Genomic DNA, 49,990 nt, shown 5'->3' with positions numbered 1-49,990 from the left:
ATCCTGCCCTTCATGGAAGTCACCACGCCGCACAGGTTCATGCGCTATGTGGACGGCCAGACCAGGCGCCTGACCGCCCGCACCGACCTGGGCAGACGCTATCAGAATACATACGATGTGGTCCGGGAATATGCCGACTATCTGGATCTGTGCCGGAAGCTGGAGTTTCCATTGAGCGATTCCGTCCTGTTTCCCCGGGACCTGCAAAAGGCCCATGACCGGGCCGCCGCCCAATGGAAGCAGGAATTGGACGCCAAGATGCGCCGGGACTTCCATGCGGCGATGGAATCTGTCCGCCTCCATGCTGACTTTGAGCTGGACGGCATGGTGGTGCTCTGTCCCCAAAGCCCGGAGGACATCATTCAGGAGGGACAGGCCCTCCATCACTGTGTCGGCACCTATGTGGACCGCGTGGCAAAGCAGGAGTGCGTCATCCTGTTTCTGCGTCGGGCGGCTGAAGCGGACAAGCCATTTTACACGCTGGAGATCAGAAACAGAAAAGTGGTCCAGGCTCGATCTGCCAACAATCGCCCAGCCACACCGAAAGTCCAGCGGTTTCTCGACCAGTGGGAACGGGAAGTCCTGCAAGCCGCATAAGATACGCCTGTCCTATCGGGCTCATACGGGGAGAAAGGATAAACCATGTCAGAACGCAGTAACGCCGGATATATCATTATCAGCGCCATCCGTGTCGGGGACACAGAATATGTCCTTGGCGAGAACTCCAAGGCCCCCGCACGGTTTGTCACATGGATGTGCAGAAACGGGAGCGATTACTTTTGGGGCCGCTACACAGACGACCCCCTGTCCGCTCTGCGGAACCTGCTGGACCGGGCCGGGAGCGCACTGGAGGCGCTGGAGCGCCGGCAGAGAGAGGAGGCGGGCCAGCATGAGGATTGAACGCTTCCCTCTGCAAGACCGGCTCGACCTGCTGGACACCGGCCGCTGTGCCCACCCCGAATACGCCGCGGCTATCATCCACCGCTTTGCTGATATGACCCTGCCTGAGTATTTCCAGGGCTTTGAAGCGGAGCTGGAGCGGCTGCGGTCCGCCCTGGGCCTTTCCCGGGAGCGGGTACAGTCCATGACCTACAAACAGCTTGCCAAGGCCCTGGACGACCGGCTCTCGGCAACTCCCTCCTGTGGCGACGCCTACCTCTATGACGCGGCCGCCCTTCTGCTCCCGTCCCTCCTGGGTGCCCCTCCTGAACAAACAGGGCAGGAGGAGGACGGGGCCCCGCCCCTGGGGCAGCCCCTTCTCCCGCCCCGTTCGCTGGAGGAGCGTCTGAAGGCCAGTCTGCCGCCGCGGGACAGTGTCCTTGGGGACATGGAGGCCGGCAGTCTGATCCAGTTCATGGACGAGCTGGTGGCGCCCTGCGCGGCAGAGTTCACGGCCATTTATGAGCAGTATTTTCGGCAGTATGGAAACAAGACTGTCTCCGAATTGGCCGCTGACTGCGCCGCGATGCCGGAAGCGGAGCGGCAGACCGTCTTGTATGAACTGCTGATTCACCCGTTTGCCTCTCTGGAGGAGCATCCCAACAAACGGTATTGCCTAACAGGACGGTACACATAAAACAACATAAGATTGTTTTCAAAAAAACAGTGTAGCTTCCGGTTATGTCGTTTCTTCTTTTTATAGGTTATTCAGCAAAGACTTGGGAAGTATTCCAAGGGCATAGGAAATGTCTATCCGTTAACTACCGAGGATACTTTAACTAAAATGTCCATTTTTCAAGTTCGCATAATTCAAGGATATTAACACATGGAACGCCAAGATCTTTACATACATAAGGGATTTTTTTGCTTGAATCTTTATTTTCTTCAGTAATAACTGTTAGAGAATATTTTATAGCAGTAGCAATTAGAAACGCATCACCTGATGATTTTAATTGCTTAAAATCAATCAATTGGGGGTTTGATGTTACAACTGTTGTTACATTCTTTTGAATCAATTCGTCTATCTGAAGAATCGTACAATTACAGTCCTTTAGCCACTTTTGTATCGGTTCATCACTAATTTCCTCGAATATTTCTGAACATGTTACAATTACACTTGCTTTTACCAAGTTATCAATGTTTCTCCACAGTTTTTCATAAATTCTTCTACGATATTGTCTATCTTCTTTTTGTGACAAAATAGCACAGGTATCTATTATGTATTTATATGGAGGTTTATCGTCAAATAAGTTTAACTGTTCCATTGCGATACCTCCCTCAAAATATTGGAGATATGCTTTTGGTCTATTCTCAAATATCTTGCAATGTCTTGCCTATCAACGAGCCCTTCGCCATATCCATGGTATAAAGTTTGACATAAACTACCACTTGTCTTGTCAATAGTTTCCAAAAGAATATTACGGAACCCCTTATTTCCACTAGCTTTTCTTTTCTCTCTTTCTATCTCTTTTTCCATATCAAATGTTCGTTTGAATTCTAAAATAAATGTATCATATTCGGGTTTGCTAATTTCTCCAACATCTAAAAGCCTTCTCGAGATTACTTCTTTACTAACAGAAAAAACATCTGCTAAAGAAGCAATATTATCCTCTGTAAAATCTTTTATCTTGCGATTTTTAACCAAGGTCATAATTGCCTGCTCTGGAACTAAGACTTCTCCTGCAACAGCGTTACAAAATACTTCTTCTTGTTGTGCAGAAAAAGAAGTTACCATATCATTACACATTGTAGATTGACGCTTAATAATGTGAACAAGTTCATGAATAATTGAAAACGTTTTTGCAGGGTATCTGTCATCATTATTTATTCCAATAATAGGATATATGTCGTTGTAGATAGCTACACCACGTGCAATTTCAGTATCCACACCTGAAAATCCTTGAATAAACACTCCTTGCTTTTCTATTTTATTTCTTATATATAAATAAAATTTTCTTTTGCTCGGTAATGAGCATTGATCCTTCAATTCTAACTTGAATATCTGCCTTATTGAGTCGGCCCACTGTTTAACATCAGTACCAACAATTGAAAGCGAAAAGGCCGGCAAAGACTCCTGTAATTCATTTTTTGTGCTTATTAGCAATTCACGTGAGTAAAGTAAATCCATAATAGCCAAGTTTAACGAGCTATCATCGAAACTTCCATTTCCCCGTATAGTCCGCATGTTATACATTTTAGGAATATGCTGTAGTTTGATGTCTTTTGCATTCATATATAAACCCGCAAATGGTATGTGAAAGCATTTTGCAATTGTTTTCGCTTGAAGGCAAGTTGGAAAATTACAAGAATTGATATCTTCCCACAGCAAATATTTCTTTTCATCATATTTAGTGATTCGCTCAATATATGGAAGTGTGATTCCAATATGTTCTCGTAAATATTTTAATGTTTCTTTATTTATCAAAGCACGAACAACCATAATCACTCCTCCTTAAATTAGCATTACATTTATATTGTACCATGTCTAACATAACAAAAGAAAGTAATTTATTAGGAAAACGGAGGTATTGTTATCGACGCGATACCCCCGTTTTTGCTGAAATCTATGTGGCAGACCGTCCTGTATGAACTGCTGATCCACCCGTTTGCCTCTCTGGAGGAGCATCCCAACAAACGGTATTGCCCCTAAGCCGCCGTCAAGTTCCTGAGCGGTACCCTGACGGCGGCGGGCGATGGGTCCCCCATCCAGGTGTGTTGGTGAACGGGTGTAGAACAGACGAGAGGGTACACGGAGGCAGGCCGGAAATGGCTGGGCTGGGCATGTGCTCCCCCTCTGGACCGGCCGCCCGAAAAACAATTTGTCAAAACGGAGGTAAACATCATGTTGAATCGAATCATTCTCAGTGGGCGGCTCACCCGGGACCCCGAACTGCGCCGGACACAGAGCGGCATCCCCGTCGCGTCGTTCTCTCTGGCGGTCAACCGGGACTTCAAAGACAAGGCCACCGGTGAAACGCCTGTGGACTTCATCGACATCGTCGCGTGGCGTCACACCGGAGAGTTCGCCGCCAACTACTTCGCCAAGGGCTCCATGGCCATGGTGGACGGGCGGCTCCAGATCCGGGACTGGACGGACCGGGAGGGCAACAGACGCCGTACCGCCGAGGTCGTGGCCAGCAACATCTACTTCGGGGACTCCGTCAAGAAAAAGAGCGCCCCCGCCCCCGCCGCGAACACCGATGCGACCCCGCCGGCGTCAGAGTTTGAAAGTGACGTGGACAGCGAACTCCCGTTCTGATGGGAAGGTGACGGCCCTATGACGGGGCGCCGGAGAAACGACCATTTGCGCCCTGCCTCTGGACCGGAGGCTGAGCGCTTTTCCCTTCAGACGCCGAAACCATGTATGGACAAGGAGGTGGAAGCATGAACGATAAGGCGGCAGAGAAACTCAGGCGCCATATTCTGGACGCCCTTGACCGTCAGCCCTTTTTACAGCGTGAGGGCGACTGCTTCTTTTATGAAATCTATGCCGACTACCGGGACGGGATGGACAGCGCCACCGCGACCAAGCTCCTGTCCGGCGACGACCCCATGCAGAGTTTTTGGGAGTCGCTGGAGGAATGGTATTTCGACTACGAGTGTCAGCTGAGAGACGAACTGGAGCAGGATGTCCAGTCCGCGCTCACCTCAGAAGATGGGCCATATCCAGATGGCTTCACAGCGGAGGAAACCGGGCTGTTCTATGACCTGATGATGGACCATGTGTATTTCAGGCTCCCGGAGAAACACTTCCTGGACCAGACCTTCCCGGTCAATATCATGCTGGACACTGGGGACGGCAACTACGATTATGTCCTCAACAGCGTCTACCCCTGCTGGTATGGCCGCTATGAGGAGAAAATCGACGACCGCGCCGGCATCGTCTGGCTGGCAAAGTCCCAAGGTTATACCCGGGCAAAGCTCCAGCAGGCACTGCGGGACGGGGACACATCCGGGCCCAAAGGCTTCCTGGCGAGTATGCGGGCGGAGGTGGCCAACATCGCCTCCCACATGAACACCGTGACCTTCCTGGTGGAAATGTCCCTATCTGACCTGATGGAGCTCAACCGCCTGATCCGGCTCCAGGACCGCAACGGCCACTTCTATGACAGCCGCAAAAATCCCTACTGCGGCTACATCATCCTGGAGAAAGACACCGTGACCGGCCTGTATGACCCTTGGCAGGGCGGCGGAAGCGTGTTTGAAATTCAGCTGGAGCGGGATGTGAAACTGCCGGTCAAATACATCCGCTCTGCCCTCCCGGACGGCGGCGACGGCTACGCGGTGGAAAGCGTCTACGGGATGTGCGGCTCCGCATGGACCCAGGGCGGCGTAAAGATGATCCATGCGCCGCTGAAATATGCCGTTTCGGCGTAGGAGGATGGCAAATGAAAATCCTCTCCTGCGGCGCAGGGATGCAGAGCACGGCCCTGGCCCTGATGAGCTGTGAGAACGCAAAGGCCGGGCGGCCCGTCCATCCTCTGGTCCCCATCTATGACGCCATCATTTATTGCGACCTCGGGTTTGAACCCCCATGGGTCGCAAAACAGGTGGACTTCATCCGCCGGGCCTGTGCGTCCAGCGGTCTGCCGTTCAAGGTATTGAAATCACCCTTATATTCCGATTTCATTCGGAATTTTGGCGAGCGGCGGACCATCAGCATCCCGTGGTGGACCCTTCGGGATGACGGCCATAAGAGCAAAATGCCCCGCAACTGCACCATCGACTATAAGGTAGAACTGATCTCCAAGTATGTACGATGGGACCTGCTGGGCTATCAAAAAGGACAGCGGCTCAGGGACGAGGACAAAAAGGCCCATGAAATGCACATCGGATTCAGCCTGGAAGAAGCCAGACGCTGTAAAGCGAGCACCAATCCGATGTTCGTCAACCGCTTCCCTCTGGTACAGATGGAATTTACCCGGGCGGACAGCTACGGCTATATCAAGGAGGTATGGGGCCTGGAGACCCGCGCCAGCGCCTGTACCTTCTGCCCCTTCCATAAAAACCACTTCTATCAGTACCTTAAACAGCACGAGCCGGAGCAATACGCTCAGCTGGTTCAAATGGACGAGCTGTTGCGGGTCAAGGTGCCGAAACCGCCCATGGACTCTGACCTCTACATCTCACGGAGCAGAAAGCGGTTGAAGGATCTGACCCCGGAAGACTGTGCTGACGCAGAGTATTTTGATTACCGCGGAGAGCGGATTTGGAACGGCTTTTAAGGCCGCAGAACTACCAAAGAAGTAAGGAGGTAAACCAGATGAACCAACTGACATTGACAGACCACACTTATCTGTACCTGGGCTCTCTGTCCGAGGCCAGGCGCAGCGATGAGGCGGGGCTGTGGCGGGCGAGCCACCAGTGCAACATCGCCTGCAAGCAGGCCATTGAAGCGGCCATCCGGGCCGGCTTCGACGGTATGCACCTGAAAGCGGACTGCGCCCGCGGCGTCATCGCCCAATATGGCTTCAAGCGCGTGGGCTGGGTGCTGGCCAACACCATTCAGAAGAAGCGGTGGGATGGCCGGTTCCGTCCCCGGCACAAGGAGTGGGCCGACACCATCTTCATCCCCGCCTGCGGCCGGACAGGCGAGTACATCGTGGAGAGCCACCCGGCGGTGCTGGACGGCTTCGTGGAAGCATTCCTGGACGAGGTAAAGGGACTCTCCCTCTTTGACGCCTCCCAGTGCGACACACTTTCGGGCCGCAGTCTGGAGGGAGAAGTCCTGGTCCTGAGCCCGGCGGCACTCAAAGAGTCTTGCTGGTCTCCCCGCAATCAGCTCTGGCTGGCGGAAAGCGGCTTTGGGTGCAGTCCCCATGCTTCCGGCCGGGCAATCTATGCCACCTGCCTCGGGGATGGGGAGCGGACCAGATGGAACAGGAGCGATTTTATCGGCATCCTCCGGGACGAGTATTTCCCGGAGTGGGCAAAGCAGACCGTAGACACGCTTCGGAAAGCAGAACAGGAGGCGCACGATGGCATATCTTCCTAATGTTCTCAGGGAGACCAGCGAGGGGCTGAACCAGATCCCGATTCAAGACATCCTGTTCCAGAAGCGGGAGATTTTCTGCATTGGGCCCATCACGGAGGACACCGCCTCGGCGCTGGTTCTGCAGCTCCGCTTCCTTCAGCAGGACGCACCCGGGCAGGAGATCACCATGTATATCAACAGTCCCGGGGGCGAGGTCCCCAGCGGCCTTGCCATCTACGATGTCATGAAGGCGGTCGGCTGTCCGGTGCGGACCATCTGCACCGGAACCGCCGCCAGCATGGCCGCAGTCCTGTTCCTGTCCGGCGACCGGCGGGACATGCTGCCCCACGCCAAGGTCATGATACACGACCCGTTGATTCCGGGCGGCGTGGGCGGAAGCGCGCTGAACGTGGACGCCATCGCCAGGAACCTCATGCAGACGCGCCGGACGGTTGCGGACATCATCTCGGCCCACACCGGCAAAAGCCTGGAGGAGGTACTGGACAAGACCGCCTCAGACAGCTACTTCGACGCCGGGGAGGCCGTGGAGTGGGGCCTTGCCGACAGAGTCATACACCAGCTGTAAATCAGGAGGTACTATGTCAGAGAGAATTTTATACAAAGGCCCCTGTATCAGCAACGATACATGGGTCACGGGGCTGAACAACAACGACTGCATCATCGGCCCCAGCGGCACCGGCAAGACCCGCAGCTATGTGCTCCCCAACATCCTTCAGTGCAGTGAGAGCGTCATCGTCACCAGCGTCAAGGACAGCCTGTGCAAAAAGACCGGCAGGGCCCTGCGGAAGAACGGCTATCAGGTCATCGAGATCAACTTCCAGGACTGTGCCGCTTCTTCCTGCGGGTACAATCCGCTCATGTATGTGCGCCGCGACCAAAAGCGTGGGTGCTGCCATGAGCAGGACATTCTTCAAATCGCCGCCGCCCTCTCTCCCGTCAAGACAAAGAACGACCCGTTTTGGGAGCAGGCCGCCCAGATGGCCCTCTCAGCCATGATTTCCTATGTGCTGGAGTATCTTCCCCGCCAGGAGCATCATCTGGGCAGCGTGATCCGGCTCCTGCGGGAGATGGGGAACGGCAGCTTTGACCGGCTGTTCGAGGAGGTCTGCACCTTCGCTCCCGACAGCTTCGCGGCGGCGCAGTATCAGATGCTCCGCAACATTCAGAAGTCCCCCAGGACCTATGCCAGCATCCAGGCGTTCCTGGCGGAAAAGCTGTCCCCCTTTGCCTTCCACGGGGCAGAGAAGCTGTTTACCAACTCCAGCCAACTCTATTTCCAGAGCCTTGGCGACCGCAAGACAGCCGTGTTCCTGACCATCAGCGACACAGACCGGTCCATGGACGCTCTGGCGACGCTGTTCTACACCCAGGCGCTTCAAAATCTCTGCCGCCATGCCGACCAGTGCCCGGGCGGCCGTCTGCGTGTCCCAGTCCGCCTTATCCTGGACGACTTCGCCGCCGGGGCCGCAGGGTGCATCGCTGACTTCGACCAGATCAGTTCCGTCATCCGCTCCCGGGAGATCAGCGTCAGCATCATCCTCCAGAGCCTTGCACAGCTGGAGGCCGCATACGGGCATGACAAGGCCGTTACCATTCTGAGCAACTGCGACCACCTGCTCTACCTGGGCGGACAGGAGCTTGCAACGGCCCGGTACATCTCCGTCAAGGCCAACAAGTCTGTCCACACCATCCTGAACATGCCCTTAAACCATGCGTGGCTGTTTACACGGGGCGGCGCACCAAAGGAGGTGGAGAAATACCGCCTGGAGGACCATCCCCTGTATCACTTGGCACAGCCGTCGAAGCAGAAAGCGGCGTACCATGAACAGGATGAGCACGAGGCATGAGGCACAAAACGCATTCTGATGGACAGCGCGTATCAAGGCCGTATTTGCTTGCAATTCCCCTTGACGCCTTCAAAACCAAACTGTTTCAGGAGGTGATAATATGTGGCTACATGGCATGATTGATGGCTACAGCTTCTCCATCAAGCTGTATGAATACGGGAGCAAATGGGGCATCCAGCAAGGCTGTATCTCTAAACTCGAAATCAGAAAAAATGGATGCATAGTGGCCAACTACGACCGGGGCTGGGACATTGAGCCCAAGGACGATGAGGCGCGGGCCGTATTGGCCGAAATTCTACGACGGTATAATGGATAACAAGTGCGGGAGGAGGTTTCAAGCAAGGCCAACAAGTCTGTCCACATCATCCTGAACATGCCCCTGCACCATGCGCAGCTGTTTACTAGGAGTAGTGAGCCTCAATGGATACAGAACTATGACCTGGAGAGTCACCCTTTCTATCAATGTGGGCGGGCGGCGCAAACCTGCGGGCATCACCCGGATGCCGGGTGGGATGTATAATGAAGCGTGACAGTTGTGACAGTCAAAACTGGAACTTTTCTCACTGTATCGCTAAATTAAATTCAAATTGGATATTGAAAAAAGTTTGGAATTGACCGTCACAACCGTCACCAAGGAGAAATTTAATATGATTGATAAGAAAACGCCCACGCCCAGAGTGCGGGACGGCAAGCCGGTATGGACAGAGGAGATCTTTGACTATACGGTTGCGGCGGTGAGCAATCGTTATGCAGTCACCTCTACGGAATTTTTCCGCACCCAATTAACCGCCTCCACGCTGGAGCCACGCACCTTGCAAAAGCCTACAGCGCATAGCGCCGGTGCGGGGGTAAAAATCCTCTCCGCTTCCATGCACGCCGATACAAAGAGGGCATATCAGCTTTTGATCGGAGGAAGGAAAAGTTAGGTATAGCATTGTCTTCTAATATCTTATGGGTACTTTAGAAACATTAATGTTGATCTCATATTGATGAGAGGCAAGCATTTGAGACAATGTTTTTTTTTGCAAATCTAACTGAGATTCCGTCCCTCGAAATGGTCCTAGTGTAACCGATTTCAAAGCCTTTTTATCAATTAATAATTCAATGTATGGAATAAAATATCCCGCATTAGTTCTATATTTTATCGAGAAATCATCTCTATACTTGTCTGCCATATCAACAATTATACGGACCTCCTGCTCATAGCTAAAGCACTCTTGTTTGAAAATCATTTTTAAAGAGGCCAATTTTTTAGAAACAACTTCTCTAACCGGCTGTTCAAACCCTTCTTTATATTTACTTATTATTTCCAGGAGAAATTTTTTAATAATGTCCTCTTGTTCTTTTTGACTATATACCACCGAACTAACATTTAATCTTACTTTTCCATGTGCAGAAAGTGTTGGGTAGTTTGACAAAATTGCCTTGGAATCCATTCCCAAATTAATTCCTTCAAACAAATCTCCTTTGGAATAATAATTCCACATAGGTAAAAGGTCACTTTTTTGCGAAAAAGATGCAATATATGTTGTATATTCGCTGCGTTCCGATATAAGTTTGTTGTTTTCGCGCATTGCAAAAAAATCATTTTTTGATGGTTTTATACCGGACAAAAGTTCATATAAATTGGGGGAAATATATCCACAAGCCCTAAGATCTTTACATACTTTATAGTAACATGGTTCGACTATTGTCCCTTCTGATATATCATTCAAGCAATCATATTGGCTGGCCCATAAAACAATTTTATCTCTCGAATTGAGAAGAATTGATTCTATATTATGAAGTGCCGTATAATGATATATTTCACCATCAAAATTTGTATAGCGGGGACTGGCATCAACGCTTAAACTCATTAAAAATTCATGCAATAAAGAACCCATGCGATTTTCTCCTTCTCTACCGCAATACTCCTGTACCAGAGTCTTTTTCAGGGTTTCCAGTTTCTCAAGGCTACGACCGATGTTGGCTTTTATTTTTCCTGTTTGCTCAACAAAAGCATCATATTTAAGTTGTTATGATAATGTAGGACAAATATGCTCCATACTTATAAAGGGCTTTTACGATATTCCATTTTACCGCACAATGTAGATTGCCGCAACAGCAAGTTTGTAGATTGCCGCAACAGCAAGTTTGTAGATGGGATGACGTATTTATAAAAATACGATTGAGTGCGGCAATTACTTGTAGAAACTCGTTGACTATGTAGCTGTTGCACTATGGCACAGCGAAAATATTCCAGAAGAACACAAGCCAAACTCCCTATGGGCATGAAACGGATGCCAGGCGGAGGTAAAATGGGTAACAGTCGATATCATACTTTTTCCTTGTAGAACATCAAGCAATGAGATGGATGATGTAATACAGACAAAATGATTTTTTGATGTTTCTGGTGTAAAATGACTGCATATACCAGGCGGTTTTCTATTGCGGACTGGGAGGAGGTGTGCTATACTCAGGTCAGACTTACTTCCAAACACTCTGACCTAATCCCCTGAAAAACGGCGGCTTGTCCGCCAAGTTTGACCCCAAGCATGAGCGAGAGTGCGTTGGAAAAACTCCGACGCACCCTCGCTTTTTTCATCCCCTGATGCCGCAGAGCTGTTTTCAGAATTGATGCTGATTTTGGCTCGGTTTCGGCGCTGTTCAGCCGTAATGGAGCAAGATTGTTTCAATTTCTGCTTCACGGCCAATACATGGCCCCGGGGGATGGTGGGGGTCATAGGGGGAGGAAGGGGGTGTGGATGGAAGTGACAAAATATTGGGACGAACGACGAAAATAAAATGGAAGGGAACAATGATGCAGGGGGCGCTCCTGGAGCGCCCCCTTTCCTCACAATATATTACAGTACATTTTTCAATGTCAGCTGCTCCGCTTCGCTGAGCAAGCTGATCTGGGTCATCAGTCGGGCATTGGCGGCGGCATATTCTCCATATTCCTGACTGGACAGCAAGGCCAGCACCTCCTGAAACCCGGCGTAGATCTGGTCGGTATCGGCGTGGCGCAGCAGCACATGGAGATAGACGTCCCGTTCCCGCCAGGTCTGGAGGGACTGCTCCGTTATGGAAAACGCTTGCTCCCACTGGTCATCCCGGGCCAGCGTTTGGGCCTGCTCCAATGCATCGGCGAGGGCTCCGGTAAAGCCCTGGAGCGAATAGGTGTGGGCCAGGGTCCCGCCCAGAATGGCCCCCATCAGGGCCAGCGCGATCCACAACCGCTTCACCGGGCAGCCTCCTTTTCAATCAGACAGACCTGGTTTGTCTCATCCACTGTCATAAGAAACACATCCTCCACCCGATCCACCTTGTGGGCTTTCAGCTGTTTTTCCAGCCACCCGTCGTTGAGGCCCCGGCGGTCCAGGCTGCGGCGAATGAGCCGCCCGTCGTTGATGAGCACCACCGGCAGCCCCGGCTCAGGCAGATGCAGATTCAGATCCTGAGCGGTGGGGGGCTGCTGGGCGGCAAAGGGGAGAACAGACAGTTGGCCGTTGGTCTCCAAGATAGCGTACTTGACGGTAGACAGGTCGGTGACCCCCTTCATCCGCAGTTCCTCCATCAGCTCGTCCAGAGTGAAGCGGTTTTTCCTCATCTCCCCTTGGCGGAGCTTGCCGTTTTCCACGATGATGCTGGGGCGGCCGCAGAGGATGGCCCGGAACTTGACGCTCTTCATGGTGAGCACCGACAGGGCCATGGTAAGGCACAGCAGGGTGAGAATGGGGATCAGTCCGGTGAGCAAAGGGATGCCGAAATCCTGCATGGGTACCGCCGCCAGGTCGGCGATGAGCAGGGCCAGCACCAGCTCAGAGGGCTCCAGCTCCCCCACCTGCCGCTTACCCATCAGCCGGATACCGGCAATGATGAAGACATAGAGTATAATGGTACGAAAAAACGCGATGACCATGGGCGACCTCCTGAAAAGAAACAGGCTTTATGGTTCAGTATGACCGGGCGAGGCGGCATTATGCGGCAAAGCCGGAAAGAAAGGAGTCATGGGTGAAAAAACGGGCCCGAAAGTGGATGATCGCCGGCGGAATCGCCGCGGGCCTGCTGTTGGTGGCTGGGCTGGACGCCCGGCTGACAATACAGCATTATACGGTGGAGAGTGAAAAGGTGGAGCAGGCGGTACGCCTGGCAGTGCTCACCGACCTGCACTCCTGCAAATACGGTCAAAACCAGCAGGACCTGCTGGACGCAGTGGCGGACCAGGACCCGGATCTGGTGCTTTTATGCGGGGATATTGTGGATGACGAGCTTTGGAAAGAGGAGTGGCGGGCCCTGCTCACGGTGAAAAAGCTGGCGGAACAGTGCCCGGTATACTACGCCTCAGGCAACCATGAATACCGCACCGGACGGCTGGAGGAGATCAAAGAGCTGCTGCGGGCCTGCGGGGCCGTGGTGCTGGATGGCTACAGCGTCTGCGCGGCGGCGGGGGAACAGATGGTCCAGATCGGCGGAGTGGACGATCCAAAGGTGGGAGAACAGCGCTGGGAGGAACAGCTGGCCACCGCCAGCGGGGATCTGGACGGGAAGCATTTTTCCATCTTGCTGACCCACCGGCCTGAGCGGGTGGACGACTACGCCGGCAGCGGCTTTGATCTGGTGCTGGCAGGCCACGCCCACGGAGGCCAGTGGCGTTTGCCCGGCCTCATCAACGGCCTGTTGGCTCCCAACCAGGGATTCTTTCCCCAATATGCCGGGGGACAGTATGCCCTGGGGCAAACCACCCTCATCGTCAGCCGGGGCCTGGCCCGGGAGAGCACCCGCATCCCCCGTATCTTTAACCGGCCGGAGCTGGTGATTGTGGACGTGGAACCACCAAAATAATTATGAGGTAATCTATCATTTTTTGAGACATCCGGGGCGCATTGACTGTGAAAAACGGCAGATGCGCCCCGGCTTTTTGTCCAAAATTACAATTTTGTAAAATGTGTGGGAAAGGGAGTTGCCGGGCAGGGCGAATTAGGGTACAATCGAACAAATACCATGGAAAGAAAGGCGTGATGCAGGAGATGAAGGCGACCTTGATTCTGGAGAACGGCGCTGTGTTCCAGGGCGTCAGCATTGGTTCTCCGGCGGACCGGGTATGTGAGATGGTATTCAACACCTCCATGACCGGCTATCAGGAGATCCTGACCGACCCCTCCTACGCGGGACAGGGGATCGTGATGAGCTATCCCCTCATTGGCAACTATGGCGTGAACCATGAGGACAACGAGTCCGCCCGGCCCTGGGCCGAGGCGTTTATTGTGCGGCACCTGGCCAAGCGGGGGAGCAATTTCCGCTGTGAGGGGGAGCTGGACGCCTATCTGAAGCAGTATGATATCACCGGGATCGAGGGCGTGGACACCCGGGCGCTGACCAGAATACTCCGCAGTCAGGGGACCATGAACGGCATGATCACCTGTGCGGAGCATTTTCATGTTGAGGAGTGCCTGGAGCGCATCAAGACCTACCGGGTGGAGGGCACCGTGGAGAAGGTGACCCGGAAGGAGCCTCAGCTCTATCCCGCTCTGGGGGAGCAGCGGCTGCGGGTGGCCCTGATGGACTACGGCGTAAAGGAGAATATGATCCGCTGCCTCCAGAAGCGGGGCTGCCAGGTCATGGTCTACCCCGCCCACACCCCGGCGGAGACCATCCTGTCCGGCGGCTATGACGGCGTCATGCTGTCCAACGGCCCCGGTGACCCGGCGGATAATGTGGAGATCATTCAGGAAGTGAAAAAGCTGTACGACTCCGACCTGCCCCTCTTCGCCGTCTGCCTGGGCCACCAGCTGCTGGCCCTGGCCACCGGTGCTCAGACCCGGAAGATGCGCTTCGGCCACCGGGGAGGCAACCACCCGGTGAAGGACCTGGCCGCTGGCCGGGCCTTCATCACCAGCCAGAATCACGGCTATGTGGTCACCGCCGAGAGCGTGGACCCGGCGGTGGCGGAGGTCTCCCACATCAACGTCAACGAGGGCAGCGTGGAGGGGCTCAAGTACAAGCGGCCCAACTGCTTCACCGTTCAGTTCCACCCGGAGGCCTCTCCCGGCCCCATGGACACGGAATATCTCTTTGACCGCTTTGTGGACAGCATGAAGGGAGGCAACCGGTAATGCCCAAGAATCCGAATATCAAAAAGGTGCTGGTGCTGGGCTCCGGCCCCATCGTCATCGGCCAGGCCGCCGAGTTTGACTACGCCGGTACCCAGGCCTGCCGGGCCCTGAAGGAAGAGGGCGTGGAGGTGGTGCTGGTCAACTCCAACCCCGCCACCATTATGACCGACAAAGATATTGCCGACCATGTGTACATCGAGCCGCTGAACATCGCCAGCGTGGAGCAGGTCATTCAGAAGGAGCGGCCTGACTCCATCCTGCCCACTCTGGGGGGACAGACCGGTCTGAACCTGGCCATGAACCTCCACGAGCAGGGTATTTTGCAGCAGTACGGCGTGAAACTGCTGGGCACCAGCCCTGAGTCCATCCGCAAGGCGGAGGACCGCCAGGGTTTCAAGGACGCCATGGAGGCCATTGGTCAGCCCTGCGTCACCTCCGACGTGGTGGAGGGCGTGGAGGACGCCGTGGCCTTTGCCGGGTCTATCGGCTATCCCGTCATCGTCCGCCCCGCCTACACCCTGGGCGGCACCGGCGGCGGCATTGCCTACGACGAACTCTCCCTGCGGGAGATCGCCGACCGGGGCATCCACCTCTCCCGGGTGGGCCAGGTCCTGATCGAGCGGTGTATCTCCGGCTGGAAAGAGATCGAGTTTGAGGTCATGCGGGACGGAGCGGGCAACGTGATCCAGATCTGCTCCATGGAGAATGTGGACCCGGTGGGCGTTCACACCGGCGACTCCATCGTGGTGGCCCCCACCCAGACCCTGGCCAACAAGGAGTTCCAGATGCTCCGCAAGGCCTCCCTGGATATCATCTCCGCTCTGGAGATCGAGGGCGGGTGCAACGTGCAGCTGGCCCTCAACCCCGATTCCTTTGAGTACGCCGTCATTGAGGTCAACCCCCGGGTGAGCCGGTCCTCCGCTCTGGCCTCCAAGGCCACCGGCTACCCCATCGCCAAGGTGGCCGCCAAGATCGCCTTGGGCTACACCCTGGACGAGATCCCCAACGCCGTCACCGGCAAGACCACCGCCTGCTTTGAGCCCACCCTGGACTACTGCGTGCTCAAGATCCCCCGTCTGCCCTTTGACAAATTTACCACCGCCAGCCGCACCCTGGGCACCCAGATGAAGGCCACCGGCGAGGTCATGGCCATCGGCAACTCCTTTGAGGGGGCGCTGATGAAGGCCATCCGCTCTCTGGAGCTGCCGGTCAAGTCCCTGCGTCTGCCCGGCCTGGATGAGCTGTACACCGAGGAGATCGAGGAGCGGCTGGTGAACATTGACGACCAGCGGCTCTTTGTGGTGGCCGAGGCTCTGCGCCGCGGCTTCTCCCCCGAAAAGATCAACAAGATCACCAAGTACGACCTGTGGTTCCTGGACCGTCTCCAGAATATCGTGGACATGGAGGACAAGCTGGACCATGGCCATCTGGATGGGGACACCCTGCGGCAGGCCAAGGAGATGGGCTTCTCCGACGCCTGGATCGCCGCTCTGTCCGGTAAGGAGCGGGCGGAGATCAAGGCCCTGCGGGAGGACTACGGCATCAAGCCCGCCTTCAAGATGGTAGATACCTGTGCCGCCGAGTTTGAGGCCCAGACCCCCTATTACTATTCCACCTATGATACGGAGAACGAGGCCGCCGAGGAGCTCCACCTGCCCCAGGTAGGCGAGCTGGCCCCCCATATCCCGGAGGCGCCCTATCTGGCGGCCGCCACCGCCGAGCCCCACCGCAAAGCACCGGCAGAGCCTCGGAAAAAGGTGCTGGTGCTGGGCTCCGGTCCCATCCGCATCGGTCAGGGCATCGAGTTTGACTACTGCTCGGTCCACTCCGTCTGGGCCTTCAAGCGCCTGGGGTATGAGACCATTATCATCAACAACAACCCCGAGACCGTGTCCACCGACTTTGACGTGGCCGACAAGCTGTACTTCGAGCCTTTGACTGCCGAGGACGTGGAGGCCGTGGTGGAGCTGGAAAAGCCCTGGGGCGCCGTGGTCCAGTTCGGCGGTCAGACCGCCATCAAGCTGGCCCAGGCCCTGACCAATATGGGCGTGCCCATCCTGGGCACCTCCGCCGACGGCGTGGACGCCGCCGAGGACCGGGAGCGCTTTGACGAGATCCTGAACCAGTGCGGCATCCCCCGGGCCGCCGGTAAGACGGTGTTCACCACCGAGCAGGCGCTGGCCGCCGCCCATGAGGTGGGCTATCCCGTACTGGTGCGCCCCTCCTATGTGCTGGGGGGCCAGGGTATGGAGATCGCCTACAACGACCGCAACATCACCGAGTTCATGCGCATCATCAACCAGGTGGAGCAGGAGCACCCCATTCTGGTGGACAAGTACCTGATGGGCCGGGAGGTGGAAGTAGACGGCGTGTTCGACGGGGAGGATCTGCTCATCCCCGGTATTATGGAGCACATCGAGCGGGCCGGCGTCCACTCCGGCGACTCTATTTCCGTCTATCCTCCCATCCATATCGAGGATAAGCATAAGGAGACCATCTACCGCTACACCTATGACCTGTCCAAGGCTCTGGGGGTGGTGGGCCTGGTGAACATCCAGTTCGTCATCTACGACGATACCGTGTATGTCATCGAGGTCAACCCCCGTTCCTCCCGCACCATCCCCTATATCTCCAAGGTCACCGGGGTGCCCATCATCGACCTGGCCACCAAGGTCATGCTGGGCCAGAAGCTGAAGGACCTGGGCTACGGTACCGGCATCTACAAGGAGGCCGACTATTACGCCGTGAAAATGCCGGTATTCTCCTTTGAGAAACTCACCGACGTGGACACCGGCCTTGGCCCCGAGATGAAGTCCACCGGCGAATGTCTGGGTCTGGCCGAATCCTTCCCCCAGGCTCTGCTGAAGGCCTTCAAGGGCGCCAACATGAAGGCCCCCAAAAAGGGCGGGCGTATCATCGTTACCGTCAAGGACGAGGACAAGGGAGAGCTGCTGGGCATCGCTCAGGGCTTTGCCGACATGGGCATTGAGATTCTGGCCACCAGCGGCACCTGCGACGCCCTCAACGCCGCCGGCATCCCCGCCCGGAAGGTGGCCCGTGTCTCCGAGGCCCACCCCAACATTCTGGACATGATCGCCTCGGGCACCGTGGACCTGGTCATCAACACCCCCACCCGGGGCCGCCGCCACGACACCGACGGCTTCAAGATCCGCCGCTCCACCGTGGAGCACTCTGTGGCCTGCATCACCGCCATCGACACCGCCCGGGCCATGCTCACCGTCCGCACCCAGGGCCGCTCCTCCGACCTGCGGCCCATCGATATCACCAAGATTTGATGCCAACGGGAACTTTCCCATCAGTGCCCGCCACCCCCACGAACCTCTCCCCCACCCCCTGCGTATACTAGGACTGTGAGGGGCAAACGCCCGTCACGAATTCGATTGGGGGTATTTCATGATGTGTTGCTGCAATAACCGGAACCGCTGCCGCTGCTGCGGATGCTGCGGCTCCTCTGAGAACAACGGGAACAACGCCGGTTCCCTGCTCTCCAACCTCTCCCTCTCCTTTGAGTCTGGGAACGGTACCGGTCTGCCGGTTTATCTCACCATCCCCGCTTTCCTGTGGGGCAACAACCAGGAGGAGGACGACGACTCCTCCTGCGGCTGTGGCTGCAACTGCGGCTGCTGGCGCTGAGTCCCGCACCGCCCCATCCGGGGCGGTTACTTACCCCCAATCTCCCCTGCGGCAGGGCCGCAGGGGATTTTTTGTCCAAATCCGGCGAATCCTCTCCCTGTGGAAAATTATCCCCGGCAGTTTCTGAAAAAAGCCTTGACAAATCTGTAACGCCTGCTAAAATATGCTTAAATTATTTTATTTAAAAATTTTTAAGTAAAATGATTTAACTAAAATTTTTGAATTATTTTGTGAGGAGCATTACCATGGATTTCGAGAAGATCAAGGACATCATCGTGGAGACCCTGAGCTGCGACGCCGATAAAGTGACTCCCGAGGCCCGCCTGGCTGAGGACCTGGAGGCTGACTCCCTGGCCGCTGTGGAGCTGTCCATGGCTCTGGAGGAGGCCTTTGGCGTGACCATCGCCGACGAGGACCTGCCCAACATGAAGACCGTGGCCGACCTGGTGAAGTACATCGAGGATCACGCTGAGTAAGACGACGAAAATAGGCATCGGTGCAAACCGGTGCCTTTTTTCCGAAAGGAGCCGCTATGACCAATCAAGAGATTTTTGAGCTGATGACCCGCTTTGACCAGAGCGGCATCACCTCCTTCAAACTGAACACCAAAGAGTTCACCCTGGAGCTGGGCAAGGGCGGCGCCGCGATCCCTGTCCCCGCCGCGCCTGCGGCCGCTCCCGCCCCTGCCGCTGCGCCTGCCCCGGCGGCTCAGCCTGAGGGCCCCTGCATCACCGCCCCCCTGGTGGGCACCTTCTACGCCGCCTCCGCCCCCGACGCCGAGCCCTTTGTAAAGGTGGGCGACCATGTGAAAAAAGGACAGACCGTCTGTCTGATGGAGGCCATGAAGATGATGAACGAGGTCCACGCCCCCTGCGACTGCACCATTGAGGCCATTCTCCAGGAGGACGGGGCCCTGGTGTCCTTTGGGGACCCCCTCATTCGCTACCGGGAAGGGTGAGCTCATGTTCAAGCGTATTTTGATCGCCAACCGGGGAGAGATCGCCGTCCGGGTGTTCCGGGCCTGCCGAGAACTGGACATTGAGCCAGTTGTGGTCTACTCCCAGGCCGATGACCAGGCCCTCCACGTCCAACTGGCGGAGCGGGCCTACTGCATCGGCCCCGCCCGCTCGGCGGACAGCTACTTAAATGTCAACGCGCTGCTCACCGTGGCCCAGGCCGCCGGATGCGACGCCGTTCACCCCGGCTACGGCTTTCTGTCGGAAAACGCCGACTTTGCCGACGCCTGCGCTCAGGCGGGCATCGCCTTTATCGGCCCCTCCGGTGATGTGATCCGGGCCATGGGCAACAAGGCCGCCGCCCGCAAGCTGATGATGTCCGCCGGGGTGCCTGTTGTGCCCGGCTCCGACGGAGCGGTGGACACCGCCGAGGAGGCCAAGGCCCTGGCCGATTCCATCGGCTACCCCGTTCTTATCAAGGCGGCCGCCGGCGGCGGCGGCCGTGGTATGCGCCGGGTGTTTGAGCCCGATCAGCTCATTCCCCTCTTTGAGGAGGCCCGCAGCGAGTCGGTGGCCTGCTTCGGCAGCAGGGAGATGTACCTTGAGAAGCTGATTCTGAATCCCCGGCACATTGAGTTTCAGATCCTGGCCGACCGGCACGGCAATGTGATCCAGCTGGGGGACCGGGACTGTTCCATCCAGCGGCGCAACCAGAAGCTGCTGGAGGAGTCCCCCTCCAAGGCCCTCACCCCCCAACTGCGGGAAAAGATGGGCGCCGCCGCCGTGGCCGCCGCCAAGGCCGCCCACTATGAGAACGCTGGCACCATCGAGTTTGTGCTGGACCAGGAGGGCAACTTCTACTTCATTGAGATGAACACCCGAATCCAGGTGGAGCACCCGGTCACCGAACTGGTCACCGGAATGGACTTGGTGCGGGAGCAGATCCGCATTGCCGCCGGTCTGCCGCTGTCTCACACCCAGGAGGAGATCCAGCTCCGAGGCCACGCCATCGAGTGCCGCATCAACGCCGAGGACCCGGCCAACGACTTCCGGCCCTGTCCGGGCAAGATCAACTTTGTCCACCTCCCCGGCGGCTGCGGCGTGCGGGTGGACACCGGCCTGTACACCGGCTACACCCTGCCCCCTTACTACGACTCCCTGATGGCCAAGCTCATCGTCCACGCCCCCACCCGCCTGGAGGCCATCCGCCGGATGCGCCGGGCGCTGGAGGAGCTTATCATTGAGGGCCCCGCCAACAACACGGATCTGCTCCACCAGATCATGCACCACCCGGATTTCATCCGGGGCAACTATACCACCGGCTTCCTGGAGGCCAACATGGACACCCTGCTGGCCTGGAGCCGCAGCGGAGAGGAGGAAGCTAAGGCATGAGCAACGTCTTTTCCCAACGCCGTCAGAAGCTCCTCTCCCTGAAGGCCCTCCGTGGGGCCTCTCCCGCCCCCGCCCACACCGAGGAGACCTGCCCCGCCTGCGGCGGCACGGTACGCCGCCGGGATGTGGTTCTGGCCCGGTATGTCTGCCCCCTGTGCGGCCATCACTACCCCATCGGGGCCTACTACCGGCTGAGCCTGGTACTGGACAAGGGCACCTTCCGGGAGCTGGATGCCGCTCTCTCCTCCAACGATCCCCTGTCCTTCCCCGGCTATGCCGCCAAGCTGGAGGGCGCCCGCCGCCGCACCGGCATGAACGAAGGCGTGGTCACCGCCACCGGCCGGATCGGCGGTCAGAAGGTGGCGGTAGGGGCGCTGGACGGCCGGTTCTTTATGGGCAGCATGAGCGCTGCCCTGGGAGAAAAGGTCACCCGGCTGGTGGAGTACGCCGAAAAATATAAGCTCCCGCTCATTCTCTTCTCCGCCAGCGGCGGGGCCCGGATGCAGGAGGGTATTCTGTCTCTGATGCAGATGGCCAAGACCTCCGCCGCCCTGGAGCGGTTCTCCCAGAAGGGTGGGCTCTATATCTCGGTGCTCACCCACCCCACCACCGGCGGCGTCACCGCCAGCTTTGCCAGCCTGGGAGATATCATGCTGGCCGAGCCGGGGGCGCTCATCGGCTTTGCCGGGCCCCGGGTCATCGAGCAAACCATCGGGGAAAAGCTGCCCGAGGGCTTCCAGAGCGCCGAATATCTGCTGGAGCATGGATTTCTGGACGCCATCGTCCCCCGTGCCCAGATGCGGGACACCTTGATCCAGCTGCTGAAACTCCATGGAAAAGGAGGGAGCGACCGTGGCAAATAATCTCACCCCCGCCCAGCGGGTGGCGCTGGCCCGCCATCAGGACCGGCCGGGCACCGCGGATTTTATCGCCGCCCTCTTCACCGACTTCTTTGAACAGCGGGGCGACCGCCTGTGTGCCGACGACGGCAGCATTTTAGGGGGTATCGCCCTGTTCCACGGCCAGCCGGTCACCGTCATCGGCCACCGGAAGGGCCGTACCCTGGAGGAACACCTGGCCTATCACTTCGGTATGCCCTCCCCGGAGGGCTACCGCAAAGCCCAGCGGCTGATGGAGCAGGCCGAAAAGTTTGGCCGCCCCATCATCACCTTCATCGACACCCCCGGCGCATATCCCGGCCTGGAAGCCGAGGCCAGAGGACAGGGAGAGGCCATTGCCCGCACCCTGGCCCTCTCCTCTGCCCTCACCGTCCCGGTGATCTCGGTGGTCACCGGCGAGGGGGGCAGCGGCGGCGCACTGGCTCTGGGCGTGGGCAATAAAGTTCTTATGCTGGAAAACGCCGTCTATTCCGTCCTCTCTCCCGAGGGTTTTGCCGCCATCCTGTGGAAGGACGCCTCCCGCAGCGACGAGGCCTGCGATGTGATGAAGCTCACCGCCGCCGACCTGATGGAGCTGGGAGTGGTGGACGCCATCATCCCCGAGCCCACCGGGGGAGCCCACACCGACCTGGCCGCCGTGTGCAGGACGCTGGACGCGGTGCTGGTCCATGAGCTGGCCGCCCTCAACAAGCAGAGCGGGCAGGCCCTGGCGACGGGCCGCTATAAAAAATTCCGCCTCATGGGCAGCAAAGCCCTGAGAAAGGAGCGTCCATGAACGGAATTAAACTATTGAGCACCGGCTCCGCCCTGCCCCGGCAGGCGGTGACCAATGACGACATGGCCAAACGGGTGGACACCAGCGACGAGTGGATTGCCACCCGCACCGGCATCCGCAGCCGCTACCACTGCACCGGGGACGAGACCCACACCGGCCTGTGCCTGTCCGCCGCCAAGCAGGCCCTGGAGCGCTCCGGCCTGACTGCCGACCAGATCGGGGTCTGCGTTGTGGCCACCCTGTCCCAGGACTACCTGACCCCCGCCGCCGCCTGTCTGCTTCAGCGGGACCTGGGCTTTTCTGAGGATACCGTGTGCTTTGATCTGAACGCCGCCTGCTCCGGCTTTGTGTACGCCCTCCACACAGTGGAGTGCCTGCTGGCCGCCGCCAAGCGAAAATATGGCTTGGTGGTGGGCGTGGAGGCTTTGAGCCGCATCACTGACTTCACCGACCGGTCCACCTGCGTTCTCTTCGGGGACGGGGCCGGGGCTGCTGTGGTGGAGTGGCGGGAAGACTACCCCTCCCTCCATGCGGTACTGGGCTGCCGGGGCAATCAGGAAGCCCTCTATGTGCCTGGCGCCAACGCCCCCGCCCCCTCCTACATCCACATGGACGGCAAGGCGGTGTTCCGTTTTGCTGTGGAGGCCCTCCCCCGCTGTGCCAAAGCGGTGGTGGAACAGGCAGGGATGACCCTGGACCAGGTGGACCGCTTTGTCTTTCACCAGGCCAACCAGCGGATTATCGACTTTGCGGTGAAAAAGCTGGGAGTGGACCCGGACAAGTGTACCGGCAACATCGCCCGTACCGGCAACACCTCCGCCGCCAGCGTGCCCCTGCTGCTGGATGAGCTGGTGACCGGCGGAGTGCTCACCTCCGGCCAGAAGGCCCTGTGCGTGGGCTTCGGCGGAGGCCTGACCTGGGCCGGGGCCCTGCTGGAACTGGCATAAAAAGGAGTTTACTATGAAATTGAATGAACTGCTGGGGGTTGAATTCCCCATTATTCAGGGCGGCATGGCCAACGTGGCCACCGGCACCTTTGCCGCCGCTGTTTCCAACGCCGGTGCCCTGGGCCTGATCGGTTCCGGCGGAATGGACGCCGACTCTCTCCGCAAGGAGATCCAGACCGCCCGGGCCGCTACCGATAAGCCCTTCGGCGTCAACCTGATGCTGATGAATCCCCACATCGAGGATTTGGCCAAAGTGGTGGTGGAAGAGGAGGTCCAGGTGGTGACCACCGGCGCGGGCAATCCGGGCAAGTATGTCCCTACCTGGAAGGAGGCCGGCATCAAGGTGTTCCCCGTGGTGGCCGCCCCCATCCTGGCCAAGCGGCTGGAGCGGTACGGCATTGACGGCGTCATCGCCGAGGGCACCGAGAGCGGCGGCCATGTGGGTGAAATGACCACCATGGCCCTGGTGCCTCAGGTAGTGGACGCGGTGAGCGTGCCCGTCATCGCTGCCGGCGGTATCGCCGACGGCCGTCAGATGGCCGCCGCCTTTGCTCTGGGGGCCTGCGGCGTCCAGGTGGGCACCTGCCTGCTAGCCAGCGCCGAGTGCCCCATCCACGATAACTACAAGCAGGCGGTCATTAAGGCCGGGGCCAACGATACCACCGTCACCGGCCGCACCGGCGGGGCCCCGGTCCGGGTGCTCAAGAACAAGATGGCCCGGGAGTACCTGCGGATGGAGAAGCAGAACCTGCCCCTAGAGGAGATGGAAAAGCTCACCCTGGGCTCTCTCCGCCGGGCGGTATTCGATGGCGATGTGGACACCGGCAGCTTTATGGCCGGTCAGGTGGCCGGTATGGTGAAAGAGGTCCGGCCTCTCCGCGCCATCTTTGAAGATCTGATGAACGGTTGCCAGACCGTTGTGAAAGGACTGACGGTATGAGCCTTGCATTTTTGTACGCCGGACAGGGCAGCCAGCACCCCGGCATGGGGACAGACCTCTATGAGACTTACCCCGTGTTCAAAGAGGTGCTGGACAGCGCCCAGGTGGACTTTGATCTGAAAACGGTGTCCTTCACCGACCCCGACGGGGTGCTTAACCAGACCGAGTACACTCAGCCCTGCATGGTGGCCTTTGCCGCCGGTATGACCGCCATCCTGTATCAGATGGGCATCCGGCCCGCCTACGCCGCTGGGCTGAGCCTGGGCGAGTATTCCGCCCTTCAGGCCGCCGGGGTGTTCACCCCCGCTCAGGCCATCTCTCTGGCCGCTTTTCGGGGTAAAGCGATGGCCTCCGCCTGTGCCGGTATGGCCTGCGGCATGACCGCCGTGCTGGGCCTGGACCGGGAAAAGCTCCATCAAGCCTGCACCCAAGCCGCTGAGCTGGGCGTGGTGGAGATCGCCAACTATAACTGTCCCGGCCAGCTGGTCATCGCCGGACAAAAGGAGGCGGTGGATAAGGCCTCCGCCCTGGCCAAGGAGCTGGGGGCCAAGCGGTGCCTGCCCCTGAAGGTCAGCGGCCCCTTCCACACCTCCCTGCTCCACCCCGCCGGGGACGCTCTGCGGGAGAAGTTCCAGGAGGTCACCTTCGGCCCCATGGCCTTCCCGGTGCTCTTTAACTGCCTGGGCCATGAGATGGGCCCTGACGACACCATCCCCGGCCTGCTGGAAAAACAGGTCCAGTCCTCGGTCTATATGGAGGACACCATCCGCCGCTTGGAGGCGCTTGGGGTGGACACCATTGTGGAGATTGGGCCGGGCAAGGCCCTCAGCGGTTTTGTGAAAAAGACCGCCCCTTCCATCAAGACGTACGCCGTGGAGACCTGCGCCGATGTGGTGGCCCTCTCCGCCGCGCTGAAAGGATAACCGTATGAGCATGACTGGAAAGACCGCTGTCGTCACCGGCGGCAGCCGCGGCATCGGCAAGGCCATCTGTCTGGAGCTGGCCCGCCGGGGTGCCAACGTGGTATTCTCCTACGCGGGCAACACCGCCGCCGCTGAGGAGACCCTGGCCGCCCTCAAAGAGCTGGGGGTGGAGGCCCGTGCCGTCCAGGGCAGCGTGGCCGACCCCGCCGCTGTCAAGACCCTCATCGATACCGCCGTCAAGGAATTGGGCGGTATTCACATTCTGGTAAATAACGCCGGTATCACCCGGGACAACCTGGCCATGATGCTCAAGGAGGAAGACTTCGACGCGGTCATCGAGACCAACCTGAAGGGCACCTTCCTGTGCATGAAGGCCGCCGCCCGGCCCATGATGAAAGCCAAGTACGGCCGTATCATCAATTTGAGCTCGGTGGTGGCTCTGCGGGGTAACCCCGGCCAGATCAACTACTGCGCCAGCAAGGCCGGAGTCATCGGCATGACCAAATCCCTGGCCAAGGAGCTGGGCAGCCGGGGCGTCACCGTCAACGCGGTAGCCCCCGGATACATCGACACTGACATGACCGCCGCCCTGCCTGAGGCCGCCCGGGAGGCCATGCTGGGTTCCATCCCCGCCGGCCGGGCCGGCACGCCGGAGGATGTGGCCGCCGCTGTGGCCTTCCTGGCCTCGGAGGAGGCTGGCTATATCACCGGACAGGTTTTGAGCGTTGACGGAGGCATGGGTATGTGAACAGAAGCGCGGAGGCGCCCGGGAGCAGGGCAACAGAGAAACGCGCAGACTGAAAAACAGGCTGGGCAATGCCCAGCGGCATTTTCGGCGGAGCGTTGAGCAGTTGCCCGTCGCGTAGGGCGCGCAGCGTGACAGCAGGTTAACCGCCTGTCTATATTAGGAGGAACAAGATCAACTATGGAAAAACGCAGAGTAGTCATTACCGGCATGGGGACTGTCAACCCCCTGGGCCACAATGTGGCCGATACCTGGCAGGCCGTTAAGGATGGGGTGTGCGGCATCGCTCCCATCACCCAGTATGACGCCGCGCCCCAGAAGGTCCATCTGGCCGCCGAGGTAAAGGACTGGGACCCCGCCTCCGTGCTGGACAAGAAGGACATCCGCCACATGGCCCGCTACTCCCAGCTGGCCGTGGCCTCCGCCAAGGAGGCGGTGGCCGACAGCGGCCTGGACCTGGAACAGGTGGACCGCACCCGCTGCGGCGTCATCGTCTCCAGCGGCGTGGGCGGCATTGCCGGTACCGAGAAGGAGCAGATGCGCTGCTCCGAAAAGGGCTTTGACCGGGCTTCCCCCTTCTACATCCCCTCCACCATCGCCAACATGGGGGCCGGTCTGATTGCCATCGCCTTTGGCTTTCAGGGTATGTGTACCTGTCCCGTCACCGCCTGCGCCGGCGGCTCCAACGCGGTGGGCGACGCGTTCCGCCACATCCGGGACGGCTACGCCGAGGTGATGCTGTGCGGCGGCGCCGAGGCCTCCGTCACCCCCCTGTCCATCGGCGGCTTTACCTCCATGCGGGCCCTGCACGTGGGAGACGACCCCACCCGGGCCTCCATCCCCTTCGACGCCCAGCGCTCCGGCTTCGTGCTGGGCGAGGGGGCCGGTATCCTGATGCTGGAGGAGTATGAGCACGCCATGGCCCGCGGGGCCAAGGTGTACGCTGAGGTGGTGGGCTATGGCGCCACCTGCGACGCTTACCACATGACCGCCCCCGCTCCCAACGGAGAGGGCGGCGCCCGGGCCATGGCCCAGGCTTTGGCCGACGGCGGGGTGGCCCCCGAGCAGGTGGGCTACATCAATGCCCACGGCACCTCCACCCCCCTGAACGACTCCGGCGAGACCACCGCCATCAAGACGGTGTTTGGCGATCACGCCTACAAGATGGCCGTCAGCTCTACCAAGTCCATGACCGGCCACATGCTGGGGGCCGCCGGAGCGGTGGAGGCCATCTTCTCCGCCCTCACCCTGAAGGATGGCTTCCTGCCCGCCACCATCCACTATCAGGTGCCCGACCCGGCCTGCGATCTGGACTATGTGCCCAACCAGGGCCGGGAGGCTCAGGTGGAATACGTACTGTCCAACTCCCTGGGCTTCGGCGGTCACAACGCCTGCGTTCTATTCAAAAAGTGGGAGGGTTAAGCCATGATGCAGTATAATTCCAATCAGATTGCGGAGATCATCCCCCACCGCTACCCCTTTGCCCTGGTGGACCGCATTGTGGACGGCGAGGAGGGCAAGTGGGCCAAGGGCATCAAGTGTGTCACCGTCAACGAGCCCTTCTTCCAGGGCCACTTCCCTCAGTACCACGTCATGCCCGGCGTGCTCATTCTGGAGGCTCTGGCCCAGGTGGGCGCGGTGGCTCTGCTGTCCATGCCGGAGAATAAGGGCAAGATCGCCTTCTTCGGCGGCATCAAGAACGCCCGGTTCCGCCGTCAGGTTACCCCCGGCGACGTGCTGGAGCTGGAGTGTACCCTCATCAAGCAGAAGGGCCCGGTGGGGATCGGCGAGGCCAAGGCCACCGTCAACGGACAGGTGGCCGCCACAGCCGAACTCACCTTCGCCCTGGGTAAGGATTCCTGATTGCTCTTTCCTCCGCTTTTTGTTATAATATGTTTCATCATTCAACTGTTTTGCGGAGGCCTGGGTATGCTGGAAGATAAATTTGAAACAGTGTATACGAAATTCAAACTTCACTTTTACCAGGAGATCTTTGAGCGCTTTCAGAACCGGGAGGCCAGCCTCACCACCGTGGAGACCTTCGCCATGGAGGCCATCCAGGCCCTGGGCTCCCCCACCGTCAATGAGTTTGCCTCCTTCATGCGCATTTCTCCTCCCAACGCAGCCTATAAGATCAACAGCCTGATCCGCAAGGGCTATGTTCAGAAAATCCAGTCGGAACACGACAAGCGGGAGTACCACTTGCAGGTGACCGAGAAGTACAAAGAGTACTACAACGTCAGCAGTGACTACGTCCATGTGGTCACCGAGCGGATGCGCCAGCGGTTCACCCCCGCTGAGTGCGCCAAGCTGGAGGAAATGCTCTCCATCATCAGCAAAGAGCTGATGCCGGAGGTCAGCCTGGGCTCTACCGAGGGATAAAGCTGCCGAAAAAGCGGTAAAGCCACTTTTTCGAGTGGGATACAGTCTGCCGCGCCTGCAAGCGCGAACGCTGCGAGGCTTTTTGTGAAGAAACTCGCTCCACCAACCAAAAAGGACGTGCTGTGAATCGCAGCACGTCCTTTTTGTCACTTGATATCCAATTCCGGGGGCACGTCGATCTGGTCGGATACATATTTGCCGTTCTTTTTCCGCTGGCGGACACACTCGGTAAGCAGATATTCGATCTGCCCGTTTACCGAGCGGAAATCATCCTCCGCCCAGGCGGCAATCGCTTCATACAGCTTAGGGGACAGGCGCAGAGGCACCTGCTTCTTGCCATCGGCCGCCATATCAGTACAGACTGCCGGAGTTGACCACCGGCTGAGCGTCCCGGTTGCCGCAGAGCACCACCAGCAAATTGGACACCATGGCGGCCTTCCGCTCCTCGTCCAGCTCCACCACCTGCTTCTCACTCAGCCGCTCCAGGGCCATCTCCACCATGCCGACCGCCCCGTCCACGATCATCTTGCGGGCGTCAATGATGGCGGAAGCCTGCTGCCGCTGGAGCATGACCGCGGCGATCTCGGGGGCATAGGCCAGATAGGTGATGCGGGCCTCAATGATCTCCAGCCCCGCCTGAGCCACCTTGCTCTGGATCTCCTCCTTGATGCGTTCGGCCACCACCTCGCTGGAGCCCCGCAGGCTGCCCTCGTCGGCAACGCCGTCCCCAGTGGTGTCCACGTTGGGCGCCACGTCGTAGGGGTAGATACGCACGATATTCCGCAGGGCGCTGTCGCACTGGAGGGACAGATACTCCTTATAGTTGTCCACATCAAACACCGCCTTGGCGGTATCCACCACCCGCCACATGACGGCGATGCCGATTTCCACTGGGTTGCCCAGACAGTCGTTGATCTTCTGCCGGTTGTTGTTCAGGGTCATGATTTTCAGGGAGATCCGCTTGCCCGCCGCCTCGGGGTCCGCCTTGGGAGCGCTCTTGCCGCCGTCCACATCACCGCTCTGGTTGAGCTTGGTCTTGGCCGCCGGATTCACCCCGGAGCAGAAGGGATTCACATAGTAGAAGCCCTCCCCTTTCAGGGTGCCGATGTACTTGCCGAACAGGGTGAGCACCAGCGCCTCCTGGGGCTTGAGCACCTTCAGTCCGCACAGGAAAATCCAGCCCAGGGACAACCAAATAATACATACCACCATCACCACGATAGCCAGCGGGTCCGGCCCGCCGAACCAGGACGACTCTGCGGCCTCCTCCCGGATGGCAGCCCACACCAGGGCCGCCACGGCTACGACATACAGGGTCAGGATCAGCAGCAGCACAGGCATTCCCTTTTTCTTGCCGTCTAAAATCTTCTCTTTCATCTCGGAGCACCTCCGCTCTCTTTTTGATATCAAAATAATATCACCAAAATATCAGAATGTCAATGCTGTTTGTTAACACTCTGTAAACCCTTTTCTCTTGGCTTTTTTGTATCATTCTTTTCAGAGAAATTTCAGGATCGGAAGGTATTCTTAAGGCAAGCAGAAACCGCTTGATATGCTATGGAAAGGATCGTACCTATGAGAGTTTTGATCGTGGAAGACGAACGGCGGCTGGCGGAGGCTCTGGGCCAGATCATGGCCGAGCAGCGCTACCAGGCCGACGTGGTGTACGACGGCGCCGACGGCCTGGACTACGCCCTGACGGGGCGGTACGACGTCATCATCCTGGACGTGATGCTGCCCAAGCTGGACGGGTTCGAGGTAGCCAGCCGGCTGCGTCACGCCCATGTATCCACCCCCATTCTGATGCTCACCGCCCGGGATGAGATGCCCGATAAGATCGCCGGGCTGGACCACGGGGCAGACGACTACATGACCAAGCCCTTTGACATTGGGGAGCTGCTGGCCCGGGTGCGGGCCCTCACCCGGCGGCAGGGGGAGGTCATTGGGGAGCAACTGGCCGCCGGAGATTTGACCCTGGAGCTGTCCACCCGCTGCCTGCGGTGCGGGTCCAAGTCGGTGCGTCTGGGCTTTAAGGAGTTTGACGTGCTCCGGCAGCTGATGGTCCACCCCCGCTCGGTGGTACCCAAAGAGGATATCATTGCCCGGGTGTGGGGGCTGGAGTCCGACGCGGAGGACAACAATGTAGAGGTATACATCTCCTTCCTGCGGAAAAAGCTGATTTTTCTGGAGTCCACGGTGAGCATCGGCACCGTGCGCAAGGTGGGGTATTATCTGGAGATTCCTGTCTCATGATCCGGCGTCTGCGGTGTAGGTTTATCCTCATCAACCTGCTGCTGGTAGGACTGGTGCTGACTGTAGGGCTGGCGCTGCTGCTGGCGGCTAACGCCCGCCGCCTGGAAAACGAGAGTATGGTGGCCCTGCATACCATTCTCAGCTGGCAGGACGGAGAGAGTATCCCGCGCTTTGAGATTGGCGCGCCCCCTTTGGATCAAGGGGAGTACGATACGGACCGGAACGCCTCTTTGGTCCCTGTTTTCTCCGTCACGGTGAAAGAGGGACAGGTGGTGTCTATCAATAACGGTGATCAGGTGGATGTGTCGGAGGCCACCGCCGCCCAGGCCGCCCAGGAAGCCCTGGCCACTGGCCAGGACAGCGGCCTGCTGCCCTCCCTGGGCCTGCGCTTTCTGCTGGAAAAGACGCCGGAGGGCACCATCCGCATCGCCTTTGCCGACCGCACCTGGGAGCGCAGCTCCATGGCGACCCTCTTTCTCTCCTGTCTGCTGATTTGGGTGCTGGCTATGGCCGCCTTCTTTTTCGTCGGGCTCTTTCTCTCCTCTCTGGCCCTCCGGCCGGTGGAGAAGGCCTGGAAGCAGCAGCGGCAATTTGTGGCCGACGCCTCCCATGAGCTGAAAACCCCGCTTACCGTTATTTTGGCCAATACCGGCATCGTCCTGGCCCACCCCCAGGACACCGTCTCCACACAGGCCAAGTGGCTGGGCTACACCCAGGAAGAGGCCAAACAGATGAAATCCCTGGTAGAGGACCTGCTCTTTCTGGCCAAATCGGACGACGCCCGGCTCACCACCCACCCCACCCAGGTGGACCTGGGCCAGCTGGTCCAGGGCTGTCTGCTCCCCTTTGAGCCGGTGGCCTTTGAGGCAGGTGTGGAGCTGGTGGCCAATCTGTCCCCCGGCCTCACTTTGCTGGGAGACGAGGGGCAGCTGCGGCGGCTGGTACGGATTCTGCTGGACAATGCCGTCAAGTACGCCGGTCCTCCCCACCCGGCGGTGACGGTCACCCTGACCAAGCAGCAGGACAAGCTGCGCCTGACGATCCACAATACCGGAGCACCCATTCCCAGCGAACATCTGCCCCATCTCTTTGAGCGCTTTTATCGGGCGGACGCCGCCCGGGACCGGACCCAGGGAGGCTATGGTCTGGGTCTGGCCATTGCCAAAAGCATCACTGAGGCCCACCGGGGCAAAATTTCGGTGACCAGCAACGCCGACGCTGGGACCACCTTCACTGTTTTGTTTCCCCGGCGGTAGGGTTGTATTTTAAGGCGTTTTCCCGTATACTGGTGTCAATACGTGTACGAGGTGTATTATGGATCTCTGCAACAGCAATGACATCAAGGCCCTGCTGGGCCGCCACGGCTTCCGCTTTTCCAAAAGCATGGGGCAGAATTTTCTCATACAAGGCTGGGTCCCCCAGGATATCGCCGACGCCTCAGGGGCTGACCAGACTTGCGGCGTTCTGGAAATCGGTCCCGGCATCGGGCCCCTCACCGTCCAGCTGGCCCAGCGGGCGGGAAAGGTGGCCGCCATTGAGCTGGACCGGGACCTGCTGCCCATTTTGGCGGAAACCCTTTCTCCCTTTGACAACGTGACGGTGATTCCCGGAGACGCCATGAAGCTGGACCTGGCCGCTCTGGCGGCCGAGCAGTTCCCCGGCCTCACCCCGGTGGCCTGCGCCAATCTGCCCTACAACATCACTACCCCCGTCATCACCGCCCTCATTGAGGCGGGGTGCTTTGCCTCTATCACGATGATGATCCAGCGGGAGGTGGCAAAACGGATCTGCGCCTCCCCCGGTACGGCGGACTATGGCGCTTTCTCCCTGTTCTGTCAGTACCACACCGTCCCGGAATACCTCTTTGAGGTACCCCCCGATTGCTTCCTGCCCGCCCCCAAGGTGACCTCGGCGGTGATCCGGCTGGTACCCCGGACCGAGCCGGTCCAGACTTTGGCCAGTGAGGAACTGTTCTTCCAGGTGGTACGCGCCTCCTTTGCCCAGCGCCGCAAGACCCTGCTCAACGGCCTGTCCGCCGCTTTTGGAGACAGGCTGGGCAAGGATGCTCTGCGCCAGGCCATAACCCTGGCCGGACTGCCGGAGGGAGTCCGGGGAGAGCGGCTGGGCATCCCGGAATTTGCCCGGCTGGCCCATGCCATCCAGTCTCTGATGGGGTAAGGCCCCCGTACAACCGAGGACAGATTGAAATTACCAGGAAGCAAAATTGCAAAATTGCCCGGTACCCGCCATGGAGGAATTGACATTTTGCCCAAATCTGTGTATGATAATTGCATAGCATTTGGCGGTTCTGGGGTTTGCCCCCTCTATCAGAGCCCCTGAGCGATCAATACGGGAAAGAGGTCATGCATTATGGCAAACGTTGATTTGAATCAATACGGCATCACCGGCGTCACCGAAATCCTCCATAATCCCTCCTATGAAGTCCTGTTTCAGGAGGAGACCAAGCCCGGCCTGGAGGGCTATGATAAGGGCCAGGTCACGGATCTGGGCGCTGTTAACGTGATGACGGGCATCTATACCGGCCGCTCCCCCAAAGATAAGTTTATCGTCATGGACGACACCTCCAAGGACACCGTGTGGTGGACCTCCGACGAATTTAAAAACGACAACAAGCCCGTTTCCAAGGAGGCTTGGGATACCTGCAAGGAGCTGGCTATCGAAGAGCTGTCCAACAAGAAGCTGTACGTTATGGACGTGTTCTGCGGCGCCAACCACGACTCCCGCATGGCCATCCGCTTTATCATGGAGGTGGCCTGGCAGGCCCACTTCGTGAAGAATATGTTCATTGAGCCCACTGCAGAGGAGCTGGAGCACTTCCAGCCCGACTTCATCTGCTACAACGCCTCCAAGGCCAAGGTGGACAACTACAAGGAGCTGGGTCTCAATTCTGAGACTGCCGTCGTCTTTAACCTCACCTCCCGGGAACAGGTCATCCTGAATACCTGGTACGGCGGCGAGATGAAGAAGGGCATGTTCTCCATGATGAACTACTACCTGCCCCTGAAGGGCATGGCCTCCATGCACTGCTCCGCCAACACCGACCTGAACGGCCAGAATACCGCCCTGTTCTTCGGCCTGTCCGGCACCGGCAAGACCACCCTGTCCACCGATCCTAAGCGCCTGCTCATCGGTGATGACGAGCACGGCTGGGATGATAACGGCATCTTCAACTTTGAGGGCGGCTGCTACGCCAAGGTCATCAATCTGGATAAGGAGTCCGAGCCCGATATCTACAACGCCATCAAGCGCAACGCTCTGTTGGAGAATGTCACCGTGGACGAGAGCGGTCACTGTGACTTTGACGACGGCTCCGTCACCGAGAATACCCGTGTCTCCTACCCCATCGACCACATTGAGAAGATCGTTCGCCCCATCTCCGCCGGTCCCGACGCCAAGAACGTCATCTTCCTGTCCGCTGACGCCTTCGGCGTGCTGCCTCCCGTGTCCATCCTGACCCCGGAGCAGACCCAGTACTACTTCCTGTCTGGCTTCACTTCCAAGCTGGCCGGCACCGAGCGGGGCATCACCGAGCCCACCCCCACCTTCTCCGCCTGCTTCGGTCAGGCCTTCCTGGAACTGCACCCCACCAAATACGGCGAGGAGCTGGTGAAGAAGATGGAAAAGTCCGGCGCCAAGGCCTATCTGGTGAACACCGGCTGGAATGGCACCGGCAAGCGGATCTCCATCAAAGACACCCGGGGTATCATCGACGCCATTCTGGACGGCTCCATTCTGAAGGCGGAGACCAAGACCATCCCCTATTTCAACCTGGCCGTTCCCACGGAGCTGCCCGGCGTGGACACCAACATTCTGGACCCCCGCAATACTTACACCGATCCCGCTGAGTGGGACTCCAAGGCCAAGGACCTGGCTGCCCGCTTTGCGAAGAACTTTACCAAGTACATCACCAATGACGCCGGCAAGGCGCTGGTGGCCGCCGGTCCCAAGGCGGACTGAGTCTCGCTCCAACTGCATAACTCCTCCGGTCCCGGTGCGCTTCGACGCACCGGGACCGTTGTTTTTATCGGAATCTCATTTCTCCATCCGCCGACGGTGAATCGGCGCTGTCAAGCCTCCCTTCTTCCACATAGCATGGAGAAAAGGAGGTCTTTTTCTATGCCCATCATCTATCTCTCCCCCTCCACCCAGGAGAATAATCTGTATGTGAACGGCGGCACGGAAGAGGAGTGGATGAACCGCCTGGCCGACGCCATGGAGCCCTATCTCACCGCCGCCGGTATCCGCTTTTCCCGTAATACCCCCGACATGACCGCCCTTTCCTCCATCCGGGCCTCCAACGCCGGAAACTACGATCTTCACCTGGCGCTCCACTCCAACGCCGCGCCAGAGGAGCAGTACGGTCAGGCCCGGGGCATCCTGGTCTATTACTATCCCGGCTCAGTGGAGGGCAAGCGGGCTGCCCAGCTCATCGCCAACGGTCTGAAAACCATCTACCCCCTGCCCAACAAGGTACGGGCCGAGTCCACCACCGCCATCGGCGAGGTGCGGCGGGTGCGGGCCCCGTCGGTATTCCTGGAGCTGGGCTACCACGACAACCCGGATGACGCCGTTTGGATCCAGACCAATCTGGACGCCATCGCCCGCAACCTGGTGCTTTCTCTCACCGAGTATTTCGGCCTGCCCTTCCTGGAGCCTCAGTCCCCCCGTCCCGCTATGGTGGACGTCTCCTGGGGCTACCTGAACATCCGGGATAAGCCCTCCACTACCGCCGCCGTGCTGGCCAAGGCCTATGACGGTACCCGGCTCACCGTTCTCAACCAGTGGGAGGACTGGTACGTAGTGAAGCTGGACGGTATGGTGGGCTGGGCCAGCAGTCAGTTTATCACCCTGCTATAGCCCCCCAACCGTCGGCAAGCGCGGCAAACTGATTCGTTCATAATTCGTTCACAGTAAGTTCCAAAACGGTTCACCACTTGGCCGTGGAATCTGGTATGATATGTGATGTCAGGATACCAAAGATCTCAAAGACATGACTCCTCCTCTCTTCTCTCTTTTCAATGCACAACCCACTGTCCCCCCGCAGGGCGGCAATCGCCCCCTGCGGAGGGGCCAGACCAAAACTCCCGCGCCTCCATTGAGAGGCGCGTTTTTTGATGCCAGCCGTATCCTTTTTTCTCCAGCCGGTTATACTGGAACTGTGGGAGGTGATACGATGGCTTATGTGGACCCGGCGATCCGGCCCCAGTTCGACTCCATGCCGCCCCACCTGCGGGAGCACATTCTCCGCATGGGCGTGCGGTTGGAAACCATGTCCGATCTGATGGGCTGCCTGGAGCGCATTATCGCGGAACAGTCGGACAAACCGTAATCTCAAAAATTTTTTGAGAAACTTTTCAATTTGCTCTTGCATTCTGTCAGAAACTGTGCTAATATAACTAAGCTGTCAGCGAGAGAAACTCACTTGAGCTGATACGCGGCTGTAGCTCAGTTGGATAGAGTGTTTGGCTACGAACCAAAAGGTCGGGGGTTCGAATCCCTTCAGCCGTACCAGGAAAGGCAATCACTTCGGTGATTGCCTTTCCTATTTTTGTTTTTTCCACCTCTTGACAAGTACGCTTTACCGTGCTATAGTTCTCACTATGAAATTGGGTGGACATTCGTCCCCCACATAGCGACAAGGGAAGTCCACAGGAAAAAGCCGTCCGGCTTACCGAAGGAGCAAAACTCTCAGGTGTTTCCCCCAGGAAATGAGGACTGTGGATGGATGTGGCTCTGGAGAAGTCTCCCCAGCGGAGATGCCGAAGGTGCAACGCGCTCTCAAGGAGCGCCAATCTCTCAGGCAAAAGGACAGAGTGAACGCAGTGACATCCGGCCAGGCCGGGTGTCTTGTGCTGTATTTCAGGGCCAAACCGCAAACAGGCGGTTTGGCCCTTTTCTTTGCCGCAATTTCACAGAGAAAGAGGAGAGAATGAGATGGAATGGATCGAAGGACTGGTAGGCGTGGTGAACAAAGTGCTGTGGGACTATGCACTGCTGTTCCTGCTGGTGGCCACCGGCATTTACTTCACAGTGCGCCTGGGCTTTATCCAGCTGCGCAAGTTTGGCGAGGGTATGCGCCGGCTGTTCGGCGGCTTCTCCATGAAGGTCGCCCGGGCAGGCAAGGAGGGTATGTCCTCCTTTCAGGCCCTGACCACCGCCATTGCCGCCCAGGTAGGCACCGGCAACATCACCGGCTGCGCCACCGCCCTCTACTCCGGCGGCCCGGGGGCCATCTTCTGGATGTGGCTGTCCGCCTTCTTCGGCATGGCCACCATCTATTCCGAGGCCGTGCTGGCCCAGAGATTCCGCACGGTAGACAAAGACGGCCACGTGGCTGGCGGCCCTCTCTACTATATCCGGGCCGCCTTCCAGAATCAGTTTGGTACCTTTCTGTCCGGCTTCTTTGCTGTGGCCATCATTCTGGCCCTCGGCTTTATGGGCAATATGGTCCAGTCCAACTCCATCGGTGACGCCTTCCATACCGCCTTTGGCATCCCCAAGCTGGTGGTAGGGGTCATCATCGCCCTGATCGCCGCTTTCATCTTCCTGGGGGGCGTACAGCGTATTGCCTCCTTCACCGAGAAGATCGTCCCCATTATGGCCTTCTTTTACATTGTGGGCTGCATTGTGATCCTGTTCATCAACCACAGCGCCCTGCTCTCCGCCCTGAAGTCCATCTTTGTGTGCGCCTTTGACCCTCAGGCGGTGCTGGGCGGCGCGCTGGGACTGACCATGCGGGAGGCCATGCGCTACGGCGTAGCCCGGGGCCTTTTCTCCAACGAGGCCGGTATGGGCTCCACCCCGCACGCCCACGCTATGGCTAAAGTGGAGAAGCCCCAGGACCAAGGCGTGATTGCCATGATGGGCGTCTTTATCGACACCTTTATCGTGCTCACCTTGACTGCCCTGGTCATTTTGTCCTCCGGCCTGCTCCAGCCGGTAAACGGCCCCTTACAGGGTACCGCTTTGGCCCAGGCCGCCTTCAACGCCGCTTTCGGCACCTTTGGCAACGCTTTTGTGGCCATCTGTATGCTCTTCTTTGCCTTCTCCACCATCATTGGCTGGTATTTCTTCGGCGAGCTCAATGTAAAGGCCCTATTCGGGAAGAAGGCTACCAAAGGATACGCGGTGATCGTGGTGGCCTTTATCGTGGTGGGCTCCACCCTGAAGGTGGACCTGGTATGGTCCCTGTCCGACCTGTTCAACGGTCTGATGGTGCTGCCCAACCTAATCGGCCTGCTGGCCCTCAGCGGGCTTGTGGTCAAAATTACCCGGGGCACCGGCGACACCCTGCGGCAGTAAGATACAAAACAAACCGGACCGCGCTTTTCCTTTCGCGGTCCGGTTTGTTTTACGCTTGTTCAGTGACCCAACAGTTCCATAGGGTCCACGCTCTGGCCATCCTGGGCCACGCTGAAATGCAGGTGGCTGGGCAGAGCACTCTCGGCGATGGCGGTATCCCCCACCGAGCCGATCACATCCCCCACGGTGACGGTATCCCCCACCTCCACGGTGGGCATACCCGCCAGATTGGCGCAGGTGGTGGTCATATTCCCGCCGTGGTCAATGACCACAGTGGTACCCAGCATCACGTCTTCAGTCACCTCTGTGACCACACCGGACGCGGGAGCCCGCACCTCAGTGCCGGCAGTGGCGGCGATATCCACCCCGTCGTGGGTACGCCAGTCCCCCATAGTGGCATCATAGGCCAGGGTTTCCACACTGTAACCGGCCAGCACCTCACCCTGGACCGGCCAGGTCAGAGAGGTGGGGGCGCTCTTGGGCGTAGGCGTGGGGGTAGGCGTGGGCTGGGCCGCCGACGGGGCAGCCGTTGCCGCGGCGGAAGCTGTGGCGGCAGGCCGGGCTGTGGCCGTCACAACGGGCTTCTGGGGCTGGATCGCCGCGGCTGTGGCAGTGGGCTTGGGCGTCACCGTGATGCTGGCAGAACCGCCTACCGGACGCTCCGGCTCCTCTCTGGTCAGCGTGGAGAAGAGGAACCAGCCGGAGATTCCAATGGCCGCGATACAAAGCGCCAGGACGATGTAGAATCCCTTTCCCTCGATAAAGTCACTGAAACGGTGGTAGAATGATTTTTTCATATTCTTCAGCACCTCCGAGCCTTATTTTGGACAGGCTGGCCGGTACTTATACACCACCGCGGTGAAATTTTGCACCTTTTCCAAAAGACACAGCCCCGGCGGACGCAGTCGCATCCGACGGGGCTGTGTGTTGCTGTTTACTGTCTGGCGCCGCTCGTTACTGGGCTATGATGACCCGGATGCGGCCACCGGCGCTCTCGGTCTTATCATACCAGCCGGTGAGGACGTAATCCCCCTCTGCCACCCGGCTCAGGCTGGAGGGCATATACTGCCCCTTCTCATAGACATAGACCGCCACCTGGTCGGACAGACGGTACTGCCGGTTATCACCCACGGCCACCTTATCCGCCACGCTGACGCTCTCCAGCCGGCGGCTGCTCAGATTATACAGCCGCTCCACCGTGGTGTCACTTTCCATCTTCACCTGGCAGGGACCCAGTACCAGCTTATAGACCGTATTGTAGGAGCTGAATACCTGGGTCTGTCCGCCCACATCGAAGGTGTAGGTGGAGGAGACCTCCATACCCATATTGACCTCCATCATATCCGTGATGACGCCGTACTGATGGATATCGCCCGTCACATCGTCCAGGATCAGGTGGGTGATCTGACCGTCGGAGTTGAGTACATAGTAGCGTACCATGTCCTCGGTGAACTCCACCCCGGCCAACCGCTCCGGGTAGACCCGGATGGGCGTGCATCCCTCATAGGTATCAATGATCTGGATATCATCTGCCAGGACATAGTCGCCCAGTCTGGTGCCGGCGGCGTTCATCTTGCCGGTAAGACCCATCTCCGTCAGCCGCTTGACCTCCAGCTTGTCGTTTCCGGCCACCACGCGCACCAGATCGCCTTCCTTCAGGCCAGTGGCGCTGCACTGATAGCGGTAGGCGTTGCCGTCTGTGGCCACCACAGTGATGGTGCGGGCGGTATAGCTGTCATTGTCTCCGTCGTCATAGGGCAGATTTTCCACCTGGGTAATGACGCCATAGATCAGATCACTGTCGGTCTGGGCCTCACCCAGGGCTGCCACGCCGCCGTTGCGGCCCAGCAGCAGCGTGACCCGGTCGCCTACGGCATAGCTGCCCAAATCGGACAGGGCATAGGCCGCCTCAGTGGTTTCAATGGTATAGCTCTTGCCTGCCACCGTCACGGAGGTGGGGGCGGCGGCAGAGGGGCTGATGGCCTCCAGCAGACCGGTTACCTTGTCGGAGTAGGCCCAGATGGTATGCATGGACTCCGACCAGTAGACCACATCCTGCGCCTGAATGTTGTCCAGATTGGAGGTACTGCCGTTGCGGTAGACTGTGGCGCTGCCGGCAGCAAAGGGAATCTTGGACTGCCAGCCGGAGGAAGCCACCACGGGGCCCTCCATGGCGGAATTCACCAGGGCCACCCGGTCCAGCTCCCCGTCGGCGTTGACCAGGTTCAGGGTGGGCTCCAGGGTGTTCAGATGGTAGGTCCCGGACTTATCCTTGGTGACCATCAGATTATAAAAGAGGTATAGGCAGTCGCGCCGGGTCATGTAATCGTTCTGGCCGCAGCTCACCCCTTCGTCCAGACCCAGGGCCCGGTACTGGGCCATCTGGCCCGCCGGCCACAGACCGGTAAAATCACTGTCGCTGTAGCCCAACAGCCGCAGCAGGATGGTGACCCCTTCCGCCAGAGTGATTTTCTGGTTGGGGTTGAAGTTGCCGTACAGATCTCCCTGCACCAGATTCAGGTCCACCGCGGCTTTGATATAGGGGGCGGCCCAGTGGGTCTGGGGTACGTCTGGATAGGGCTTGACCGCCACCGTGTCTCCCACCGTATCCCGGCTGGTGGAGGCGGCCACCGTCATTTTGGTAAATTCCGCCCGGGTCACGGTACGGTCCAGGGCCAGATTGCCCTCATCGTCTCCCACCATAATGTCCAGCGCGGCCAGCACCTGGGCGGCCTCTTCCTCCGTCGGCGGCGCCGCCAGCGCCATGGGCGCCAGCCCCAGCACCAATACCACGGCCAGCAGTCCCGATAACAGTCGATGTTTCATCTTTTTTCTCCTTCTCACGGAAACGGGCGCTTCTTATGTGTCTTCAGTATATACCTTCCCGGAATGGGAGGCAAGAAAAAGGTAGACCGGCAGGTCAGTCGTACCGCAAAGCGTCAATGGGGTTGAGCTTGGCGGCCTTGTCGGCGGGCAGGTAGCCAAAGAGTACCCCGATGCCCACCGACACACCAAAGGAGACCAAAATACCGCTGAGGTTGGGAATGGCGGCAAAGCCATCGGCATCACTGACAATCACACCGGCCACTGCTGTAAACAGGTTAGCCAGCAAAATACCGAACAGGATACCGATCACCCCGCCGATGGCGGAGGTGGTGCCCGCCTCAATGATGAACTGGCTGCGGATGTCCCGGCCCTTGGCCCCCAGGGACTTGCGGATGCCGATCTCCCGGGTGCGCTCGGTCACCGACACCAGCATGATATTCATGATGCCGATGCCTCCCACCACCAGAGAGATGGCGGCGATAATCACCAGGATGGTCATAAGCACACTCAGCATGGAGTCCATCATTTCCATCATTTCCGCCGAAGTCATGACCATATAGACGCTGCTGTCCCCATAGATCCGGTTGAGCATACGCTCAATCACGCCTTTGGCGGCAGAGGAGGTCTCTTTGCTGGTGCTGGTCACCAGATAGCTGCTGCTGCCCATACCGCTGCCGGCGGCGTTGAGCTGCTCCACCAATCCATAGGGCAGATAGATCAGATCATCCCCGCTGCCCTCGGTGGAGTCGGCCTTTTCGCTCAGAGTGCCGATGACGGTATAGGGCACACCCCCCACCGTCAGGCTCTGGCCGATCCCCTTGCCGTCAAACATGGCCTGATTCAGATAGCTGCCGATCACGCACACCTTCTGGTTGCGCTCCACATCCACATAGCTGAGAAACCGCCCCTCTTCCAGGGTGTCTCCGCTGGCGGTCTGTCCCTTTTCCGGATTATATAGGGTCTCGCTGACCCCATATACACTGGTGCGCTCATACTCCTGGGCCCCCTGACGCACCACTGCGGAGGCGCTGAGGTAGGGACTTACCGACTCGATATACTGGGGATATTTCTCCGCCAGCCCATAGAAGTCGTCGGGAGTGACTTCCCGGTTCCCGCCGTAGGAGAAGACAGAGACCTGGATCATATTGACGCCGATCTGCTCAAACTGGCTGTTCATGTATTGCTGCATTCCGTTGCCCAGCGAAACGATGACGATGACCGCCGCCACACCGATGATAATGCCCAGCATGGTAAGCAGGGCCCGCACCTTACTGGTCAGCAGGCTCTTGATGGCCAGACGGAAGGATTGCCCGATCTTCATACGTTGAGCACCTCCCTGGCATCGTCTCCGTTCTGTTCCAGGTCGGGCTGGACCACGGCCTGGGGATCATGGGCATCGCCATCATAGATGATCCTTCCGTCCTGTAAGCGCACGATGCGTTTTGCCTTGACAGCAATCGAGTTATCGTGGGTGATGAGCACCACCGTGTCCCCCTCGGCATTGAGCTTCTGGAGAAAGCGGAGCACCTCCCGGCCGGTGCGGGAGTCCAGGGCGCCGGTGGGCTCGTCGGCCAAAATCACCGACGGGCTGCCTGCCAGGGCCCGGGCAATGGATACCCGCTGCTGCTGGCCGCCGGAGAGCTGGCTGGGCAGATTCTTGCGCTTATCCACCAGGCCCACCCGTTCCAGGGCCTGGAGCGCCCGCTCCCGCCGCTCGCCGCCGGAGACACCGGCATAGAGCAGGGGCAGCTCCACATTTTCCAATACGCTGAGCTTGGGGATCAGGTTGTACTGCTGGAAAATAAAGCCCAACATTTTATTGCGGATCTCGGCCTGCTGGTCGTCGTCCATGGTGGACACATCCACTCCGGCCAGGTGGTAGGTGCCGGAGGTGGGCACGTCCAGACAGCCGATGATATTCATGGCGGTGGACTTGCCCGAGCCGGACTGGCCCACGATGGCCACAAACTCCCCCTGATCCACCGTCAAGGAAATGCCGTCCAGGGCGTGGACGGTCTCCTCTCCCATCTGATAGATCTTATAGATATCCTTCAGTTCAATGAGGTGTCCCATAGCTTAACTCATCCCCGTGATTGTTTCCATCATGCTGGAGCCCTGGGGGCTGGGGGCCAGGATGATTTCCCCCTCCTCCAGACCGTCTACGATCTCAATATAGTTGTCATCGTTGCGGCCCAGCGTGACCTGACGCTCCTCAGCAGCGGTAAAGTCCACCACGTTTCCGTTCTCGTCCAGGCAGCCCTCACCGGCCACCAGCACGGTGTCTCCCCGCTCCACGGCCTCCACCGGCAGGGCCAGCACATTCCCCACTTCCTCCACAATGATCTTGGCGGAGACATTCATGCCGGGATAGAGCTCCTCCGGAGAGCCGTCCACCAGAATGGTTACCGGGTAGCTGGTATGTCCGCTGGCGGTGGTGCCGTTGATATTGATCTTATCCACCACGCCGGTGAAGCTCTGGCCGTCCAGGGCATCAGCGGTGATCTCCACCTTCTGCCCCACCTGAATCTGGCTGATGTCCTGCTCGTCAATCTCCATCTCAAAGGTGAGCTGAGAGCGGTCATAGATGACGGCGGGATAAGTAACTGTGGTCCCCGAACTGGACATGCCGTTGATGTTGTCCCCCACGTCCAGGTTCTTCTCGATTACCTCGCCGTCAATGGTAGAGGTAATGGTGTAGTCGTCCAGCTTCTCCTGGGCACTTTTCAGAGAAAGCTGGGCATTTTCCAGAGAAATCCGGGCGTTTTCAATCTGAGTCTCCAAATCCTGCTCTGAGATCACGCCTACGATCTGCCCCTCGCTGACCCGGTCCCCTTCCTTGATGTTGAGCACGTCCAGGTCCCCGGCGGCCTTGGCCGTGATCTGTCCGGAGGAGGCATAGGTAAAGTTGGACCCGGAGGCGCAGGCAGTACCGCCGATAGAGGCGGTGCCCTGGCTGTTCTCATCCAGTACGCCGGGGTTGTTGACCTGAATAGTCACCTGCCGTACCCGGGTGCCTCCCGCCCCCACCTCGTCGGTGGCGGCGATCTCGCTGACCGTTCCGGTGAGGGTGGAGGCGGTGCCGCTGACCGCCACGGTGGCCTGCTGGCCTACATAAAAGCTCGCCGCGTCCGCCGCATGGAAGGGTACCTTCAGCTTCATGTGATCCCGGTCCAGCACGTCGGCAATAACGGTACCCACCGTTACGCTGTCTCCACGCTCCACATGGAGCTCGGTAATCACACCGGAATCCTTGGCGGTGATATTGCGGTCCTTCTGGTTATCGCTCTGAGTCTTGAGCAGATCGTCCAAGGCCAGCTGGGCCGACTGGACATTGAGCTCCAGCTGGGCAATGTTGTTTTCCACATCCTTGGCGTCGATGCGGAAGAGCACATCCCCCTTGTGGACCGTCTGTCCCTCCTCAAAGGGGGCCTCCAGAATCTCGCCGCTGACCAGGGTGGTCACGTTGTAGGACTGGATGGGTTCAATGGTGCCGGTGCCGGACACCGAAACGGTCATGTCCTGCATGGAAACGGTATAGGGTAAATAGATGCTGCTCAGCAGCTTCTGACCCGTCCCCATGCAGCGGGCCAGCAGAAAGAGCAGCAGAGCCACCACCACAACCAGGATGATGAGCCGTTTGACCCACTTGCGCTTCTTTTTGGGCGCCTTAAATTCCGGCGCCTTTTTGTCCTGCTTCTCCGGCGGAGCGGCAGGCGTTTCCGGTTTGACCTGGGTTGCTTCCATCGTCGTTTCTCCTTTTCTTTGCTATACCTCATTGCAGGGGGAGGACTTGGCCGCCGCTCCCCGCCGCAGAAGGTCCAACATACGGACCAGCCGGGCTCTGACCTGCTCCGGGCTGCCCTCTTTCCCCATCGATACCACCGCTCCTGCGGCAGAGGCTATCAGCAGATGGAACAGATCGGGCAGATCGGTATCAGTTTGCAGATCCAGCCGGGACAGGTCGATCTGTCCCCGCAGCCGGTCCAAAACGGCACAGGGCCCCTGCCGGTTGAGGACCAGCCCGGGCTGAAGCTGCCGGTTGCGGCGGAGGATGGCCGCCATCTCCCGGAACTCACCGCTGTGCCAGTTGGCCTGTACATGGTCAAACAGGGCCAGAGACGCGGCAAACAGATCACCCCGGTTCCAGTCCAGCCGCTCCCCCATCCGCTGGATCAGCAGCTCGCCATAGGTTTCCATCAGATAGCGGAACAGATCCTCTTTGTCGGTGAAGTACATATAAAAGCTTCCTCTGGGGATACCGGCCTCCCGGATAATCCGGTTGATGGAGGCCTCCTCATAGGGTACCCGGACAAATTCCGCCCGGGCCGCTCCCAGCAGCCGCTGCCGCTTTTCCTCCGGCAGGTGAAAAAATGTGGTGCTCGGCATGGACTTCCCTCCAGACCTGACAAGCTGTCACAATCTTAATACGACAGCCTGTCAGGTGTCAACGGAAGATACCAATTGTTCACAATTTGTTTGGAAGGAACGTCCTAAAGAGCATACCAAAATCAAAGAAAATTTTTACTCAAAAAAAGATAAATTTTTCTTAAAATCCTCTCTTCCTTTTTCTTACAGACATGTAAAAGGGGCGCTGCTTTGCAGCGCCCCTTTTATTGGTTTTATCTTACTTGCCCACGATCTCAGCGGTGTCCATGGCGATCATAAGCTCCTCGTCGGTGGGGATGAGCAGCACCTTGACCTTGGAGTCGGGAGCAGAGATCACAGTCTCCTTGCCCCGGACGTTGTTGGCCTCAGCGTCCATCTTCACGCCCATGAACTCCAGGCCTGAAGTAGCGCCCATGCGGGTATTGGCGTCGTTCTCGCCCACGCCGGCGGTGAAGACGATGGCATCCACCCCGCCCATGGCGGCGGCATAGGCGCCGATGAGCTTCTTCACGCCGTACTGGAAGGCCTCCAGAGCCAGGGCGGCCTGCTGGTTGCCCTCGTTGGCGGCATTCTCAACATCCCGGAAGTCGGAGGACACGCCGGAAATGCCCAGCACGCCGGACTTCTTGTTGAGGATGTTCATCATTTCCTTCATGTCATACCCGTACTTGTTCATCAGGTACTCCATGATACCGGCATCCAGGTCGCCGGAGCGGGTGCCCATGGGCAGACCGGCAAGGGGGGTGAAGCCCATGGAGGTGTCCACACTCTTGCCGCAGTCCACAGCGGCCACAGAGGAGCCATTGCCCAGGTGGCAGGTGATGATCTTCAGCTCCTCGATGGGCTTGCCCAGCATGGCGGCGGCCCGGCCAGACACATAGCGGTGAGAAGTGCCGTGGAAGCCGTAGCGGCGGACCTTGTCCTTCTCATAGTACTCATAGGGCAGAGCGTAAATGTAGCTCTTGGGAGGCATGGTCTGATGGAAAGCGGTGTCGAACACACCTACCATGGGCACGCCGGGCATGACCTTCTGGCAGGCCTGGATGCCGGTGATATTGGCGGGGTTGTGGAGAGGAGCCAGGGGGATGCACTCCTCCAGAGCGGCCATGACCTCGTCGGTGATACGCACAGAGCCGGCAAACTTCTCGCCGCCGTGAACCACCCGGTGACCCACCGCGTCGATCTCAGAGGCGCTCTTGATCACGCCGTGCTCGCTGGAGAGCAGGGCGTCCAGCACAGCCTGAATGGCCTCGGCATGGGTGGGCATGGGGATCTCAAACTCATACTTGGCATCCTTGGCGGGGACCTTGTGGGTCAGACGGCCGTCGATGCCGATACGCTCACACAGACCCTTGGCCAGCACCTCACGGGTGCCGGGGTCCATGAGCTGATACTTGAGGGAAGAGCTGCCAGCGTTGATGACCAGAACTTTCATGGTACAATCTCTCCTTACTTTTCCTGATAAACTGTGGCTTGAGCGCCAAGCGTTCCCGTAGTACAATAGGAGCACATATCAGTTTTATTTTATCCCTTTTTTCCGCAAAGGACAACCCACATTTTTACTGAAAGGGAGAAAAATTTTACTCTCGTTCTGGAGGAAAAGCAATGACCGCCGTTGGAATCGTCGCCGAGTACAATCCCTTCCATCTGGGCCACCGCTGGCACATAGCCCAGACCCGCTGTCTGCTGGGACAGGACTGCCCTGTGGTATGCGTCATGAGCGGCCACTGGGTCCAGGGAGCGGACTGCGCCATTGGGGACAAGTGGACCCGGGCGGGGCTGGCGCTGGCAGGGGGCGCCGACCTGGTGCTGGAGCTGCCCACCCCCTGGGCTATGGCGTCGGCGGAGACCTTTGCCCGGGGGGCGGTGTCTCTTTTTGCCGCCTCCGGGGTGGTAGAGGTACTTTCCTTCGGCAGCGAGTGCGGCAGTGCGGCGGAACTGGCCCAGGCGGCAGCGGCATTGGACCACCCGGCCTACCCTGCCCGGCTGCGGGCGGCCCTGGACAAAGGACTCTCTTTTCCCGCCGCCCGGCAGGAGGCGGCGGGCTGTCCCTGTCTGTCCACCCCCAACAACAATCTGGGGGTGGAATATCTGCGGGCGTTAGCCTACCTGAACTGCCCTCTGGAGGTGGTGACGGTGCCCCGCCGGGGAGCGGCCCACGGCGGAACCGAGACAGTGGAAGGCTTTGCCTCTGCCACCCAGATACGGCGGCTGCTTCGGACAGAGCGGTATGAAGAGGCCGCCTCACTGGTCCCCGCCGGTACTTTGGAGCGGCTGGGGAAGATTTCCTCCCTTTCTTACGTGGAACGGGCCATTCTGGCCAAACTGCGGACCATGGATACCGGGGCCTGGGCCGACCTGCCCGACAGCGGCACAGCAGAGGGCCTGCCGGAACGGCTGGTCCGCGCCGCCCGACAGGCCCTCTCTCTGAATGAATTTTATGCATTGGTCAAAACCAAACGATACACCCATGCCCGGCTGCGGCGGCTGGCTCTGTCCGCCTTTTTGGGGCTGACCACAGACCGCCCCGTCCTGCCACCCTATGCTCGCGTGCTGGGGCTCAACCGTCGGGGACAGGCGTTATTGAAGCGGATGAAGGATGTCTGCACCCTGCCCATTCTGACCAAACCGGCTCAGGCCAAAGCCCTCACCGGTCCCGCCCGGCGGCTCTTTGAGTTGGAGGCCAGGTATACCGATCTGTACAGCCTGTGCTTTCCCACCCCAAAACCTTGCGGGTCGGAGTGGACCACCAGTCCGGTGGTGGACTTCACCCAACCGGAATGACCCAGTTCAAATCCCAATAGGTGACCGGTACGGCCTCACGCTGCACCCCGTTGTCCAGGTACATCCGCTTTAGCCGCAGGGCGCCGATCTCCACCGCCGTGATGGTCTCACCCTCCGGCGCATTACAGATCCAGGTCCCGGTGCCGTCGGACAGCATCTGTGCCGGGTATTGCTCACCCGACGCTCCAATAAACACCACGTCATGGGCGTAGACAAAGGCCAGGGCGCTGTCGTTTTCCACCTTCCTCTCCGGGTACAGGTCCAGCAGCCGCCCATCCTTGCTGACCAGAGCGGTGACCGTTCCCGCATCAAAGGTCCGGCTGGTCTCTGTCATATCCAGAGCCTGAACGGTGGCCAGCTTGATCTGCTTTTCCCACAGCAGTGTGCCGCCGTCATAGGTGTAGATGTGCAGGGTATAGCCCTCCTCCGGCTGCTCCACTGCCTGAAAGCTGGTCCCGGTGGTCCCCTGGGTCAGAAAGCCCTGCTCCAGTTCTGCGTCGGTCAGATAACTGGTATAGCATCCGCTTGCTCTCAAATCGGCAACCGTCTCCCAGCCCTCCAGAACAGAGTCCAGGCCGGTCTCCAGTTCCTGATCCCCGGCAAAGAGCTTCATTTGATAGCCGTAGTCTGACTCATCATCGTCCCGTTCTGGCAGGGATTGGGTGGAATACTGCTCCAGGTGGACCCGGATCACCTCGCCCTGCCGCTCTGCCTCCAGGCGGTACGTCCACCCATCTTGAGTCCACTCCTGGGGCTCCTCCATGCGCCACACCTTTACCCCGCTCTTTATGGCTCCCACGCCGGGGAAGTAGCATGCGGTCAATGCCGCCGCAGCCGCAGTCAGGCACAGCCCTGCCGCCAGGCAGGCCGCCAGCCACAGCACCCGGCTTAGGGGCCTTTTTTGATGCCCTTTTTTGTCCTGTTCCGGCAGTTGGTTCAGCTCCTTCTGAATCCGTTCCTCAAAACCCCTGGGCAGTGGGCAATCCTCCCGCCGGGCCCGGGCACGGAGCCGTTGATCCCATCCGTTCATTATTCTTCCTCCTCTCGCAGTAGCTCTCTCAAATTCTGTCTGGCACGGCTCAGCCTGGATTTCACCGTACCCTGGGCCACACCCAAGATGCGGGCGATCTTCTTGACGGGCAAGTCCTCGTAATAGTAGAGGGTCACGACCGCCCGCTGGTCCTCCGGTAGGCGGAGCACCGCTTCCCACAGGTGAGCAACCGGCGGGTCTTCGATGCCGCCTGCCAGCTGTTCCACCGTGTCGGTGTACACTACCCGGGCACTTTTGCGCCGGTAGCCATAGGCACAGTTGACTGTGATTTTCAGCAGCCAGGCTCGGGCGGCGTCACCGCTCCGCAGACGCCCCCAGTTTTTCCAAGCCAACAGCACCGCCTCGCTCACCGCATCTTCCGCGTCGGCGTCGCAGTCCAGCACCGCCCGGGCGGCTCGGAACATACTGCGGCTGTGCTGGGTAACCAGGGCGGCAAATTGCTCCTGCGCGCTCTGTATACCAGCCAGTTCTATGGTTGCCATACTCCCACCTCCCTGTCCCACTGTCCGGACACCCTATAGATGCGCCAACAAGTGAATCGGTTCCCATAGTTGCAAAAAAAGATGTCCGGCTTTCTGAACCGGTCCAGTAAAAACGGACAGTGACAAAAGGCCCCCTGATGTAGGAAAATAGACTACATCAGGGGGTCTTGTCATGGAGAAACGGAAATACACACACGTTCAAGCACTGCTGCCTGAAATCAAGGCAATGCTGGCAGATGGGAAAACCCAACGGGAAGTTGCAGAATACTACGGCTTTCAGGATAAGCAGGTGGTAAAAAGGCTGCTTGAGCGTGAGCGGAGAAAAGGACCTGTTGACAAAGGTAACGTATGGGCTGAGAAATCATATTCTCAGCCCATATTTCATCCATAAATACC

Annotated in this window: 52 protein-coding genes, 1 tRNA gene and 1 riboswitch; of the genes, 37 read left to right on the top strand and 16 right to left on the bottom strand. The window is 58.7% G+C overall.

All coding sequences use genetic code 11. The features are described from left to right. The 3 genes from Q0J75_RS05985 to Q0J75_RS05975 form a co-directional block, all read left to right on the top strand. Positions 1-597, top strand: a 597-nt coding sequence (locus tag Q0J75_RS05985) for a PcfJ domain-containing protein (protein ID WP_297198123.1), incomplete at its 5' end; no start/stop codon positions are given. 45 nt (positions 598-642) lie between these two features. Further along, positions 643-900 (top strand): hypothetical protein, encoded by a 258-nt coding sequence (locus tag Q0J75_RS05980; protein WP_087331401.1) that lies wholly within the window; start codon positions 643-645, stop codon positions 898-900. Further along, complete coding sequence (locus Q0J75_RS05975; RefSeq protein ID WP_087331404.1) at positions 890-1,576, top strand: hypothetical protein; 687 nt, start codon at positions 890-892, stop codon at positions 1,574-1,576. The genes Q0J75_RS05980 and Q0J75_RS05975 overlap by 11 nt, the downstream gene beginning before the upstream one ends. Positions 1,577-1,718: 142 nt before the next feature. Here the strand turns inward: Q0J75_RS05975 and Q0J75_RS05970 are convergent, their stop codons facing one another. Next, positions 1,719-2,204, bottom strand: coding sequence for a DUF4411 family protein (locus Q0J75_RS05970; RefSeq protein ID WP_087331406.1), 486 nt, complete (start codon positions 2,202-2,204; stop codon positions 1,719-1,721). Next, positions 2,192-3,379: an ImmA/IrrE family metallo-endopeptidase gene (locus tag Q0J75_RS05965; RefSeq protein WP_087331408.1), complete on the bottom strand. Its 1,188-nt coding sequence runs from the start codon at positions 3,377-3,379 to the stop codon at positions 2,192-2,194. The genes Q0J75_RS05970 and Q0J75_RS05965 overlap by 13 nt, the downstream gene beginning before the upstream one ends. A gap of 402 nt (positions 3,380-3,781) precedes the next feature. Between Q0J75_RS05965 and Q0J75_RS05960 the strand changes: the two genes are divergently transcribed. The 8 genes from Q0J75_RS05960 (at position 3,782) to Q0J75_RS05925 (ending at position 9,707) form a co-directional block, all read left to right on the top strand. Beyond that, positions 3,782-4,198: a single-stranded DNA-binding protein gene (locus Q0J75_RS05960; protein WP_087331410.1), complete on the top strand. Its 417-nt coding sequence runs from the start codon at positions 3,782-3,784 to the stop codon at positions 4,196-4,198. A 125-nt stretch (positions 4,199-4,323) separates the two neighbouring features. After that, positions 4,324-5,316, top strand: coding sequence for a hypothetical protein (locus Q0J75_RS05955; protein ID WP_297198109.1), 993 nt, complete (start codon positions 4,324-4,326; stop codon positions 5,314-5,316). A gap of 11 nt (positions 5,317-5,327) precedes the next feature. Further along, entirely contained in the window at positions 5,328-6,164 is an 837-nt protein-coding gene (locus Q0J75_RS05950; protein WP_297198107.1) for a hypothetical protein, read from the top strand. A 38-nt stretch (positions 6,165-6,202) separates the two neighbouring features. Further along, the gene (locus tag Q0J75_RS05945) at positions 6,203-6,934 is read left to right on the top strand and encodes a DUF3849 domain-containing protein (RefSeq protein ID WP_297198104.1); all 732 of its coding nucleotides are present in this window, start codon (positions 6,203-6,205) and stop codon (positions 6,932-6,934) included. Continuing rightward, complete coding sequence (locus tag Q0J75_RS05940) at positions 6,918-7,499, top strand: ClpP family protease (RefSeq protein WP_087331569.1); 582 nt, start codon at positions 6,918-6,920, stop codon at positions 7,497-7,499. Before Q0J75_RS05945 ends, Q0J75_RS05940 begins: the two co-directional genes overlap by 17 nt. A 13-nt stretch (positions 7,500-7,512) precedes the next feature. Further along, on the top strand, positions 7,513-8,781 hold the full coding sequence (locus Q0J75_RS05935) for a VirD4-like conjugal transfer protein, CD1115 family (RefSeq protein ID WP_297198098.1): 1,269 nt from the start codon (positions 7,513-7,515) through the stop codon (positions 8,779-8,781). Between the two features lie 100 nt (positions 8,782-8,881). After that, entirely contained in the window at positions 8,882-9,097 is a 216-nt protein-coding gene (locus Q0J75_RS05930) for a DUF7678 domain-containing protein (RefSeq protein ID WP_087331481.1), read from the top strand. Positions 9,098-9,428: 331 nt separating this feature from the next. Continuing rightward, the gene (locus Q0J75_RS05925) at positions 9,429-9,707 is read left to right on the top strand and encodes a hypothetical protein (protein ID WP_087331478.1); all 279 of its coding nucleotides are present in this window, start codon (positions 9,429-9,431) and stop codon (positions 9,705-9,707) included. A gap of 15 nt (positions 9,708-9,722) precedes the next feature. On the opposite strand, the gene Q0J75_RS05920 is transcribed toward Q0J75_RS05925, so the two are convergent. From Q0J75_RS05920 to Q0J75_RS05910, 3 genes are all read right to left on the bottom strand, one after another. Next, the gene (locus Q0J75_RS05920; RefSeq protein WP_087331474.1) at positions 9,723-10,664 is read right to left on the bottom strand and encodes a DUF2971 domain-containing protein; all 942 of its coding nucleotides are present in this window, start codon (positions 10,662-10,664) and stop codon (positions 9,723-9,725) included. 960 nt (positions 10,665-11,624) lie between these two features. Next, complete coding sequence (locus Q0J75_RS05915; RefSeq protein WP_297198087.1) at positions 11,625-12,005, bottom strand: DUF4363 family protein; 381 nt, start codon at positions 12,003-12,005, stop codon at positions 11,625-11,627. Beyond that, the gene (locus Q0J75_RS05910; protein ID WP_297198084.1) at positions 12,002-12,682 is read right to left on the bottom strand and encodes a DUF421 domain-containing protein; all 681 of its coding nucleotides are present in this window, start codon (positions 12,680-12,682) and stop codon (positions 12,002-12,004) included. The genes Q0J75_RS05915 and Q0J75_RS05910 overlap by 4 nt, the downstream gene beginning before the upstream one ends. 92 nt (positions 12,683-12,774) lie before the next feature. Here Q0J75_RS05910 and Q0J75_RS05905 point away from each other — a divergent pair, with 92 nt between their 5' ends. From Q0J75_RS05905 to Q0J75_RS05830, 16 genes are all read left to right on the top strand, one after another. Continuing rightward, entirely contained in the window at positions 12,775-13,605 is an 831-nt protein-coding gene (locus tag Q0J75_RS05905) for a metallophosphoesterase (RefSeq protein ID WP_297198081.1), read from the top strand. 176 nt (positions 13,606-13,781) lie between these two features. Beyond that, positions 13,782-14,876, top strand: coding sequence for a carbamoyl phosphate synthase small subunit (locus tag Q0J75_RS05900; RefSeq protein ID WP_363315711.1), 1,095 nt, complete (start codon positions 13,782-13,784; stop codon positions 14,874-14,876). After that, positions 14,876-18,172 carry a carbamoyl-phosphate synthase large subunit gene (carB, locus tag Q0J75_RS05895; protein WP_297198075.1) on the top strand — a complete coding sequence of 1,099 codons (3,297 nt, stop codon included), beginning with the start codon at positions 14,876-14,878 and terminating at the stop codon, positions 18,170-18,172. The genes Q0J75_RS05900 and carB overlap by 1 nt, the downstream gene beginning before the upstream one ends. 118 nt (positions 18,173-18,290) lie before the next feature. Beyond that, positions 18,291-18,530, top strand: a complete 240-nt coding sequence (locus Q0J75_RS05890; RefSeq protein ID WP_297198073.1) for a hypothetical protein — start codon at positions 18,291-18,293, stop codon at positions 18,528-18,530. A 245-nt stretch (positions 18,531-18,775) separates the two neighbouring features. Beyond that, complete coding sequence (gene acpP, locus Q0J75_RS05885; RefSeq protein WP_297198070.1) at positions 18,776-19,006, top strand: acyl carrier protein; 231 nt, start codon at positions 18,776-18,778, stop codon at positions 19,004-19,006. 56 nt (positions 19,007-19,062) lie between these two features. Then, positions 19,063-19,488 carry an acetyl-CoA carboxylase biotin carboxyl carrier protein gene (accB, locus tag Q0J75_RS05880; RefSeq protein ID WP_297198066.1) on the top strand — a complete coding sequence of 142 codons (426 nt, stop codon included), beginning with the start codon at positions 19,063-19,065 and terminating at the stop codon, positions 19,486-19,488. 4 nt (positions 19,489-19,492) lie between these two features. Further along, positions 19,493-20,878 (top strand): acetyl-CoA carboxylase biotin carboxylase subunit, encoded by a 1,386-nt coding sequence (gene accC, locus Q0J75_RS05875; protein ID WP_297198063.1) that lies wholly within the window; start codon positions 19,493-19,495, stop codon positions 20,876-20,878. Continuing rightward, on the top strand, positions 20,875-21,741 hold the full coding sequence (gene accD, locus Q0J75_RS05870; RefSeq protein ID WP_297198060.1) for an acetyl-CoA carboxylase, carboxyltransferase subunit beta: 867 nt from the start codon (positions 20,875-20,877) through the stop codon (positions 21,739-21,741). The genes accC and accD overlap by 4 nt, the downstream gene beginning before the upstream one ends. Next, positions 21,731-22,552 carry an acetyl-CoA carboxylase carboxyltransferase subunit alpha gene (locus tag Q0J75_RS05865; protein WP_297198057.1) on the top strand — a complete coding sequence of 274 codons (822 nt, stop codon included), beginning with the start codon at positions 21,731-21,733 and terminating at the stop codon, positions 22,550-22,552. The genes accD and Q0J75_RS05865 overlap by 11 nt, the downstream gene beginning before the upstream one ends. Then, on the top strand, positions 22,549-23,499 hold the full coding sequence (locus Q0J75_RS05860) for a beta-ketoacyl-ACP synthase III (protein ID WP_297198054.1): 951 nt from the start codon (positions 22,549-22,551) through the stop codon (positions 23,497-23,499). The genes Q0J75_RS05865 and Q0J75_RS05860 overlap by 4 nt, the downstream gene beginning before the upstream one ends. Before the next feature lie 13 nt (positions 23,500-23,512). Next, entirely contained in the window at positions 23,513-24,439 is a 927-nt protein-coding gene (locus Q0J75_RS05855) for a DUF561 domain-containing protein (protein ID WP_297198050.1), read from the top strand. Further along, the gene (gene fabD, locus Q0J75_RS05850) at positions 24,436-25,362 is read left to right on the top strand and encodes an ACP S-malonyltransferase (protein ID WP_297198047.1); all 927 of its coding nucleotides are present in this window, start codon (positions 24,436-24,438) and stop codon (positions 25,360-25,362) included. The genes Q0J75_RS05855 and fabD overlap by 4 nt, the downstream gene beginning before the upstream one ends. 4 nt (positions 25,363-25,366) lie before the next feature. After that, positions 25,367-26,110: a 3-oxoacyl-[acyl-carrier-protein] reductase gene (gene fabG, locus Q0J75_RS05845; RefSeq protein ID WP_297198044.1), complete on the top strand. Its 744-nt coding sequence runs from the start codon at positions 25,367-25,369 to the stop codon at positions 26,108-26,110. Between the two features lie 177 nt (positions 26,111-26,287). Further along, entirely contained in the window at positions 26,288-27,529 is a 1,242-nt protein-coding gene (gene fabF / locus Q0J75_RS05840; RefSeq protein WP_297198041.1) for a beta-ketoacyl-ACP synthase II, read from the top strand. A gap of 6 nt (positions 27,530-27,535) precedes the next feature. Further along, a complete protein-coding gene (gene fabZ / locus Q0J75_RS05835) occupies positions 27,536-27,970 on the top strand; it encodes a 3-hydroxyacyl-ACP dehydratase FabZ (protein WP_297198125.1) in 435 nt (144 codons plus the stop codon). Between the two features lie 66 nt (positions 27,971-28,036). Further along, positions 28,037-28,489, top strand: a complete 453-nt coding sequence (locus tag Q0J75_RS05830; protein ID WP_297198038.1) for a MarR family winged helix-turn-helix transcriptional regulator — start codon at positions 28,037-28,039, stop codon at positions 28,487-28,489. 146 nt (positions 28,490-28,635) lie between these two features. Here Q0J75_RS05830 and Q0J75_RS05825 read toward each other — a convergent pair whose 3' ends face one another. Together Q0J75_RS05825 and Q0J75_RS05820 are read right to left on the bottom strand one after the other, a co-directional pair. Further along, the gene (locus Q0J75_RS05825; RefSeq protein WP_297198035.1) at positions 28,636-28,839 is read right to left on the bottom strand and encodes a PTS ascorbate transporter subunit IIC; all 204 of its coding nucleotides are present in this window, start codon (positions 28,837-28,839) and stop codon (positions 28,636-28,638) included. Position 28,840: 1 nt separating this feature from the next. Then, positions 28,841-29,866, bottom strand: coding sequence for an SPFH domain-containing protein (locus Q0J75_RS05820; protein WP_297198032.1), 1,026 nt, complete (start codon positions 29,864-29,866; stop codon positions 28,841-28,843). Positions 29,867-30,064: 198 nt separating this feature from the next. Here Q0J75_RS05820 and Q0J75_RS05815 point away from each other — a divergent pair, with 198 nt between their 5' ends. The 8 genes from Q0J75_RS05815 to Q0J75_RS05780 all read left to right on the top strand — a co-directional run bounded on the left by Q0J75_RS05815 (position 30,065) and on the right by Q0J75_RS05780 (position 38,065). Continuing rightward, complete coding sequence (locus tag Q0J75_RS05815) at positions 30,065-30,742, top strand: response regulator transcription factor (RefSeq protein WP_297198030.1); 678 nt, start codon at positions 30,065-30,067, stop codon at positions 30,740-30,742. Further along, positions 30,739-31,998, top strand: a complete 1,260-nt coding sequence (locus tag Q0J75_RS05810; RefSeq protein ID WP_297198025.1) for a sensor histidine kinase — start codon at positions 30,739-30,741, stop codon at positions 31,996-31,998. The genes Q0J75_RS05815 and Q0J75_RS05810 overlap by 4 nt, the downstream gene beginning before the upstream one ends. 58 nt (positions 31,999-32,056) lie before the next feature. Then, the gene (gene rsmA / locus Q0J75_RS05805; protein WP_297198022.1) at positions 32,057-32,920 is read left to right on the top strand and encodes a 16S rRNA (adenine(1518)-N(6)/adenine(1519)-N(6))-dimethyltransferase RsmA; all 864 of its coding nucleotides are present in this window, start codon (positions 32,057-32,059) and stop codon (positions 32,918-32,920) included. A gap of 192 nt (positions 32,921-33,112) precedes the next feature. Continuing rightward, positions 33,113-34,720: a phosphoenolpyruvate carboxykinase (ATP) gene (pckA, locus tag Q0J75_RS05800; protein WP_297198021.1), complete on the top strand. Its 1,608-nt coding sequence runs from the start codon at positions 33,113-33,115 to the stop codon at positions 34,718-34,720. A 159-nt stretch (positions 34,721-34,879) separates the two neighbouring features. Then, positions 34,880-35,620, top strand: coding sequence for an N-acetylmuramoyl-L-alanine amidase (locus Q0J75_RS05795; protein ID WP_297198019.1), 741 nt, complete (start codon positions 34,880-34,882; stop codon positions 35,618-35,620). A 316-nt stretch (positions 35,621-35,936) separates the two neighbouring features. Continuing rightward, positions 35,937-36,092, top strand: coding sequence for a hypothetical protein (locus tag Q0J75_RS05790; RefSeq protein ID WP_297198018.1), 156 nt, complete (start codon positions 35,937-35,939; stop codon positions 36,090-36,092). A 105-nt stretch (positions 36,093-36,197) separates the two neighbouring features. After that, positions 36,198-36,274, top strand: a tRNA-Arg gene (locus Q0J75_RS05785). 212 nt (positions 36,275-36,486) lie between these two features. After that, positions 36,487-36,585: riboswitch (glycine riboswitch) on the top strand. A 112-nt stretch (positions 36,586-36,697) separates the two neighbouring features. After that, on the top strand, positions 36,698-38,065 hold the full coding sequence (locus Q0J75_RS05780) for an alanine/glycine:cation symporter family protein (protein ID WP_297198015.1): 1,368 nt from the start codon (positions 36,698-36,700) through the stop codon (positions 38,063-38,065). A gap of 59 nt (positions 38,066-38,124) precedes the next feature. On the opposite strand, the gene Q0J75_RS05775 is transcribed toward Q0J75_RS05780, so the two are convergent. From Q0J75_RS05775 to Q0J75_RS05745, 7 genes are all read right to left on the bottom strand, one after another. Next, positions 38,125-38,862, bottom strand: coding sequence for a M23 family metallopeptidase (locus Q0J75_RS05775; RefSeq protein ID WP_297198013.1), 738 nt, complete (start codon positions 38,860-38,862; stop codon positions 38,125-38,127). Between the two features lie 157 nt (positions 38,863-39,019). Continuing rightward, positions 39,020-40,891: an S-layer homology domain-containing protein gene (locus Q0J75_RS05770; protein ID WP_297198010.1), complete on the bottom strand. Its 1,872-nt coding sequence runs from the start codon at positions 40,889-40,891 to the stop codon at positions 39,020-39,022. Positions 40,892-40,985: 94 nt separating this feature from the next. After that, the gene (locus Q0J75_RS05765; protein WP_297198008.1) at positions 40,986-42,212 is read right to left on the bottom strand and encodes an ABC transporter permease; all 1,227 of its coding nucleotides are present in this window, start codon (positions 42,210-42,212) and stop codon (positions 40,986-40,988) included. After that, entirely contained in the window at positions 42,209-42,964 is a 756-nt protein-coding gene (locus tag Q0J75_RS05760) for an ABC transporter ATP-binding protein (RefSeq protein ID WP_297198005.1), read from the bottom strand. Before Q0J75_RS05760 ends, Q0J75_RS05765 begins: the two co-directional genes overlap by 4 nt. A gap of 3 nt (positions 42,965-42,967) precedes the next feature. Continuing rightward, complete coding sequence (locus tag Q0J75_RS05755; RefSeq protein ID WP_297198002.1) at positions 42,968-44,635, bottom strand: HlyD family efflux transporter periplasmic adaptor subunit; 1,668 nt, start codon at positions 44,633-44,635, stop codon at positions 42,968-42,970. A 21-nt stretch (positions 44,636-44,656) separates the two neighbouring features. Continuing rightward, a complete protein-coding gene (locus Q0J75_RS05750) occupies positions 44,657-45,277 on the bottom strand; it encodes a TetR/AcrR family transcriptional regulator (protein WP_297198001.1) in 621 nt (206 codons plus the stop codon). 238 nt (positions 45,278-45,515) lie between these two features. After that, complete coding sequence (locus Q0J75_RS05745) at positions 45,516-46,712, bottom strand: acetate/propionate family kinase (protein ID WP_297198000.1); 1,197 nt, start codon at positions 46,710-46,712, stop codon at positions 45,516-45,518. A gap of 170 nt (positions 46,713-46,882) precedes the next feature. Between Q0J75_RS05745 and Q0J75_RS05740 the strand changes: the two genes are divergently transcribed. Next, on the top strand, positions 46,883-48,061 hold the full coding sequence (locus Q0J75_RS05740; RefSeq protein ID WP_297197999.1) for a tRNA(Met) cytidine acetate ligase: 1,179 nt from the start codon (positions 46,883-46,885) through the stop codon (positions 48,059-48,061). Here the strand turns inward: Q0J75_RS05740 and Q0J75_RS05735 are convergent. Both Q0J75_RS05735 and Q0J75_RS05730 read right to left on the bottom strand, forming a co-directional pair. Beyond that, entirely contained in the window at positions 48,045-49,091 is a 1,047-nt protein-coding gene (locus tag Q0J75_RS05735; protein ID WP_297197998.1) for a hypothetical protein, read from the bottom strand. The genes Q0J75_RS05740 and Q0J75_RS05735 overlap by 17 nt on opposite strands. Next, positions 49,091-49,594: an RNA polymerase sigma factor gene (locus Q0J75_RS05730; protein ID WP_297197996.1), complete on the bottom strand. Its 504-nt coding sequence runs from the start codon at positions 49,592-49,594 to the stop codon at positions 49,091-49,093. The genes Q0J75_RS05735 and Q0J75_RS05730 overlap by 1 nt, the downstream gene beginning before the upstream one ends. Before the next feature lie 172 nt (positions 49,595-49,766). On the opposite strand from Q0J75_RS05730, the gene Q0J75_RS05725 reads away from it, so the two are divergent. Then, positions 49,767-49,985, top strand: coding sequence for a hypothetical protein (locus tag Q0J75_RS05725; RefSeq protein WP_297197994.1), 219 nt, complete (start codon positions 49,767-49,769; stop codon positions 49,983-49,985). The last annotated feature ends 5 nt before the right edge of the window (positions 49,986-49,990 follow it).

Source organism: uncultured Flavonifractor sp. (assembly GCF_944385615.1).
Taxonomy (GTDB): Bacteria; Bacillota; Clostridia; order Oscillospirales; family Oscillospiraceae; genus Flavonifractor.
This window is presented reverse-complemented; position numbering and strand designations above follow the sequence as displayed.

Coding starts and splice junctions, on each gene's coding strand:
- Q0J75_RS05980 (WP_087331401.1), top strand. CDS start 643: ATGTCAGAACGCAGTAACGCCGGATATATCATTATCAGCGCCATCCGT.
- Q0J75_RS05975 (WP_087331404.1), top strand. CDS start 890: ATGAGGATTGAACGCTTCCCTCTGCAAGACCGGCTCGACCTGCTGGAC.
- Q0J75_RS05970 (WP_087331406.1), bottom strand. CDS start 2,204: ATGGAACAGTTAAACTTATTTGACGATAAACCTCCATATAAATACATA.
- Q0J75_RS05965 (WP_087331408.1), bottom strand. CDS start 3,379: ATGGTTGTTCGTGCTTTGATAAATAAAGAAACATTAAAATATTTACGA.
- Q0J75_RS05960 (WP_087331410.1), top strand. CDS start 3,782: ATGTTGAATCGAATCATTCTCAGTGGGCGGCTCACCCGGGACCCCGAA.
- Q0J75_RS05955 (WP_297198109.1), top strand. CDS start 4,324: ATGAACGATAAGGCGGCAGAGAAACTCAGGCGCCATATTCTGGACGCC.
- Q0J75_RS05950 (WP_297198107.1), top strand. CDS start 5,328: ATGAAAATCCTCTCCTGCGGCGCAGGGATGCAGAGCACGGCCCTGGCC.
- Q0J75_RS05945 (WP_297198104.1), top strand. CDS start 6,203: ATGAACCAACTGACATTGACAGACCACACTTATCTGTACCTGGGCTCT.
- Q0J75_RS05940 (WP_087331569.1), top strand. CDS start 6,918: ATGGCATATCTTCCTAATGTTCTCAGGGAGACCAGCGAGGGGCTGAAC.
- Q0J75_RS05935 (WP_297198098.1), top strand. CDS start 7,513: ATGTCAGAGAGAATTTTATACAAAGGCCCCTGTATCAGCAACGATACA.
- Q0J75_RS05930 (WP_087331481.1), top strand. CDS start 8,882: ATGTGGCTACATGGCATGATTGATGGCTACAGCTTCTCCATCAAGCTG.
- Q0J75_RS05925 (WP_087331478.1), top strand. CDS start 9,429: ATGATTGATAAGAAAACGCCCACGCCCAGAGTGCGGGACGGCAAGCCG.
- Q0J75_RS05920 (WP_087331474.1), bottom strand. CDS start 10,664: ATGGGTTCTTTATTGCATGAATTTTTAATGAGTTTAAGCGTTGATGCC.
- Q0J75_RS05910 (WP_297198084.1), bottom strand. CDS start 12,682: ATGGTCATCGCGTTTTTTCGTACCATTATACTCTATGTCTTCATCATT.
- Q0J75_RS05900 (WP_363315711.1), top strand. CDS start 13,782: ATGCAGGAGATGAAGGCGACCTTGATTCTGGAGAACGGCGCTGTGTTC.
- carB (WP_297198075.1), top strand. CDS start 14,876: ATGCCCAAGAATCCGAATATCAAAAAGGTGCTGGTGCTGGGCTCCGGC.
- Q0J75_RS05890 (WP_297198073.1), top strand. CDS start 18,291: ATGATGTGTTGCTGCAATAACCGGAACCGCTGCCGCTGCTGCGGATGC.
- acpP (WP_297198070.1), top strand. CDS start 18,776: ATGGATTTCGAGAAGATCAAGGACATCATCGTGGAGACCCTGAGCTGC.
- accB (WP_297198066.1), top strand. CDS start 19,063: ATGACCAATCAAGAGATTTTTGAGCTGATGACCCGCTTTGACCAGAGC.
- accC (WP_297198063.1), top strand. CDS start 19,493: ATGTTCAAGCGTATTTTGATCGCCAACCGGGGAGAGATCGCCGTCCGG.
- accD (WP_297198060.1), top strand. CDS start 20,875: ATGAGCAACGTCTTTTCCCAACGCCGTCAGAAGCTCCTCTCCCTGAAG.
- Q0J75_RS05860 (WP_297198054.1), top strand. CDS start 22,549: ATGAACGGAATTAAACTATTGAGCACCGGCTCCGCCCTGCCCCGGCAG.
- Q0J75_RS05855 (WP_297198050.1), top strand. CDS start 23,513: ATGAAATTGAATGAACTGCTGGGGGTTGAATTCCCCATTATTCAGGGC.
- fabD (WP_297198047.1), top strand. CDS start 24,436: ATGAGCCTTGCATTTTTGTACGCCGGACAGGGCAGCCAGCACCCCGGC.
- fabG (WP_297198044.1), top strand. CDS start 25,367: ATGAGCATGACTGGAAAGACCGCTGTCGTCACCGGCGGCAGCCGCGGC.
- fabF (WP_297198041.1), top strand. CDS start 26,288: ATGGAAAAACGCAGAGTAGTCATTACCGGCATGGGGACTGTCAACCCC.
- fabZ (WP_297198125.1), top strand. CDS start 27,536: ATGCAGTATAATTCCAATCAGATTGCGGAGATCATCCCCCACCGCTAC.
- Q0J75_RS05830 (WP_297198038.1), top strand. CDS start 28,037: ATGCTGGAAGATAAATTTGAAACAGTGTATACGAAATTCAAACTTCAC.
- Q0J75_RS05825 (WP_297198035.1), bottom strand. CDS start 28,839: ATGGCGGCCGATGGCAAGAAGCAGGTGCCTCTGCGCCTGTCCCCTAAG.
- Q0J75_RS05820 (WP_297198032.1), bottom strand. CDS start 29,866: ATGAAAGAGAAGATTTTAGACGGCAAGAAAAAGGGAATGCCTGTGCTG.
- Q0J75_RS05815 (WP_297198030.1), top strand. CDS start 30,065: ATGAGAGTTTTGATCGTGGAAGACGAACGGCGGCTGGCGGAGGCTCTG.
- Q0J75_RS05810 (WP_297198025.1), top strand. CDS start 30,739: ATGATCCGGCGTCTGCGGTGTAGGTTTATCCTCATCAACCTGCTGCTG.
- rsmA (WP_297198022.1), top strand. CDS start 32,057: ATGGATCTCTGCAACAGCAATGACATCAAGGCCCTGCTGGGCCGCCAC.
- pckA (WP_297198021.1), top strand. CDS start 33,113: ATGGCAAACGTTGATTTGAATCAATACGGCATCACCGGCGTCACCGAA.
- Q0J75_RS05795 (WP_297198019.1), top strand. CDS start 34,880: ATGCCCATCATCTATCTCTCCCCCTCCACCCAGGAGAATAATCTGTAT.
- Q0J75_RS05790 (WP_297198018.1), top strand. CDS start 35,937: ATGGCTTATGTGGACCCGGCGATCCGGCCCCAGTTCGACTCCATGCCG.
- Q0J75_RS05780 (WP_297198015.1), top strand. CDS start 36,698: ATGGAATGGATCGAAGGACTGGTAGGCGTGGTGAACAAAGTGCTGTGG.
- Q0J75_RS05775 (WP_297198013.1), bottom strand. CDS start 38,862: ATGAAAAAATCATTCTACCACCGTTTCAGTGACTTTATCGAGGGAAAG.
- Q0J75_RS05770 (WP_297198010.1), bottom strand. CDS start 40,891: ATGAAACATCGACTGTTATCGGGACTGCTGGCCGTGGTATTGGTGCTG.
- Q0J75_RS05765 (WP_297198008.1), bottom strand. CDS start 42,212: ATGAAGATCGGGCAATCCTTCCGTCTGGCCATCAAGAGCCTGCTGACC.
- Q0J75_RS05760 (WP_297198005.1), bottom strand. CDS start 42,964: ATGGGACACCTCATTGAACTGAAGGATATCTATAAGATCTATCAGATG.
- Q0J75_RS05755 (WP_297198002.1), bottom strand. CDS start 44,635: ATGGAAGCAACCCAGGTCAAACCGGAAACGCCTGCCGCTCCGCCGGAG.
- Q0J75_RS05750 (WP_297198001.1), bottom strand. CDS start 45,277: ATGCCGAGCACCACATTTTTTCACCTGCCGGAGGAAAAGCGGCAGCGG.
- Q0J75_RS05745 (WP_297198000.1), bottom strand. CDS start 46,712: ATGAAAGTTCTGGTCATCAACGCTGGCAGCTCTTCCCTCAAGTATCAG.
- Q0J75_RS05740 (WP_297197999.1), top strand. CDS start 46,883: ATGACCGCCGTTGGAATCGTCGCCGAGTACAATCCCTTCCATCTGGGC.
- Q0J75_RS05735 (WP_297197998.1), bottom strand. CDS start 49,091: ATGAACGGATGGGATCAACGGCTCCGTGCCCGGGCCCGGCGGGAGGAT.
- Q0J75_RS05730 (WP_297197996.1), bottom strand. CDS start 49,594: ATGGCAACCATAGAACTGGCTGGTATACAGAGCGCGCAGGAGCAATTT.
- Q0J75_RS05725 (WP_297197994.1), top strand. CDS start 49,767: ATGGAGAAACGGAAATACACACACGTTCAAGCACTGCTGCCTGAAATC.